The organism is Achromobacter arsenitoxydans SY8 (genome assembly GCF_000236785.1).
Taxonomy (GTDB): Bacteria; Pseudomonadota; Gammaproteobacteria; order Burkholderiales; family Burkholderiaceae_B; genus Achromobacter; species Achromobacter arsenitoxydans.
The window spans coordinates 1-57159 of the sequence record NZ_AGUF01000068.1; the positions used below are offsets into that span (position 1 = coordinate 1).

The 57159-nt window shown below is 66.7% G+C and carries 49 protein-coding genes (1 of these 49 only partly in view); 20 read left to right on the forward strand and 29 right to left on the reverse strand.

Annotated features, from left to right (window positions below):
* The coding region (locus tag KYC_RS21200; RefSeq protein WP_008166208.1) for an acetate--CoA ligase family protein at window positions 1-2049 on the reverse strand (2049 nt) is incomplete at its 3' end.
* Window positions 2046-2852, reverse strand: coding sequence for an enoyl-CoA hydratase/isomerase family protein (locus KYC_RS21205; RefSeq protein ID WP_008166209.1), 807 nt, complete (start codon window positions 2850-2852; stop codon window positions 2046-2048). The genes KYC_RS21200 and KYC_RS21205, both read right to left, overlap by 4 nt.
* Before the next feature lie 126 nt (window positions 2853-2978).
* On the opposite strand from KYC_RS21205, the gene KYC_RS21210 reads away from it, so the two are divergent.
* The 5 genes from KYC_RS21210 (at window position 2979) to KYC_RS21230 (ending at window position 9047) form a co-directional block, all read left to right on the forward strand.
* The gene (locus KYC_RS21210) at window positions 2979-3800 is read left to right on the forward strand and encodes an IclR family transcriptional regulator (RefSeq protein WP_008166210.1); all 822 of its coding nucleotides are present in this window, start codon (window positions 2979-2981) and stop codon (window positions 3798-3800) included.
* An 85-nt stretch (window positions 3801-3885) separates the two neighbouring features.
* A complete protein-coding gene (locus KYC_RS21215; protein ID WP_008166212.1) occupies window positions 3886-4398 on the forward strand; it encodes a sigma-70 family RNA polymerase sigma factor in 513 nt (170 codons plus the stop codon).
* Window positions 4391-5326 (forward strand): DUF4880 domain-containing protein, encoded by a 936-nt coding sequence (locus tag KYC_RS21220; RefSeq protein WP_008166214.1) that lies wholly within the window; start codon window positions 4391-4393, stop codon window positions 5324-5326. The genes KYC_RS21215 and KYC_RS21220 overlap by 8 nt, the downstream gene beginning before the upstream one ends.
* Window positions 5327-5425: 99 nt before the next feature.
* Window positions 5426-7816: a TonB-dependent siderophore receptor gene (locus tag KYC_RS21225; protein ID WP_008166216.1), complete on the forward strand. Its 2391-nt coding sequence runs from the start codon at window positions 5426-5428 to the stop codon at window positions 7814-7816.
* 7 nt (window positions 7817-7823) lie between these two features.
* Window positions 7824-9047: a PepSY-associated TM helix domain-containing protein gene (locus KYC_RS21230; RefSeq protein ID WP_008166222.1), complete on the forward strand. Its 1224-nt coding sequence runs from the start codon at window positions 7824-7826 to the stop codon at window positions 9045-9047.
* A 16-nt stretch (window positions 9048-9063) separates the two neighbouring features.
* Here KYC_RS21230 and KYC_RS21235 read toward each other — a convergent pair whose 3' ends face one another.
* From KYC_RS21235 to KYC_RS21265, 7 genes are all read right to left on the reverse strand, one after another.
* A complete protein-coding gene (locus KYC_RS21235; protein ID WP_008166224.1) occupies window positions 9064-10455 on the reverse strand; it encodes an FAD-binding oxidoreductase in 1392 nt (463 codons plus the stop codon).
* Between the two features lie 297 nt (window positions 10456-10752).
* Entirely contained in the window at window positions 10753-10947 is a 195-nt protein-coding gene (locus KYC_RS21240; RefSeq protein ID WP_008166232.1) for a hypothetical protein, read from the reverse strand.
* Between the two features lie 55 nt (window positions 10948-11002).
* On the reverse strand, window positions 11003-11674 hold the full coding sequence (locus KYC_RS21245) for a BON domain-containing protein (protein ID WP_081478084.1): 672 nt from the start codon (window positions 11672-11674) through the stop codon (window positions 11003-11005).
* 457 nt (window positions 11675-12131) lie between these two features.
* Window positions 12132-12800 (reverse strand): ligase-associated DNA damage response endonuclease PdeM, encoded by a 669-nt coding sequence (gene pdeM / locus KYC_RS21250; protein ID WP_008166235.1) that lies wholly within the window; start codon window positions 12798-12800, stop codon window positions 12132-12134.
* A complete protein-coding gene (locus tag KYC_RS21255; RefSeq protein WP_008166236.1) occupies window positions 12784-15246 on the reverse strand; it encodes a ligase-associated DNA damage response DEXH box helicase in 2463 nt (820 codons plus the stop codon). The genes pdeM and KYC_RS21255 overlap by 17 nt, the downstream gene beginning before the upstream one ends.
* The gene (locus KYC_RS21260; RefSeq protein ID WP_008166237.1) at window positions 15243-16847 is read right to left on the reverse strand and encodes an ATP-dependent DNA ligase; all 1605 of its coding nucleotides are present in this window, start codon (window positions 16845-16847) and stop codon (window positions 15243-15245) included. The genes KYC_RS21255 and KYC_RS21260 overlap by 4 nt, the downstream gene beginning before the upstream one ends.
* A 48-nt stretch (window positions 16848-16895) precedes the next feature.
* Complete coding sequence (locus KYC_RS21265) at window positions 16896-17900, reverse strand: ligase-associated DNA damage response exonuclease (protein ID WP_008166238.1); 1005 nt, start codon at window positions 17898-17900, stop codon at window positions 16896-16898.
* Between the two features lie 302 nt (window positions 17901-18202).
* Here KYC_RS21265 and KYC_RS21270 point away from each other — a divergent pair, with 302 nt between their 5' ends.
* Entirely contained in the window at window positions 18203-19642 is a 1440-nt protein-coding gene (locus KYC_RS21270) for a hypothetical protein (RefSeq protein WP_043519048.1), read from the forward strand.
* A gap of 372 nt (window positions 19643-20014) precedes the next feature.
* Here KYC_RS21270 and KYC_RS30160 read toward each other — a convergent pair whose 3' ends face one another.
* From KYC_RS30160 to KYC_RS21310, 9 genes are all read right to left on the reverse strand, one after another.
* Window positions 20015-20281: a PAAR domain-containing protein gene (locus KYC_RS30160; RefSeq protein WP_081478085.1), complete on the reverse strand. Its 267-nt coding sequence runs from the start codon at window positions 20279-20281 to the stop codon at window positions 20015-20017.
* A gap of 83 nt (window positions 20282-20364) precedes the next feature.
* A complete protein-coding gene (locus tag KYC_RS29825) occupies window positions 20365-21285 on the reverse strand; it encodes a hypothetical protein (RefSeq protein WP_202946595.1) in 921 nt (306 codons plus the stop codon).
* A gap of 1 nt (window position 21286) precedes the next feature.
* Window positions 21287-23203: a hypothetical protein gene (locus KYC_RS21280; protein WP_008166248.1), complete on the reverse strand. Its 1917-nt coding sequence runs from the start codon at window positions 23201-23203 to the stop codon at window positions 21287-21289.
* Complete coding sequence (locus KYC_RS21285) at window positions 23196-24038, reverse strand: hypothetical protein (RefSeq protein ID WP_008166252.1); 843 nt, start codon at window positions 24036-24038, stop codon at window positions 23196-23198. The genes KYC_RS21280 and KYC_RS21285 overlap by 8 nt, the downstream gene beginning before the upstream one ends.
* Window positions 24038-24616 carry a DUF4123 domain-containing protein gene (locus KYC_RS21290; protein ID WP_050814922.1) on the reverse strand — a complete coding sequence of 193 codons (579 nt, stop codon included), beginning with the start codon at window positions 24614-24616 and terminating at the stop codon, window positions 24038-24040. Before KYC_RS21290 ends, KYC_RS21285 begins: the two co-directional genes overlap by 1 nt.
* Window positions 24617-24618: 2 nt before the next feature.
* Window positions 24619-26667 carry a type VI secretion system Vgr family protein gene (locus KYC_RS21295; protein ID WP_008166254.1) on the reverse strand — a complete coding sequence of 683 codons (2049 nt, stop codon included), beginning with the start codon at window positions 26665-26667 and terminating at the stop codon, window positions 24619-24621.
* A 273-nt stretch (window positions 26668-26940) separates the two neighbouring features.
* A complete protein-coding gene (locus tag KYC_RS21300) occupies window positions 26941-29430 on the reverse strand; it encodes a TonB-dependent siderophore receptor (protein WP_008166255.1) in 2490 nt (829 codons plus the stop codon).
* A gap of 107 nt (window positions 29431-29537) precedes the next feature.
* Window positions 29538-30491 (reverse strand): FecR domain-containing protein, encoded by a 954-nt coding sequence (locus KYC_RS21305; protein ID WP_008166256.1) that lies wholly within the window; start codon window positions 30489-30491, stop codon window positions 29538-29540.
* Window positions 30488-31003, reverse strand: a complete 516-nt coding sequence (locus tag KYC_RS21310) for a sigma-70 family RNA polymerase sigma factor (RefSeq protein WP_008166257.1) — start codon at window positions 31001-31003, stop codon at window positions 30488-30490. Before KYC_RS21310 ends, KYC_RS21305 begins: the two co-directional genes overlap by 4 nt.
* Before the next feature lie 202 nt (window positions 31004-31205).
* Between KYC_RS21310 and KYC_RS21315 the strand changes: the two genes are divergently transcribed.
* Together KYC_RS21315 and KYC_RS21320 are read left to right on the forward strand one after the other, a co-directional pair.
* Complete coding sequence (locus tag KYC_RS21315) at window positions 31206-32225, forward strand: histone deacetylase family protein (protein WP_008166258.1); 1020 nt, start codon at window positions 31206-31208, stop codon at window positions 32223-32225.
* A 20-nt stretch (window positions 32226-32245) separates the two neighbouring features.
* Window positions 32246-33211: a LysR family transcriptional regulator gene (locus KYC_RS21320; protein ID WP_008166260.1), complete on the forward strand. Its 966-nt coding sequence runs from the start codon at window positions 32246-32248 to the stop codon at window positions 33209-33211.
* 15 nt (window positions 33212-33226) lie between these two features.
* On the opposite strand, the gene KYC_RS21325 is transcribed toward KYC_RS21320, so the two are convergent.
* On the reverse strand, window positions 33227-34807 hold the full coding sequence (locus tag KYC_RS21325; protein ID WP_008166262.1) for a GGDEF domain-containing protein: 1581 nt from the start codon (window positions 34805-34807) through the stop codon (window positions 33227-33229).
* Between the two features lie 62 nt (window positions 34808-34869).
* Window positions 34870-35388, reverse strand: coding sequence for a GNAT family N-acetyltransferase (locus KYC_RS21330; protein ID WP_008166264.1), 519 nt, complete (start codon window positions 35386-35388; stop codon window positions 34870-34872).
* A gap of 273 nt (window positions 35389-35661) precedes the next feature.
* On the opposite strand from KYC_RS21330, the gene KYC_RS21335 reads away from it, so the two are divergent.
* The 3 genes from KYC_RS21335 (at window position 35662) to KYC_RS21345 (ending at window position 39103) form a co-directional block, all read left to right on the forward strand.
* Window positions 35662-36786 carry a metallophosphoesterase gene (locus KYC_RS21335; RefSeq protein WP_008166266.1) on the forward strand — a complete coding sequence of 375 codons (1125 nt, stop codon included), beginning with the start codon at window positions 35662-35664 and terminating at the stop codon, window positions 36784-36786.
* Window positions 36787-37091: 305 nt separating this feature from the next.
* On the forward strand, window positions 37092-37970 hold the full coding sequence (locus tag KYC_RS21340) for an RNA ligase family protein (RefSeq protein WP_008166269.1): 879 nt from the start codon (window positions 37092-37094) through the stop codon (window positions 37968-37970).
* Window positions 37967-39103, forward strand: coding sequence for an AAA family ATPase (locus tag KYC_RS21345; RefSeq protein ID WP_008166271.1), 1137 nt, complete (start codon window positions 37967-37969; stop codon window positions 39101-39103). The genes KYC_RS21340 and KYC_RS21345 overlap by 4 nt, the downstream gene beginning before the upstream one ends.
* A gap of 6 nt (window positions 39104-39109) precedes the next feature.
* On the opposite strand, the gene KYC_RS21350 is transcribed toward KYC_RS21345, so the two are convergent.
* Window positions 39110-40009 carry a LysR family transcriptional regulator gene (locus tag KYC_RS21350; RefSeq protein ID WP_008166274.1) on the reverse strand — a complete coding sequence of 300 codons (900 nt, stop codon included), beginning with the start codon at window positions 40007-40009 and terminating at the stop codon, window positions 39110-39112.
* A 71-nt stretch (window positions 40010-40080) separates the two neighbouring features.
* Between KYC_RS21350 and KYC_RS21355 the strand changes: the two genes are divergently transcribed.
* From KYC_RS21355 to KYC_RS21365, 3 genes are all read left to right on the forward strand, one after another.
* Window positions 40081-41328, forward strand: a complete 1248-nt coding sequence (locus tag KYC_RS21355) for a CaiB/BaiF CoA transferase family protein (RefSeq protein WP_008166275.1) — start codon at window positions 40081-40083, stop codon at window positions 41326-41328.
* Window positions 41325-41804, forward strand: a complete 480-nt coding sequence (locus KYC_RS21360; protein ID WP_008166276.1) for a MaoC family dehydratase — start codon at window positions 41325-41327, stop codon at window positions 41802-41804. The genes KYC_RS21355 and KYC_RS21360 overlap by 4 nt, the downstream gene beginning before the upstream one ends.
* A 91-nt stretch (window positions 41805-41895) precedes the next feature.
* Window positions 41896-42861, forward strand: coding sequence for a Bug family tripartite tricarboxylate transporter substrate binding protein (locus tag KYC_RS21365; protein WP_008166277.1), 966 nt, complete (start codon window positions 41896-41898; stop codon window positions 42859-42861).
* On the opposite strand, the gene KYC_RS21370 is transcribed toward KYC_RS21365, so the two are convergent.
* The 7 genes from KYC_RS21370 to KYC_RS21400 all read right to left on the reverse strand — a co-directional run bounded on the left by KYC_RS21370 (window position 42858) and on the right by KYC_RS21400 (window position 50302).
* Window positions 42858-43340 carry a hypothetical protein gene (locus KYC_RS21370; protein ID WP_043519049.1) on the reverse strand — a complete coding sequence of 161 codons (483 nt, stop codon included), beginning with the start codon at window positions 43338-43340 and terminating at the stop codon, window positions 42858-42860. The two genes, KYC_RS21365 and KYC_RS21370, sit on opposite strands and share 4 nt — an antisense overlap.
* A gap of 12 nt (window positions 43341-43352) precedes the next feature.
* Complete coding sequence (locus KYC_RS21375) at window positions 43353-44225, reverse strand: hypothetical protein (RefSeq protein ID WP_008166279.1); 873 nt, start codon at window positions 44223-44225, stop codon at window positions 43353-43355.
* 273 nt (window positions 44226-44498) lie between these two features.
* The gene (locus KYC_RS21380) at window positions 44499-44873 is read right to left on the reverse strand and encodes a tautomerase family protein (RefSeq protein ID WP_008166287.1); all 375 of its coding nucleotides are present in this window, start codon (window positions 44871-44873) and stop codon (window positions 44499-44501) included.
* Between the two features lie 137 nt (window positions 44874-45010).
* Window positions 45011-46261 (reverse strand): quaternary amine ABC transporter ATP-binding protein, encoded by a 1251-nt coding sequence (locus KYC_RS21385; protein ID WP_008166288.1) that lies wholly within the window; start codon window positions 46259-46261, stop codon window positions 45011-45013.
* Entirely contained in the window at window positions 46258-47115 is an 858-nt protein-coding gene (locus tag KYC_RS21390; RefSeq protein ID WP_008166290.1) for an ABC transporter permease, read from the reverse strand. The genes KYC_RS21385 and KYC_RS21390 overlap by 4 nt, the downstream gene beginning before the upstream one ends.
* 292 nt (window positions 47116-47407) lie before the next feature.
* Entirely contained in the window at window positions 47408-48409 is a 1002-nt protein-coding gene (locus tag KYC_RS21395; protein ID WP_008166292.1) for an ABC transporter substrate-binding protein, read from the reverse strand.
* 594 nt (window positions 48410-49003) lie between these two features.
* Window positions 49004-50302, reverse strand: a complete 1299-nt coding sequence (locus KYC_RS21400) for a class I SAM-dependent methyltransferase (RefSeq protein WP_085945504.1) — start codon at window positions 50300-50302, stop codon at window positions 49004-49006.
* 205 nt (window positions 50303-50507) lie between these two features.
* Between KYC_RS21400 and KYC_RS21405 the strand changes: the two genes are divergently transcribed.
* The 6 genes from KYC_RS21405 (at window position 50508) to KYC_RS21430 (ending at window position 56503) form a co-directional block, all read left to right on the forward strand.
* Window positions 50508-51656 (forward strand): Bcr/CflA family multidrug efflux MFS transporter, encoded by a 1149-nt coding sequence (locus KYC_RS21405; RefSeq protein ID WP_008166296.1) that lies wholly within the window; start codon window positions 50508-50510, stop codon window positions 51654-51656.
* A gap of 311 nt (window positions 51657-51967) precedes the next feature.
* Complete coding sequence (gene rpmB / locus KYC_RS21410; protein WP_006390601.1) at window positions 51968-52204, forward strand: 50S ribosomal protein L28; 237 nt, start codon at window positions 51968-51970, stop codon at window positions 52202-52204.
* A 37-nt stretch (window positions 52205-52241) separates the two neighbouring features.
* Entirely contained in the window at window positions 52242-52409 is a 168-nt protein-coding gene (rpmG, locus tag KYC_RS21415) for a 50S ribosomal protein L33 (protein ID WP_003810296.1), read from the forward strand.
* A gap of 223 nt (window positions 52410-52632) precedes the next feature.
* Window positions 52633-53862: an ABC transporter substrate-binding protein gene (locus tag KYC_RS21420; protein WP_008166308.1), complete on the forward strand. Its 1230-nt coding sequence runs from the start codon at window positions 52633-52635 to the stop codon at window positions 53860-53862.
* Window positions 53862-55739 (forward strand): ABC transporter permease, encoded by a 1878-nt coding sequence (locus KYC_RS21425; RefSeq protein WP_008166309.1) that lies wholly within the window; start codon window positions 53862-53864, stop codon window positions 55737-55739. The genes KYC_RS21420 and KYC_RS21425 overlap by 1 nt, the downstream gene beginning before the upstream one ends.
* Complete coding sequence (locus KYC_RS21430) at window positions 55736-56503, forward strand: ABC transporter ATP-binding protein (protein ID WP_008166310.1); 768 nt, start codon at window positions 55736-55738, stop codon at window positions 56501-56503. The genes KYC_RS21425 and KYC_RS21430 overlap by 4 nt, the downstream gene beginning before the upstream one ends.
* A gap of 22 nt (window positions 56504-56525) precedes the next feature.
* On the opposite strand, the gene KYC_RS21435 is transcribed toward KYC_RS21430, so the two are convergent.
* A protein-coding gene (locus KYC_RS21435; RefSeq protein ID WP_043519050.1) for a SulP family inorganic anion transporter crosses the window boundary here: on the reverse strand, window positions 56526-57159 show its end. Its footprint extends 1151 nt past the window's final position; only the last 634 of its 1785 coding nucleotides appear in the window; its start codon lies beyond the right edge, outside the window; its stop codon occupies window positions 56526-56528.

Consider the following 57159-nt stretch of genomic DNA (forward strand, 5'->3'; position numbering starts at 1 on the left):
CCCCAGCGGTTTGACGAACAGCGGATTGATTTCGGCTTCGATCAGCCGCTCCCGCAGCGCGGCGGCCATCCGCGAAAACGCAACGACCGCCTGGATCAGCGCCGGCACATCGGCGCGCTCGCGTCCGCGGTAGCCATCCAGCAACGGCCAGGTCTTCAACCGCCGCAAAGCCGTCTCTACCTGGTCCGGCATCAGCCCCGATCCATCGTCCGGCAGCATCAACAGCACCGTGTCCCGGACCAGTTCGGCCACGACGCCTCCCATGCCGAGCAGGATCGCGTCGCCCAGCGGATCTCGATGCAGCCCCACGATCACTTCCGCCGCGCCGGACACCATTTCCTGGACCAGGAACGCGTCGGGCCGGCTTCCGGTATGGCGCTGAACATCGTCAGTCATCTTCCGTAGACGCGCAGGCACGTCCGCGGACGCAACGTTCACCGCCACGCCGCCCACGTCGCTCTTGTGGGTGATTTCGCCGGACAGGAGCTTAAGCACCACGCGCGGCCCCAGCGACGCGGCGGCTTGCACGGCCTGCGCCTCTGAGCGCACCACGATTTCCTTCACGCCGGGAATGCCGAATCGGGCAAAGAGCGCCTTGGCCTGGGCCTCGTCCAAGGACCCGTTTTCCGGGCAATCGACCAAAGCGGCGGGCGCAGCCTGGCCGGCAGGCCTCGCCAGCCCGCGGCGCGCATGCGCCTGCCACATCGCGGCCATCGCGGCGCCGACGCTCTCGGGCGTGTGGAACGCCGGAATGCCGTAGCGGCCCAGGACTTCCGCGGCCTTCGGCGCGTGCGGGCTGATGTAGGCCATTACCGGCATGTCGCTTGCCGCGAGCGTGTCGTTGAGAGCCCCCGCCATCAGTTCGGGCTGCGCGACGCCGGAGGAACCCACGATCACCACCAGCGCGTCGTAGTTGCCGCTGCCCTGCACAATGCGTATGGCGCCCCGCAACAGTTCGGGTTGCAGGCCTGCAAGCGTCACGTCGATGGGATTGCGGTCCAGGGCGGCGTGGACGCCCGGCTGCAGGGCGCGCAGGGCGGCGCCCGTCGCCGCATCCGGCGGCGGCAATTCAAAGCCCGCCATGCCCAGGCAGTCCGCCACCAGCGTGCCCGCGCCGCCCGTGGACGTGAGCACCGCGATGCGGCGGCCTCGCAGCTTGCGTGGATGGGCCAGCGCGGCGGAGATGTCGAGCAGATCGGAGAATGTCTGCGCGCGGATGACGCCCGTGTCCTCGAACAGCGCGTCGTACATCCCGTCTGCGCCCGCCAGCGCGCCCGTGTGCGAGGCCGCGGCCTGGGCGCCGGACTCGGATCGCCCGATCTTGAATGCCACTACCGGTTTGCCGGCGTCGAAGGCTTTGCGCGCCGCGGCGCGGAACTTGCGGGGGTTGCGGATGCTCTCGACGTACAGCGCGATGACGCGGGTGGCGGGGTCGTCCGCCAGCGCTTCCACGAAGTCGGCCAGTTCCAGATCGGCCTCGTTGCTGGTGGAAATCAGTTTGGACAGGCCGATGCCGCGCGCGGCGGCCCGCGACAGCAGTGCGCCCAGGATGCCGCCGCTCTGCGACACCAGGCCAACCGCGCCGTCGTGCAACTCGTCGATCTCCAGGGCGCCGCTCGCGGACAGCGGAATGCGGTCGGTCAGGTTGACCAGCCCGATGGTGTTCGGCCCCAGGATGCGCATGCCGCCGGCCGCCTCGCGCAGCTCCTGCTGGCGTCGCGCGCCTTCCTCGCCGGTCTCGGCGTATCCGCTGGCCAGCACGATCGCCGCGCCCGTGCCAATGTCCGCGAGGTCGCGGACGGCCTGCTGCGTCCGCTCCGCCCCCAGCACCACGATGGCGACGTCCGGGGCCCCAGGCAATGAACGCACATCGGGGTAGCAGCGCAGCCCGCCGATGTCGGACGCCTTGGGATTGACGGGGTAGATGCTGCCCTGGAATCCATGCTTGCGCAGATAGGCCACGGGCCGGCCCGAGGTCTTGGCGGGGTCGGCGGACGCGCCCACCACCGCAACGCTGCGTGGCCGCAGCAGTTTCTCCAGGGCGCTCATTTGCCGTCTCCCCGGGCGTCGGCCATCTTCGCCAGGAATGCCGCGACGGAATCTCGATGTTCGACGCTGGTGTAACAGATGCCCTGCGCCTGGCTGCCCATGGCAAAGACCTGGTCGGCGGTCAGTTCGAAGCTCTGATCCAGGATGGACTTGCCCAGGGCAAGCGCCGTGGCGGACCCTTTGCCCAGTTCCGCGGCCCACGACTGGGCCGCCGCCACCTCCGTGCCGGCGGACACCAGACGGTCTGCGATGCCGAGCTGGAACGCCTCTTGCGCCAGCACCTTGCGCCCGGAATAGATCAAGTCTTTTGCGCGGGCCAGACCAACCCGGCGCGGCAGGAAGTACATGCCGCCGCCGTCCGGAATCAGGCCTCGCGCAATATAGCTCCAAGTGAACGTGGCGCTCTCGGAAGCCACGATGAAGTCGCAACTGAGCGCGGTGTCAGCGCCCAGGCCTGTCGCCGCACCGTTCACGGCGGCGATCGTGGGCTTGGGCATGCGGTGCAGCAGGCTGACCGCGTGGTGCACCCGCTGCTGGCGCGACCAGCCATTGAATCCCACCTCGCCTGCCGGCGCGTCCATCCTGCGCTGCATGCCGGCAATATCCCCGCCCGCGCAGAAGCCCTTGCCCTCCCCGGTCAGCACCAGCGCCTTGATGGCTCTGTCCTGCGCCACGCCTTCCAGCGCGTGGATCAATTCGCTGCGCATGGCGTCGCTGATGGCGTTGCGCTTATCGGGGCGGTTCAGCGTCAAGGTCGCCACACCTTCGTGGGTCTGCAGCTTGATGAATTCGTATTCGGCCATTTCCGTGCTCCGTGCTTCGGGTGGAGCCAGCCCTTCACGCCGCGGATTCCGGCGGGCTGGCAATGGCTACACGGTAGGCGCTAAATTGAGCGAAGACATCGCCCCATTTCCATAGAGTGGAATTGCATGAAAGCTTCCCCGCAGTCCGAATCGTCGTCCGGCACAAGCCAGCGCTTTTCCGGCGTCAGCCAGAATCGGTCGCTGGAACGCGGCCTGGAGATTCTTCGCGCCTTCAGGCCCGGCACCGATCTTCTGGGAAACGGCGAACTCGCCGAAAGGACAGGCCTGTCCGCCGCAACGGTCAGCCGCCTGACCCAGACCCTGGTCACCAGCGGCTTCCTGGAACACGACCGGCGCGCGCGCGCCTACCGCCTGGCCGCGCCGGTGCTCAGCCTGGGGCACGCCATGCGCGCCGCGTCCCCGGTGCTCAGGGCGGCCACGCCGCTCATGCACGACCTGTCCACCAAGCTGCGCCTGAACGTGGGCCTGGCCAGCGCCGACCGCGCCGAGATGGTTTACCTGGAATCAATCCGCTACAACCGCAAGGCCTCGCTGCGGACCATCGTGGCCGGCCAGCGCGTCCCGATCGAACTGACGTCGCTGGGCCGCGCCTATCTGGCGACGCTGGACGCGAACTCGCGCGAAGCGCTGCTGGACCAGATCCGGCGCGGCTACCGCAGCGCTTCCTGGAAGCCTATCCGCGCCGATATCGACAACGCAGTCGCCAAGGTCGCAGCGCAGGGGTACTGCCTGGCGTCCTGGCAGCCCGGCGTGATCGCCATGTCCGCGCCCTTAAGAGGTCAAGGCCGGCAGGCGCTGGCGCTGAACCTCAGCCTGATCACGGACGAAACATTGTCCGCCGTAGAGCGGCGGCATGCATCGGACCTGCTGGCGTTGAAGGGGAAGATCGAACACCGGTTGGGGAGCCAAAATCCGGGCGGGTTGTAGATTTCGGCGCGACGGATACAATAAGAACCATTCTCAATCTCGAATCACTCGGGATTTCCCGTCGGCCCTCTTTCATCGCACTTCCATGACTCGCAGCCTGGCGCCGGATCACCACCATGTGCGCGCACTCTATGTGGATCATCACCGCTGGCTGGTGAACTGGCTGCGCAAAAAGCTGGGTTGCGGTTTCGATGCGGCCGATATCGCGCAGGACACCTTTCACCGCCTGCTGGTTGCGCCCGAACGCGCCGGCGGCCTGCATGAGCCGCGCGCCTATCTGACCACCTTGGCGCATGGGCTGGCCGTGGACCACATCCGCCGGCGCAAGCTTGAACGCGCCTACCTGGACGAGCTGGCCCTGCTGCCCGAGGAACATGCCCCGTCGCCCGAGACGCGCGCCCTGCTGCTGGAGGCCATCGTCCGCATCGACCGCATGCTGGACGGCCTGAACGCCAAGGCAAAGGCCGCGTTCCTGATGTCGCGGCTGGACGGCATGACCTACGCGGACATCGCCGCCGCGCTGCGCGTGTCGCTGAGCTCGGTGGAAAAATACATGGCCTGCGCCATCCGCCATTGCTACGAGCTGCGCTATGGCTGACCGCTCCGCGGTGCTGGAGCGCGCCATTTCTTTCGCCGTGCGCCTGAACTCCGGCCACGCGGATGCGGCCGAACACGACGCCTGCCGGCGCTGGCGCGAGGCCGACGCAGAGCACGAGCGCGTCTGGCGCCAACTGCAATCCATTGAAGACGACATGCGCGCCGTGTCGGGCTCGGCGGCCGCATCGGCCGCGGCGGCCTCGGCCTTGCGCGCCGCGCCCAACCGCGGACGTCGCCAGGCGCTGGCGATGCTGGCCCTGGGCGTCGTGGGCGCCGGCGCCACGCTGGCCTGGCGCGACGGCGCCTGGGAACGCATGACGGCCGATTACCGCAGCGGCGTGGGCGAGCAGCGCCGCTTTGCGCTGGCCGACGGCGCCGAACTGTGGCTGAACACCGATTCCGCCGTCCGCGCCGATCCCGGCGGCCGGCGCCTGTCCCTGCTGGCCGGCGAGCTGCGCATGGACACGGGTCCGGACGGCGCCTGGGAAGTGCGCACGCGCCAGGCCTGCTTCACCGGCGCCCGGGCGCGCTTCGTGCTGCGCCAGCTGGGCGACGCGACGCTGCTGGAGCTGCAGCGCGGCGATCTGCGCATCGCGCCGCTGCACGGCCCGGAGACCCTGGCCGAGCCCGGCGCCCGCTACCGGGTCAGCGATCACGACGCGCGCCGCGAGCCGTCCGCGCCCTTCGACGCCGACGGCTGGGCCAACGGCGTGCTGACCGTGCGCGGCATGCGGCTGGCCGACTTTCTGGCCGAGCTGTCGCGCTATCAGCGCGGCTGGATAAGCTGCGATCCGGCGGTGGCGGACCTGCGCGTGTCGGGCGTGTTTCTGCTGGACGACGTGCCGGGCGCCCTGGATACGCTGGGACGCGCCCTGCCGATGCGGGTCCAGCGCTACGCGGGACTCTGGACCCGCGTGCTGCCCGCCTGAATGCAGTTACAAACTTTTTGTCGCCCGCTTTACGGGTTTTGGCGGCCTCGTTCGACATAGGGAATGACACCCCAAGTTTGAACCAGGACCGCACCCGCCATGCCCAGCACGATCCGCCTTTCCACCCCACGCCTGTTCCGCCTTCTGCCGCTGTGCGCCGCGCTGGCGCTCGCGCCTGCCGCCTACGCCCAACCCGCGCGCGCAACATTCGAACAGGCGGCCGCGCCGCTTGAGTCGGCGCTGAACCAGTACGCCGGAACAGCCCGGGTGACGCTGTCGTTCGACCCTGCCCTGACGGCCGGCCGCCAGGCGCCGGCGCTGCGCGGCGATTATTCGGTATTGGACGGATTCGCCGCCCTGCTGGCCGGCAGCGGCCTGGTTGCCGAGCAGACCGGCGCACGCCACTTCGTCATCCGCCCCGCGGCGGCTCCGGTCAGCACGCTGTCTCCCGTCACCGTAACCGGCGAGTCGGCGGCCGAGCGCTACAACCCGCCAACGGCCATCGGGTCGAAGACGCCGCTCACGCAGCGGCAGATTCCGCAGTCGATCAGCGTCGTGACGCAGGAACGCATGCGCCAGCAGGCGATGCAGACGCTGGACGACGCCATGCGCAACACGGCCGGCGTCACGGTCGAAAGGCGCGACAACAGCCGCTCGATCTTCCATTCGCGCGGCTTCGACATGACGTCCTACCAGATCGACGGCATCCCCACGCAGTACGACTGGCGCATGCTGTCGTCCAGCGACCTGGCCATCTATGACCGCGTCGAAGTGCTCAAGGGCCCGGCAGGCCTGTACAACGGCGCGGGCGGCCTGGGCGGCGCCATCAACCTGGTGCACAAGCGGCCGCAGAAGGACTTTGGCTTCGAGGGCAGCGTGTCCGCAGGCTCCTGGGACAACTACCGCTCGCAGGTGGACCTGACCGGCGGCCTGAACGAGGACGGCTCGCTGCGCGGGCGCCTGGTCGGCGTTTACCAGGACCGCCGCTTCTTCTACGACAAGACCAACGAGCAGCATTCGGTGCTGTACGGCGCGCTGGCCTACGACTTCACGCCCAACACCACGCTGACCGTGGGCGGCAGCCGCCAGGAACGCGACATCCATGCGTCGATGTGGTCGATCCCGGCCTTCATGACCGTAGGACCCGGCGGCCAGCCCAGCTTCTCGCTGGCCGACATCAAGCGGTCGACCTTCATCGGGGCCGACTGGAACCGCGATCAATTCACGTCCACCGAAGCCTACGCCGACCTGGAACACCGGCTGGCGAACGGCTGGACCGCCAAGCTGTCCGGCCGCTATGCCGAAAACAAGCTCGACCGCGAACAGGCCTATGGATGGGGACCCGCCAACACCTCGAACAACCTGATTCAGCTGCTGTCGGCCAAGGGCCCCACGCGCCAGGCGCAATCCTCGTATGACGCCTACGCCGACGGCCCCTTCCAGCTGTTCGGGCGCGAACACAACCTGACGCTGGGCGCCAATTACACCGACTCGCGCTTCGACAACGCGTGGGACTATCCGACGCCCAACTGGGCGCCGCTGATCGACATCACCAACCCGCGTTCCGATTTCGACCGGCTGGACTATGCCTTCAACAACAGCAACCATGCGCGCACCAAGCAATGGGGCATCTATTCAAACCTGCGCCTGCGCCTGGCCGACCCGCTAACCCTGGTGGCCGGCGGCCGCTTCAGCTGGTGGGACCTGACCTCGACCCAGCGCACCCTGGCCGGCGAAAAATCGCAGGACGCCAAATTCAATGGCAAGTTCACGCCCAACGTGGGCCTGATCTACGACCTGAACCAGACCTACTCGCTCTACACCAGCTATTCCGAGATCTTCTCGCCCCAGAACGGCTACTCGACGGCGGACGGCAATATGCTCAAGCCGCTGGAAGGCAGACAGGTCGAGGCCGGCATCAAGGGCGAATACCTGGACGGCGCCCTGAATGCCTCGTTCGCGGTCTTCGAGATCCGCGACCAGAACCGCGCCACCCTGGCGCCGGACTCCACCACCGTCTATACGGCCAACGGCAAGACGCGCAATCGCGGCTTCGAACTGCAGGTCAATGGCGAGATCCGTCCGGGCTGGAACGTCTACGCCGGCTACACCTGGCTGCAGGCGCGCGTGGACCAGAGCGCTTCGTATGATTCGAACGTGACCGCCGTGGCGCCCCGCCACCTGTTGCGCGTGTGGACCGACTACCGCCTGCCCGGCGAATGGAACCGCTACACCATCGGCGGCGGCGTCAATGTGCAGAGCGGCACCTACGTGGCGTTTCCCCAGTACAACGGCGCGCGGCTGGAGCAAGGCGGCTACGCGACGGTGGACCTGAAGTTCGGCTACGACATCAGCCGCAACCTGGACGTGGCGCTCAACATCACCAACCTGTTCGACCGCAAGTACTACGCGACCATCAGTTCGCCGCGTTCGCAGAACATTTTTGGCGAGCCGCAAGCCTTCATGCTGACCCTGCGCGCGAAGTACTGAGCCGGCAATGGCAATCGCGGCGCGCCCATTCTGGGTCCGCGTACACCGGTGGGCGGGCCTGGCCACCGCCCTTTTCCTGTGCGTGGCAGGCCTGACCGGCAGCATCCTGGCGTTCAAGGAAGAACTGGACGCGTGGCTGAATCCGCGGCTGTTCCTGGCCGCCGATCCGGGCCTGCCGATGATGGACCCTTTCGCGTTGCGCGATGCGGTGCGCGAGCAGCTGCCCTGGGCTCGCGTCGACCACGTTCCGCTGCGGCGCGAGGCCGGCCGCGCAGTGGTTTTCCGGCTGACACCCAGGCCGGACCCGGCCACCGGCCGGCCGTTGCCGCTGCGCGCAACGCACGCCTTCGCCGACCCGTACCGCGGCAAAGTGCTGGGCTGGCGCGATGAAGGCGCGCTGTCGCTGGCCCGCGAGAACCTGCTGCCTTTCATCTACCGGCTGCACCTGGACCTGACGCTGCCCGGCGTGTGGGGACGGCTGCTGTACGGCGTCATCGCCGTGATCTGGACGCTGGACTGCTTCGTGGGCTTCTATTTGACGCTGCCCGCGCCGGGCGCGCGGCGCAAGGGCTTCTGGCGCGCGTGGCGGCCCGCCTGGCTCATCAAGCCAGGCGCATCCGCGTCCCGCTACACGCTGGACCTGCACCGCGCCTTCAGTCTGTGGCTATGGGCCCTGCTGCTGGTGTACGCCTGGTCCAGCATGATGTTCAACCTGCGCGACCAGGTGTACATGCCGGTGATGTCGACCGTCATGCCCTTCGATACCTCGTGGCGCGGCGCACCCGTGCGGCCGGCGCCGATGGCAGCGCCCGCGCTGGAGGGGCAGGCGGCGCTGTCGGCCGCGCGCCGCGCCATGGACGATCTGGCCCGGGAACGCGGTTTCACGATCGACGGCGAGGAATCGCTGATGCTGGACCGGCGCCGCGGCCTATACGCCTACCTGGCGCACAGCGACGCCGACCTGCGCCGCCATGTCGGCAACACCGCCATCCTGATCGACGCCGACACCGGCGAGCGGCGCGGCGTCTACCTGCCGACGCGGGGCGCGTGGGGCGACACGTTCAGCAACTGGCTGGGCGCACTGCACATGGCCCATGTCTTCGGCCTGCCCTACCGGATCTTCGCCAGCCTGCTGGGACTGGTCGTCGTCATGCTGTCCGTGACGGGCATCATCATCTGGCGGCGCAAGCAGCTGGGCCGGTCGATCGCGGCATCGCGACGGCCCGGCTGATGCGCCTGGCCTGCCGTCAAGGCGCCGCCGGCTTGATGTTCTGGTTATGGCGGAACAGGTTTTGCGGGTCGTACCGGGTCTTGGCCTGGACCAGCCGGTCGAAGTTGTCCCCGTAGGCCGCGCCCACGCGCGCGGACTCGTCCTGCGTCAGGAAATTCACATACACGCCGCCCTGCGAGTACGGCTCGGTGGCCCGGAAGATGTCCCGCGCCCAGGCGATGCAGCGGTCGTCGTCCTTCGGATCGTCCCAGCGCCCATGCACGTTCATGGCGAACTGCGCGGACCGGTGCGGGTACGCAGTCTCGGCCGGCGAAACGCGCATCGCCACGCCGCCGATATGGCCGAAGAAGATCTCGCACTGCGGCGACGGCACACCCTGCACCGATTCGACGACAGCGTCGATCAGGCCATCTTCCAACTCCCCGATGTTGTGCGATTTCCAGTAGTTGCGCGCGCCCGGCGTCAGTAGCGGATCGAACGCCTGCTGCCACGCCGCATAAGGCATGGGTCCCAGGTGTTCGCCATAAGGCTTGCCCAGCCCGCGCACCACCTCGACGGCTTGCGGCCCCTTGGCAAGATCCCCCGTGTAGCAGGCGGCGAACGCGATGATGGGCTTGCCGTGCGCCGATTCCGGCAGGAACGGCAGCGGCGGCGCCAGCCTCAGCACCGCCCACACCGTCAATTCCTCGGGCATGGTCTTGAGCGCCTCGCGGTACTTCGCCAGCGCCTCCTTGCCTTGTTCCAGCGGCAGCACGACCAGGCCGCCGTACACCTGCGGCCCAACGGGATGCAGCTTGAACTCGAACATCGTGACCACGCCGAAATTGCCGCCGCCTCCGCGTATCGCCCAGAACAGATCCGGGTTGTCGTCTTTGCTGGCATGCGCCATCTGGCCGTCGGCGGTAACGATATCGGCCGACAGCAGGTTGTCGATGGTCATGCCGAACCGGCGGGTCAGCCAGCCGAAGCCGCCGCCCAGGGTCAGGCCGGCCACGCCGGTCGTCGAATTGATGCCCAGGGGCACCGCCAGGCCGAACGCCTGGGCTTCGTGGTCGAAGTCGGCCAGGGTGGCGCCGGGCTCGACAAAAGCCCGGGCGCCAGCGGGGTCGATGCGCACCGACTTCATCGGCGACAAGTCGATCATCAGTCCGCCGTCGCAGACCGCGGTGCCGGCAATGTTGTGGCCGCCCCCGCGCACCGACAGCATCAGTTTGTTTTCGCGCGCGAAATCCACGGCGCGGCGCACGTCGGCGGCGCCCGCGCACCGCACGATGACGGCGGGCCGGCGGTCGACCATGGCGTTCCAGATTTTCCGGGCGTCGTCGTAGCCGGCATCGCCAGGCGTCAGGACCTGGCCTCTTGCTGAGGCCTTGAGATCGTCGAGGGAGCTGCTGGACAGTTTGTTCATCACACATCTCCTTGGAGGTGATGCATACACAAACAGCGTCTAAAGCAAGCCGCCTATGGATTTGGGCGCGACATGGGATACGCCTCCGTGGGTAGGGGCCATGACCCTGAGCACCTGGTTGCCCGGCGAACGCCGCGCGGGGTGTAGCGGCATACGCCCGTTTCGTGCGCCGGAGCGTGCATGAAAAAAAAGTATAGGTCTACAGCCCTGCGCGCAGGAAGCCCTAACCCTCATTTTTCAAGACGCCGCGCACGTTCAGCGCGGCCAAGCCTGGCTGCAGCGCAATAGGATTGGGGGTCAGGGTTTGCTGCGCGCCCCCTGGCCGCGATTGCGCTGGCTTTGCTGATCCTGTCCCGTACCGATCTGCGAGACGTGGCCCTCTTTTTTGCTGCGGTTCTGGGTATCGCCGTGGCTTGCCTGCGCCGTGCGAGGCGTGTCGTCCTCGCTCCGGTTCGGCGCGCTCTTGTCCTCGGCTGTTTTCGACTTGGTCATGGTCTTGCTCCTTATCTTCAATGGCTCTGGCGGCCCATGTCGCCAGAAAATTCCGTCATTCCGCCGGGCTTGCCTGCGTCCCCGTATTCGACTGGCCAGCCTGCGCCGCCGCGCCCACCCGAATCCGGTTCTCAACGTCCTTCACGCCGGCGCACTCCACCGTGCAATCCTCAACGTCGTGTTTCATGCGGCGATTCGGCACCGTACCCTCCAGCGTGACCTTGCCGTCCGCGACAGACACGGACACGTCGCTCACATCCAGGCCGCTGTGCGCCAGCGACTCGCACACATTCTCGCGAACCCGCTCGTCCGAGCGGATGTAGCCTTTGGGATCGGTGCGGCGAGAACCGCGGTCGCGCCACGCGGTCATGCCGCGGCCATAGCCGCCGCGCTCCGCGGTGTCGAACGACATGGGCTCTTCGCGCGCCGACGGCCGGTCGCCGTAATAGCCGCCTTCGTCATCGCCGAACGAGGTGGGACCGTCGTAGCCGCGATCCCTCAATCCGTACACCTGCTGCCGCTGCAGCGAAGGATCTTCGTTCGAAAAGCCGCCATAGCTGCTCTGCCCGGGGTCGGCGCTGCGGCTGCGCACCGGCTCCCGGCTGTTGCGCGCACCGCTGCCGCTCTGGCGGGTCCCTTCGCTTTGGTACCCAAAGGACGGCGCGGGGTCGCGCCAAGGTTCCCGGTCGCCGCTGTATCGCGCTGGATTCCTCGGATCTCTATTCATCTCGTATCTCCCGTTGCATGTTGAGCATCAACCCGGCAGCAAGTGCTGTGCCGCATGCCAATCCGGTCCATCCGGGCGAGCGTCAACTCCCCGGAAGGCGGATAGGCCAACAACGGCTGGAATGCTAAGAATGGAATCCATGCGGTCACAAACGGGCCACAAGTCCGCCAGCGCCGCATCCGGCACAACGACACACGACATTCAGGAGATCACTATGGCTTCGGGATCCAGGCTGTCCGATGTAATCGTAAAACTCCCCGACCGCTCGACATGCCGCGTAGAACGGCGTTTGATCGCGAAACGCAACCAGGACCCTTCCTCCGTTCCGAAATACGTCTGCACCCTGCCCACCGGAGAACTCGTAACGTGGCTGGGCGGCGGGAAGTACCGCCTGCCCTGCGGTTCGGTAGCCGTCGCGGTCGCGCACAAGCCGCCGGAAAGGTAGGCGCGGCCGTCCTCATGGCGGCGTCCAACCGACTGGCAACGCGGTCCCCTCCACGCAGGCAACCAGCGCCTCGCCCTGCCCGGCCCGGACCGCATGCCCGCCCGTGAAATCGGAAAACGCGGGCAGCACCGTAACACTCGGCCCGAGCCAGAAGGCCGGCCAGCTGCGCGGCACGCCCGGCACGCGGGTCTTGGGATGCACGTGGCCCGCGATCACGTGGCGGCCCTGCGAGTCCGCGCGCGGCAGGTGACGGAACAGGAACGGCCCGTCGTCGCAGGCTTCGCCCAACTGCCGCACGCCCAGCGCCGCGCCATCCAGGGCGCGATCATGGTTGCCGGCCAGCACGGCCACGTCCAGGCCCGCATGATCCCTGCGCCAGGCGATCCAGGCGTCGCGCCATGCCGCCTGCGTAGCGGGTCCGTGCAGCACATCGCCCACGATCCAGAGTTCCTGCGCGCCCGTCGCCGCGATCAGCTCTGCCAGGCGCCGCAGGTCATCGTCCGTGGCGCCGCGCGGCACGGCGATCCCGTGCTGGCGAAAGACATGGCTCTTGCCCAGGTGCAGGTCCGCAATCACCAGCCGGGACCGCGCCGGCCAATGCAGGGCGCGCGCGCCAAGCAGGACCACGCGCTCACCGGCCAGCGACACGGCTAGCCCGGCTGCGTCAGGCGATCCGGGCATAGCGCTTCTCCAGCTGCGCGGCGGCGCGCCGGACGCGGGCCTGCCAGGTTTCGGTGCTGAGCTGTCCGCGCAGGCTTTCGGTCCACAGCGGAAACGACAACGGGGTCAGCGCGCGAGGCTCGCGCAAGACCATCTCGCGGCCCTGGAGGTCCTGCAGCGCGGCCAGCAGGCGCGGCGCTTCGAGCTGCTGTTCGAAGACTTCGCGCTCGGCCTGCGCCAGCAGCAGATGGTCCGGATCGTAGCGGCGCAGCACATCGTAGAGCAGGCCGCTGGATGCCTGGACCTGCCGCAGCGAGCGTGCGGCCTGCCCGGGCAGCGACGGCGTCAGCAGGCCGGCGACCCGTGCGATCTCGCGGAACTGGCGTCGCGCCATTTCGCCCAGGTTGACGCCGTCGCGCAGATCCTCGGCCATGCGCTCGGCGCTCAGGAGCTGGCGCAGCAGCGCGTCGTCCAGGTCGGCGGGTTCCGCCAGCGTCAGCATCAGGCCGTAATCGTTGACGGTGTAGGAAAACGTGTTGGCGCTGCGCCGGCCCCAGCGCAGCGCGACGATGGCGGCGATGCCTTCGTGTACGGCGCGGCCGGCAAAGGGAAACAGGAACAGATGCATGCCGCGCCGCGTGCCGATCCGCTCGGCTACCAGCCGGCCGTGGTCCGGCAGCGCGCTGGCCTGCTGCTGAATGCGCAACAGCGGCGCCACCGCGCGCATTTCCGGATGCGTGCCGGGATGGGCGTAAAGGCTTTCGACTTCGCTGGCGAGCTGCGTAGACAAAGGCATGCGCCCGCCCTGCCAGGTCGCGACCGGGCCGTCTCCGCCCTTGGCCCGCCGCACATAGGCGACCATGCCTTCGAGCCGCACCAGCTCCAGCGTGCGGCCCGCGAACTGGAAGCGGTCGCCGCGCCGCAGCCGCGCAAGAAATCCTTCTTCCACCGAACCCAGGCTCCCTCCCCGCAGGTATTTCACCGCCACCGCGCCGTCCGCCGTGATGGTGCCGATGGAAAGGCGATGGCGGAACGCGATGCGCCGGTCGTGCACGCGATAACAGCCGTCGTCGTCGCGCACGACGCGCTGGAAGTCCGGGTACTTGGCCAACGCGCGGCCGCCCTGCACGATGAAGTCCAGCACGGCCTGCCAGGTGGCGGCGTCCAGCGCAGCGTAGGCGTGCGTGCCTTGGACCTCGCCGTACAGCGCCGCCGCGTCAAAGCCTCCGCCCAGCGCAAGCGTCACCGCGTGCTGCGCCAGCACGTCCAGGCTGCCGACCCGCGGAACGCGCGCTTCGATCTCACCGCGCGCAATCGCCTGGCGCGCCGCGGCGTATTCAATCAGTTCCAGCGCCTGGGCCGGCACGCATACAACGTTGCCGGACTCTCCCGGCCGATGCTTGGCGCGGCCGGCGCGTTGCAGCAGGCGTGCCACGCCCTTCGGGCTGCCGATCTGCAGCACCTGGTCCACAGCGGGAAAATCCACGCCCAGGTCCAGGCTGGACGTCGCCACCACGCAGCGCACCGTCCCGTCGCGCAGACCCTGCTCCACCGCGGCCCGCAGCTTGGGATCCAGCGAGCCGTGGTGCAGCGCCAGCGTGGCGGGCGACTCGGGCCAGATGGATTCCAGCGCGCGATGCCACAGTTCCGCCTGCGCGCGGGTGTTGGTGAACAACAGGCTGGCGCGCACGTCGAAGAGACGCTTGAATACCCGTTCCAGCTGCGACAGCCCCAGATGGCCCGCCCACGGTAGTGCGCGGCTGCTTTCGGGCAGCAGCGTCGATATCTGCATCTTGCGCGGCCGCGCGCCCGCGACCTGCGCGCTGTCTGGCGCATGCGGCAGCAGCACGGCGCGCGCTTCGTCCAGGTTGCCCAGCGTGGCGGACAGGCCCCAGGTCCGCGTGTCCGGCGACAGACGCCGCAGGCGCGCCAGGCACAACTGCAGCAGCACGCCCCGCTTGTTGCCCAGCAACTCGTGCCATTCGTCCACGACAATGCAGCGCAGGGCGCGAAAGCGCGCCGAGGCGTCGGCATACGACAGCAGCAGCGCCAGGGACTCGGGCGTGATCACCAGCACGTCCGCCTTGCCCTGCCGCGCCAGCCGCTTGTCGCGCGCGCTGGCGTCCCCGGTGCGCAGGGCCACCGTCCACGCCACATCGAGTTCTCCCGCCACCTGCGCCAGCGCGCGCGTCGTATCGGAAGCCAGCGCCCGCAGCGGCGTGACCCACAGGACGCACGGCCCTTCGCCCGCGGCCGCGCGCGGCGGCGCCTTGCCGGCCAGCGCTTCCAGCAGCGGGCCGCCAAAGGCCGCCAGCGTCTTGCCGCTGCCGGTCGGCGTGTGCAGCAGGCCCGATTCGCCATCCAGATAGCGCCGCCAGGTCTCGCGCTGGAAAGGCGCGGGCTTCCAGCCGCGCGCGGCGAACCATGCCGCCAGCGGCGCGTCCCGGCCCCGCCATGCCGCGCTCATCGCGCCAGTGCCTTCAACGTGCCCAGCTGATCGGCCTGGTCTGCGGACTTGTCGCGCCGCCAGCGCAGAATGCGCGGAAAGCGCACCGCCACGCCGGACTTATGACGCTTGGACAGGTTGACGCCTTCAAAGCCCAGCTCGAACACCTGCACCGGGTCGACCGACCGCACCGGCCCGAAGCGCTCGCGCGTGTGCGCGCGCAGCCAGCGGTCCAGCTCCAGGATTTCCTTGTCGTCCAGGCCCGAATAGGCCTTGGCGATGGGCACCAGCGTATCCCCCTGCCACAGGCCGAAGGTGTAGTCGGTGTAGAGCGTGCTGCGGCGGCCGTGGCCCGACTGCGCATACAGCAGCACCGCGTCGATGGTCAGCGGATCAATCTTCCACTTCCACCAGTCGCCACGGCGCCGCCCGCTCTGGTAGCCGGCGCTGCGGCGCTTGAGCATGAATCCTTCGACACCGCGCTCGCGCGATTCGGCGCGCAACGCGTGTGCGTCGTCCCAGCTGGGCAGGTCCACTAACGGCGACAGCTGGAGCCGCGCATCGGGATGGCGGCGCAGCAGCGCTTCCAGGCGCGTGCGGCGCTCCGCCTGCGGCAATTCGCGCAGATCCGCCCCGTCCTGTTCCAGCAGGTCGTAGGCCAGCATCCGCACCGGCGCTTCGGCCAGCCACCTGGGGCCGGGCTTCAGGCGCTGGATGCGGGTCTGCAGCGCCGCGAACGGCATCGGCGCGGCGGCGTCTTCCTGCCACGCCAGCAATTCGCCATCCAGCACGCAATCGGCGTCCAGCGCGGCCGCCGCGGCCTCGACCTCGGGGAAGCGGCCGTCCAGGCGCTCTTCCCCGCGCGACCACAACGCGACTTCCCCGCGGCGCCGGATCAACTGCGCGCGAATGCCATCCCATTTCCATTCGAGCAGCCAGTCTTCGATGGGCCCCAGCAGCGCGGGGTCGCCTTCCAGCGGCGAGGCCAGGAAGAAGGGATAGGGCTGCTGCCGGTCGCCCGGCAGTTCCTCGGCGCTCAGCAAGTCGCGCAAAAAGGCCGGGTTAGGCGACCACGCGCCCAGCATGCGCTGCGCGATTCTTGCGATCGGCACGCCGGACATCTCCGCCAGGGCCTGCTGCACCATGCGCTGCGACACGCCGACGCGCAGTGCGCCGGTCAGCAGCTTGTTGAAGACCAGCCGTTCCTCGAAGCGCAGGCCCAGCCAGGCCGACACGACGACGTCGCGGCGTTCGGCCTCGTCGCGGTTGGCCACGGGCGCCAGGATCTCTTCGATCCAGTCCGCCAGGCCGCGCTCGGGCGCCGCGTCGGCCGGATCGGGAATCAGCAGCGCCAGCGTCTCGGCCAGATCGCCGACCTGGTCGTAGCTGGCGTCCACCAGCCAGGGCGCGGTGTCCGACGCCGCCGCGGCCCAGGCGCGCAGTTCGGCCACGCCGGCGATCTTCCTGCGCGCGCTCGTGACCTTGCCGCCCGCCAGCAGATACAGCGCCCACACGGCGTCGCGCGGCGGCGCATCGCGGAAGTACGCGACCAGCGCCGCGCGCTTGTCCAAGGTGGCGGTGCTGCGGTCCAGTTCCTGATACAACGCCGCGAATCGCTTCATCCATGCATCCCAGGGCCGGTTGACACGCAAACGAGCCTCGAACAGGCCCTAGTCGTCCTCTCCATACTGCGTCGCCAGCGTCTCGGCGGCAATGCCGGATTCGTTCAGCGTGCGCACCAGCGCGTCGGTGTCGCCATGCGTGGCGATCACGCGGCGCGCGCCGGTCTCGCGAATGGTGCGCAGCAGGTCGGGCCAGTCCGCGTGGTCGGACACGACAAAGCCGCGGTCCATGTTGCGGCGGCGCCGGTTGCCCCGCAGCCGCATCCAGCCAGACGCGAAGCCATGCTGCGCCTTGCGGAACCGCCTCAGCCACGCACTGCCCGCGGCCGACGGCGGCGCAAGAATCAGCTCTCCAGCAAATCCCGTACCCGGCGTCGACGGCGCTCCGTCCGCGTCGATGACCAGACGCGTGTCGGCCATCGCGATGCCGGCGCGCCGGTACACGTCAACCCCCGCCGCGATCGCGCCGTGCAGGTAGACCGGCCGGTCGACAAAAGGCTGCAATTCCGCCAGCACCCGCTGCGCCTTGCCCAGCGCATAGCAGTAGAGAATGGCGGCCTCGCCGCGCCCGGCGCAATGGTCGCGCCAATGCGCGATGTCGCGCGCGACGTCCGCCGCGCTTGGCCATCGGTAGATCGGCAGCCCGAAGGTGGCCTCCGTGATGAAGGTGTCGCAGGCGACAACCTCGAATGGGCTGCAGGTGGGGTCGGGCTGGCGCTTGTAGTCGCCGGAGACGACCCACACCTGCCCGTCGGCCTCGATGCGGACCTGGGCGGAGCCAAGCACATGACCCGCCGGGTGCAGCGACACGCGGGCGCGGCCCAGCGTAAAGGCCTGGCCGTAGGCGTGGACGCGATAGTCCTGATCGCCCAGGCGCCAATGCAGGATGGGCAACCCTTCCTCGCTGGTGTGGTAGCAGCCCATTCCCGCCCGCGCGTGATCGCCATGGCCGTGGGTCAGCACGGCGATGTCCACCGGACGCCAAGGATCTATATAGAACCCGCCGGCCGGGCAAAACAGGCCTTCCGGACGCAATTGCACGATGTCGCGCATGGGGCGCTCCCGCCAGGGCGCGGCGCGAAGGTCCTCGCGGCCGCCGTGCTGTCGTTATACCGCGAAGAGGCTCCGTCGCCGCCCGCACCCGCCGCGTCGAAACCATCCGATGAGGAATACAAGATTCCGTTGCAGACGACGGCGCCGCAAGCAGGTAGTGTCGAAAGCAGGCTTAAAGGAGAAAATATGCGCACCAAGCACATCCTGACTCTCGTTGTCCTGGTTGTCGTCGTCTCTGTCGCCCTGTCGCTCGTTCCCTGGTAGCCGGCCCGGGCAGGCGGCGGCCATGCTCTGGATCCCAAATGCCTGCCCCTTTGACGCCATCCCTGCTGCACCAGACCCTGCGCGCCGTCGCGCGCCGCTATCGCCTGCCGGAGCTGCCCGGCGCCGCGCCCGATCTGCCGGAATCGGACCCGGCCACGGCGCTGGCCATCGCCATCGAACAGACACGCGCGTGTCTCGCCCGCGGCGATGCGCCCGACGAAGCGACCCGGCGTCTGTTCATCGAAGCGCTTGCGCACCTGATCCGCTACGCCCTGCGCGAGCCGAATGGCGATCCCGTTTTTCAGGCCATGGTGCTGCGCCACCGGACGCCGCGCGTGCGCGAGCACGCTGCGCTCGGCACGCATGCCAGCCGCGACCGCCGCGCGGTACGCACCGCCGTCGACGCGCTTGCGCATCCCGGCAAGCGGCGGAGCCTGGCGCCCGGACCCGTCAACGACGCACTGGCGCAGTTGCATGCGGCGGCAGCGGCGGCATCGTGGGCGGCACTGTCCGATTGCGCGGGCCGCATGCTCGCCATGCCCGGCGCCACGCTCGATGCGCCGCTGCGGCAGGGCCTTGCGCAGCTGCTGGACGATCCCGCCCTGGCACGCCTGATGCGGCTTGATGCATTGGCGTCTGACCCGCTGGTGCGGCGTTATCAAGCGCTGTGGGACAGGCAGGGTCCGCGCCCCGGCAGCACCGAGGCTGCCGAACAAGGCGCGCAATCACGCCGTCGGGGCGACGCCGTCGAAGCCATGGCGGCAACGACGCTGGACGCATGGGCGCGCCTGCTTGCCCAAGACGAGGGCAAGCCTTTCCGCGTGGCGACCTCGCTGCGCGTGCCGTCGTCGATGCCGGGCGACCCGGAACGCGCGAAGACCGAATGGGACGTCGCGCTGCTACGGCGCTCAGGCGATGTGGATGGAGACGCGGACGGCGATGCGGATGGAGACGCGGATGGCGACGCAGTTGCCGCCGCGGCCTGGGACGTGTGCCTGCTCGTGGAAGCCAAGGCCTCGGTCGATGCCGCCACCACGGACCTGCCGCGTCTGTTGCGCGGCCTGCGGCTGCTTGCGAACGCCGATGCAGACACGGTCTATCCCTTCGACTGCCGGCAGGGAGTGGTGCGTCTGCACGGCGCATCGTTGTCCGCGCTGAAGACCGACGACGCCGGACTGGCCGCGACGGTCCTTTACTTCTGCGATGCGCCCGCCGAAGCCTCGCCCCGCTTGCTGGGCGCCGCGAGCCGCATGCAACTGCTGTCCGCGCCGGCCAGCCTGGATTTCGCCAGCAGGCTGGCCGACGGCCAGGCCGCGCAGCCGCAGGAACTCGAGCCCGTCTGGCTGCAACTCATGGAATCGCCCAGATGGAGCGCCGTGCTCAACCAGTATCCGATGCTGCGCCAGGTGCGCGAATTGATGGTGCACCCCGACGATCTGCGGGACGCAATCGACATTGCGAGCCGTCCCGCCGCGTGACGCCGCGGCATCGGACTCACGGCGCCGTATTGGCAGTTCTGCCCCAGTCTGGCGCATGGCGCATCTCGGCCTAACCTTTGGCCATGCTTGTGTGAATTTTTCCTAGTCCGGCGTTCTCGGCGAGGCCGAATAGCGTTTCCATGTCTTATAGAAGATATGGCCTTGCGCGCATTTAAAGCGATACCGGACATTCCAGCCGTGCCAGACATCGTCCAGGCAAACGAAACCCAGGCGCTCCTCAGCTGCCCGCAATCGTGGAGTATGGTCCAGGATAGGATGGTTGCTCTGAGTCGATGAGGTTTCAGAATCGCGAATGGTCATCTTGAAGATCCCTGCCGCGGGCGCGCTCGTGGAAATGTGCGTCGGTAGTTTCTATGCTTTACGGAACTGCCCCGCGCACGATGAGAAAACTTCACAGCCGCACGCAAGCCGCGCAGGCTCAAACACCATGGCGCGACCGTTGTGCAGGGCGGACGCATCGCCTCCCGAAACCAGACGAAATGTTCCCTTGTGCGTGGGGCAGTTGGCGTGATCACCGAGCAAGCATTGAGGCCTGCCATTCACGGGAAAGCCGCTCGCTTCGATCATGCTGCCGCCGCCGGAGTGCTTGTCCCCCTGACGAATTGCGCCATTGGACATGAGTCAGCCCCTCTTTACGGGAAGGCGAAACCACTCACGTCCGGCCGACCGCCGCGTATCGGCGTTGCGCGTGCATGCCATGCTCATAGTCCAGCGGGCAGCACTTGAGGGTCCCGTTGACGGACGGTGTCGAGGAAGTTCTCGAGCAAGTCGTCCTGCGCTCCCAGCGTGCCAAGAATATTCGGCGTGCAGGTTATCTGCGCATAGGGTGTCTGCATCAGCGGATGGTCGATGTGGGCTGGATTGGGCAAGCCAAGCAGATCGCGCAGGCGCAGCACGGCGAGGATCTCGGTCGGGTGGACGGCCAGAAGTGGGGTGTCGAACTCAAAGTCTCCGGAGTCAGCCTCGCGCTCGGTCAATGCAATGCGAGCTACATGCAGATCGCAGGCAGCAATCAATGCGGGCAACAACTTTTCCGGATTGGGTACGCGCCACATCGACACCAATGGCCCCCAGGCTGGATCGCGCGGCAATGCATACTTATCAAGATCGAGAGGCTTTTCCAGCCAGTTGCTGAGAATTGTCAGACCGAACGCCGCGTAGCGTAGCGTGGTCCCAATTGGTGGATTATTGCCATTACGAACGCCATAACCACCGGCAAGTCCGTCAACTACCGTCAAATAAAGCGCCTGGGCAGCATCTGGTTGCCCCAACGCAATAGCGCCTAGCATAAGATCGGTGAGGCTATCCAGGCTACTAGTGGCATTTCTGGCTGTGCCTTTTAGCCCTTGAATACTAATTCCGTCTGCAACGACTCTTCTCCTGAATCCACAGGCCATGCGCTCGAGCGCCCCACCAATTTGGCCTCTTTTTGCATCCAAGAGTGCCTTGGAACATAACAACATTCCGTGCTTGTACAGATCTATGGCGGCCAATCCTGGTCTATCTATTTCACCTGAAACATATTGCTCCAGCCATTCATTTGGCGGCCAGTTATCGGTCGCCCAACTCTCGACGTCAAGGATAGATTTTTCTAATCTGGATTTCGGTTGTTTTGTTGCCATGTCACATCCTAGGCCAATTGTTGAGTTGTATACCCGATCCTTGACCGACTCCGTGGCCTACCAGGGTATTGATCTTGCCCTCGCTATTGAGGAACACCTGAGCATGGACGTACTGAATATTCCCCGACTCCTTTGCTCTGTCCAGCATCGCCACTTTTTCCATTGCTAAAGGGTCAAGCTCCAACACCTTCTCTCGCTTCCACCAACGTCCCTTTCTCTTCACATTGGCAAGTATCCGCTCAGTGTTGTCTTCTCCTCCTTTCCCCTGAGTTTTCTCCAAAAGCCCAGGCGTCTCGCTCTTGCCTAGCGTCGTCTTGACCTCCATCACAATCAAGGTTTCCTCGTTGAACACCACCTTCTGCTGCTGGGACACGTCGCGTAAACCTTCGATACGATGACGCCCCTCTGCGCTCGGAACCCGAATCAACATCTCGGGAGGCGGCGGCACTCTGACCAGCATATCCAGGCCGTGGTTGCTCTTGTTCTTCAGCCCAAAGCGGCTGACCCCGCCGCTTTTGAGCGCATAGCCCAGTATGTTGTCCGGCTTGACTCCCCAGTGCCGCACCAGTTGCGCCGCAAGAATCTCTTCGCCAGCATCGCCCACCACGTTGTGCAGGCTCTTTCCCTTTCGTGCGCTTCCGATAAGGTGAATCTGCAGCGCCGTGCGCTCTCGCGCACTATTGTTGATGACCGCGAAATCGGCGCGTGCGGCCTCGGCCTCAACAACCGTCTGGGACTTGTTGGTGTCGGTTGAATAGCGTTGCCGAACCCGAACGCGCGTGCCGCCCAGTGTCTGATCACGCGTGTCGATGACCGCTTCAAGCGCCGTACCCTGGCCATTCTTGTGTCCCCCGAGCCGCTTGAGGTCTGCTTCATTGAGCATTTTCACGTCAAGCTTGACCGCTTTTCCGCCGACCTCGCGCATGATCCAGCGCGCGGCGCCGAAGGCCGATGGCGTGAGCATGGCGAGGTTGATGCTCATGAAGACTTGCTTGGCGCGCGCTTCGGCAGTTTCCGGGTTGGCAAGCGCGGCGAACGTTTCGAAGAACTTCTCGCCGATGCTCAGGCCTTCTCCGGTGATCATGCGGCTGGTGCCGTCGCCCAGCGCGTCTATGGCCAGCGCACGGTCCACGGCCACAAATAGATAGCGCACCCCGGCCATGGCGCCGCGCGCGCCCAGCGCGACCTCACCTGCCACCGGCACGAATGCCAGCAGGGAGACGGCGACTTCGAAGAATCCCTTGATGGCCTCCCAGATGCGGACATTGGCCTTCGCTTGTTCGAATTCGCGGGCCAGGTGCTGGACAGCTACATCGACGGGAAACAGGCCTTTGGGGGTGTTCCAGGAGAACGGCATGCTGATGCCGCTCTGGCCGTCCGGGTCTTCATATTCAATTCGCGGGCTGTGTTCCCACGTCACCGAGGTAAAGGTCAGGTAGTAGAGCTTGCCGCCGGCAAAGCGGAAGTTGCGCTGGATGCGGAATCCCATCCGGTCATCGGTACGCTGGCCAAAATTGTCGAGCACGGGAGGGGCAAGCGCATCGTCGGCGATGTCGTCGTCCAGGCAGACGATCTCGCATTCCTGCACCGCAATGAATGCCCAGAGCTCGGCCATCCGGGCTTCGCCATACTGGGCGCCAAAGCGATCCAGAACCTGGAGCAGAAAGGTGTCGCGGTAGTTGCGTTCCCGGTCGCGGATCCACGGGTTGTCCATGAACCACCGATAGGTCGCCGCCGTTCCCTGCGACGGTATGCCTAGAACCAGGTCAGCATTCCGCGGGCCGCCGTCCGGGTTCAGAGAAAATAGCGAACCCGGCACCGTGCATTCCGTGCAGATTTTCTGGGGCCGGGGAAGGACTCCGTCCGCCGCGTCCTGCGCCAGTTTGTCGTAGCTGGCCGTCACCGCGCCGTCACTCATCGCCACTCTCCGTCAGGGCCCGCCGGTGGGCGAGCAGAAAGCGCGTGATTTCGCGCTGATGAACGCTTTGCTGGCTGGGATCGTCGATGACTCGGAGCAATTCAGCCAGGAACGGATTCTTGGGAAACCACGGGCCGTAGATCAGAGCCAGCAGGAGACTGGCGTTGAACTGCGTCAGTTGATGCGGGGTGAGCCCGATAATGGCGTCACTGGGTTTAGGCAGGGCAATGCCCCGCGCCTTGTATCCCAGCTCTACGTAGCCCGTGAGAGGCCGCCTGTAGATCGCAGGCAGTTCATTCGCCTGGCGAAAGCCGGCCTCGTACTGCTCGAACAAGGGGAGTATTTTTCGCGCCGCGACGCCTCGCATTTGCGCCACGTTCTGGAAGGCATTCCAGATATCCTCGGGCTTGAGCGCGTCCGGAACGATGCTCAGCGCTGCGACGGCCGCGTCTAACATACCGGGCAACACCGCCTCAAAGTCCCGCCGCGCAACGACGACCGCCTTCATGGCCAAGGCGATGCGAGCGTTTTGGTCCATCCCCGGCGCATCCAGGTACTTCTCGAATTTGCCGGCGTACATCGGGTGATGTTCCCAACCCGGGCCCAATATCAAGTCGGTGAGGATATGGAAGCTGTACAAACCGTCCTCGCCGAATCCATTTTGGATGGCCTGCCGCCCCGCCTGACGTACGAAGGGAGCGATAAGCTCGGGTTGAGCTGGCAGGCGTGGCAAGACGGGCGCCAAGGTGTCGCGGATGTATCGGACAAGCTGGCGGCCGGTGTCGCGCGTTGCCGCGCCAGCAAGGCGCTCCCGGTCGATGGTGAGCAAGGCCATTACGCAGCCCCCTGCCCAGAGGTCGGCTCGTCCCAGAGCAGATAACCCTCTCGTCCGGGGTGGTCCCAACCTTGTTCGAACAGCGGTTGCACTCGCCTAGCCAACGCAATCTTCGGGTCATGCAGATAGAACGCTTCCACGCCCTTGCGGCCAAACAGCTTTGCCACGGTTTCGGGCGCGGGAGAGATCGAGTCCAGGTAGAGCAGCAGCGATGCAGGATCGCCCAGGCGCAGAACGTAGCGGCCCTCGCTGTCCTGGAACTTGGTGAAGCGGCGCAGGTGCGCGCAGAGGCCGTCGATGTCCAGGCGAGTGAAAAGGATGCTCAGCGGAAAGCCGTCCAGCGCGCCGCCGAGCCATTGGTCTAAGGCCGACCCGGGATGGCTCTGGAACAGGCAGGGCGCATGCTGCTCCAGAACGCTGTGGGGTTCGAGCTTCCACAATGAGCGATACGGCTGGTCGTGAAACTCCAGGCGGGCGCGCAAGTCGGAATGCGCAGACATCTGCGTCAGGCAAAAGACATTCATTTCCGGGGCAGTCGCAGCAATTCCCCAATCTGTGAGCCAGCGCTTCAGGCCCATGGTCATGCTTCCTTGTCTAGCGGGCATTCTTCGATCAATGGCGTCCCTTCGCGTATGGCGGCCTCGATTGCCTTGACTTGGTTGGAACCTGGCGAGAGCACACGAACGTTGCCTTTGAAGAGGATGTTCGGCGCATCCAGGCTGATGCCGTTGCCATCGAGGACGACAGTGCCGGCGGGCCCCCGAATCAGGATGCGGTCGGTGCCTTGCAGCACATAGTCGCGAGTCATCGTGCGTAGGGATGTCTTGGCCTCGATGGACTGGACGCCTTCGATAACCACGGTGTCATGCTCGCCAATTTTTATGGTCCGGCTGGAGGCGATTTCCTCTCGTTGCGAGTTGCCGACTTTGCGGATTTCGTTGCGGTCGATCGTGTCGAATACGTCCTGGCGGATATGTTGCTTGCGATCCCGGCCGACACTGTGGGTGTCGTCCTGGCCGATGTTCGTGTTGCGATCTCGACCAACTCCATTGGTCTGGTCGTTGCCAACCGATCTGGTCTCGTCGTGATTGACGTGGATGTTCTGGTCTTTCTGCGCGTGGACGTAGATCTCTTCCTGGTCGTTTTCGTCCTCGAAGCGGATTTCGTTGTAGCCCTCGCCCTTGTGGGTCTGGGTCTTGATGGTCATGCGCGTCTTGTGTCGCGGCAGTTCGTAGGGCGGCAATTGCAGGCGGTTGTAGGTGCGCCCGGTGATCACCGGCTGGTCCGGATCGCCGTCGTAGTACGAGACGATGACCTCCTGGCCGATGCGCGGGATGGCCATGTGGCCCCAGGTGGCGCCGGCGATGTTCTGCGATACGCGGATCCAGCAGGAACTGTGCTCGTCGTTGCGGCCTTCGCGGTCCCACGGGAACTGCACTCGGACACGGCCGTATTCGTCGGTAAATATTTCCTCATTTTTTGGGCCCACCACTACGGCGTTTTGCGGGCCGTCGATGCGCGGCCTGGGCAGCGGTTCGGCACGCCATTCGGCGTCGTCCGGCACCAGTTCGGCTTCGTAGCGGTAGGGCGTGCCCTGGCCGGCGTCGGCGCTTTCTTCGGCCTGGCTGGTGTGCTGCGTGCCGTAGTGGACGATGTTGACCGGCCGCCAGCCGCGGTTCATATCGTCCCGCGGGTGGCCCGCCAGGGTGAAGGAGATGCCGGGCTGCAGGCGCGGATCGTCGCCCTCGACCACGGCCATGCGCGCGTCGCGGCGGTGACCGCGCAGGCGGTTCTGCGCAAAGGGGCGGCCAACCTCGTCGAACTTGGCGCGGGCGGGGTAGTCGTAGCGCTCGTAGCGGGCGCCCTGGTGACCCAGGTCCTGGCCGTCGCGGCTGTGTTCGTGGGCGTAGCTGGGATGCTTGAAGGTGTAGTCGCGCTGCGTCTGGCGCGCGGTGCGCACGTTCTCGGCATAGGCGAAGCGGCGCAGCGCAGGCTGGGGCTGGTCGCCTCCGGGCGTGGGGTTGTATTGCACGGGCTCGTCGCCGATGCGGCCGTGGATGAACAGGCGATCGCTGTGGACCAACTGGTGCCCCTCGGCGCTGTGGCGGAAGGAATAGAAAAAGCCTTCCTCGCGCATGATGCGCTCAAGAAAGTCGTAGTCGGTGTCGCCGGCCTGCACGCAGTATTCGCGAACCAGGTGCTCGGTGGTGACGCGCTGTTCGTAGTCCTGCGTCAGGCCGTGGGCCTTGAGCACGGCCTCGGCAATCTGCGGGACGGTAAGGGTCTGGAAGATGCGCCAGTCCGCGCTGAGCTTCAGGCGCGCCAGGCGCGGCTCGACGACGGCGCGGTAGCGGGTCCGTCGGAAGCCCGTGTTCTCTTGGGAAAATGCGGAAATGGCCCCGTGCACGTAGCGGACCGGCGTGTCGCCGTGCCAGATGGTCAGGCGCGCGGGGCGGTCCAGCACCAGGCCGAAGTCCACGGCGGGATTGGCGCAGGCCAGGTCGATGGAAAGCAGATAAGTCTGGGACAGCGCTTCGCGCAGTTCGAATTCGATGACCTCGAATGCATCGTGCGGCGCTTCGCTGCCGATGAGGTCGAAGGTGAAGCGCAGGTCGGATTGGGAAGGCAAGGCGTGCTCCGTACAGCGGCAGGCCTTGTTCGCCGGAAATGGCGAATAGTCCGCCTGTGAACAGGCGTCCCGTTTGAATCGACGGATTGCAGTGGACGCGCTTGGACTTAGCGCTCAATCCTGCGCAATTGCTGGCTTCCCGTATACGGGACTAGTCCTGATCTATCGGGCGATTGCTAAGACTTTCTCTATTAATCTCGGAAGAGGGGCTTCCGCGCGAAATAGTTGGAAACGCAGGCCGCGGACGCGCCGGCATGGCGCGCCCGCGGCGCCTCACCACGAATACTTCAGCGTCGCCAGCACCAGCCGTCCCGCGCCGTACGTGCACGCGGTGGCCGTTACGCACGTGCCCACATAAGTGCGATCAAACAGATTGCTGGCATTCAACGATAGCGACAGGCCGCGCATCGACGGCTGCATCTGGCCGAAGTCGTAGGACAGGGCGGCATCCACCAGCGTGACGGCGGGAATCCTCAAGGTATTGGCCGGGTCGCCCCAATCGGACCCGATGTACCGCACGCCCGCGCCCAGGCCCAGCCCCTGCAGCGGTCCGCCCTGGACTTTGTAGCCCAGCCAGGCCGAGGCCTGGTGGGCCGGCGCGTAGTACTGCTTCTTGCCCTGGCGCGACTCGGGCACGCCGTTCACGATGTCGGTATTGGCGCTGCGGGTCACCACCGCGTCAACATATCCGTACGAAGCGATCAGGTCCCAGCCCCGCGCCAGATTGGCCTTGCCTTCAAGTTCGATGCCGCGCGCGCGGATCTGGCCGGTCTGGGTCTGGAAGCCGGGCGGGCGCCCGGGCGTGGTGTCGCTGGTAAGGACGTTGTCCTGCGTCAGCTGGTAGGCCGACAGCGTCACCAGGCTGTCGCTGCCCGGCGGCTGGTACTTCAGGCCCGCCTCGATCTGCCGGCCCTCGGTCGGCCGGAACGGATTCGACTCGAAGTCCGTGCCGCCCGTGGGTGCGAACGATGTGGAGTACGCCACATAGGGCGCCAGCCCGTTGTCCATCAGGTAGGTCAGCCCGGCCCGGCCGGTGAATGCCGAATCGTCCTGGGTCGTCTTGCCCCCCGTCAGCCGGTTACGGGTGGCGCTGCTGGCCATGTCGTAGCGCCCGCCCAGGGTCAGCAGCCAGCCGCCATAAGAGATCTGGTCCTGCGCATAGAAGCCGGACTGCTCAGTGTCCTGGCGCGTGTCGATGCGCGGGATCAGGTCCTTCAGGCCGGGACGCGGCCTGCCATAGACCGGATCGAAGAGATCCAGCGCCGGCACCCCCGCAATGACGTTGGCGAATTTGTACGTGTCGCGCATGTCCAGGTAGTCGAAGCCGACCAGGAACTCGTGTCCGACCGGACCCGTGTCGAATCGCGCGATGGCCTGGGTGTCGACGTTGAGCGTCGTGCCGGTGCCCTGCCCGCGCGTCATGGTGCGCGACCAGGTGCGCATGTCCACGGGGTTGAGCAGGTAGCCGACAGCGGTGCGCGCTTCGCCGCGCATGTGGCTATAGCGCAGTTGCTGCTTGACGCTCCAGGTGTCGTTGAATGCGTGCGTGAACAGGTAGCCGGCCGAGTACTGTTCGCGGTCGTAGCGGTCCCAGCCCGGTTCGCCGGGGAAGCGGTCGCGCGGTATGCGGCCGTTCGGGTTGGAGTACAGCGTGCCGGCCGCGGGCAGGTTGCCGTACAGCGGCACCTGATGGTCCTTCTGATAGAAGCCCAGCAGGCTCAGCGAGGTGGCCGCGGAAGGCCTCCAGGTCAGCGCCGGCGCAACGAAGCGGCGGTCGTCCTCGGTGTAGCGCGACGACTGCGCCGCGTCGCGCGCCAGCGCGACCAGCCGGTAGCTCCATTGTCCGGCCTCGTCCACCGGGCCGCCCAGGTCCAGCGCGGCCTGCGCCCGGCCGTAGCTGCCCGTCTGCAGTTCGATCTCGCGATGCGGCGTGGCGGTGGGCAGCTTGCTCACCATGTTGATCAGGCCGCCGGGGTTGTTCTGGCCGTAGAGCACGGACGACGGCCCCTTGAGCACCTCGATGCGCTCCAGCCCATAGGGCTCGATCTGCAGCATGCCGAAGCTGTAGGCGCCAAAGGGCAACCGCGCGCCGTCCAGGTTGTTGCGCGCGCCGAAGCCGCCCCGCAAATAGATGTTGTCGTAGCGCAGGTCGGTGCTGCCGCCCGGTGCGTAGACGCCCGGCGTATAGGCCAGCGCCTCGACGATGCTGCGCGCCCCGCGCGCGGCGATCTCATCGCGCGTGACCACGTTGACCGTCTGCGGGATCTCCAGGATGGGCGTATCGGTCTTGGTGCCCGTGCCGCTGCGCAGCGCCACGATGCCCGCGACCGGCCCGTAGGCGGACTCGCCCACGCCTTCCACGCGCACCGCGGGCAGCACGGCGGTGGGCGCCGATGGCAGCCGCCGCAGCGTGTAGACATTGGCCCCATCGCGCCGCGCCGCCAGCGGCGTGCCCGCCAGCAGGCGCGCCAGCCCCTCGTCCACCGTCCACGCGCCCTGCAGGCCGGCCGTCGTAAGGCCCTCTGCCAGGCCGGGATCGAACGACAGATTGATGCGCGCGGCGCCCGCGAATGCGGTCAGCGCCGGCCCCAGCGGTCCGGCGGGAATGTCGAAGCGCGCAAGGCCGGCCGCGGCGGGCGGGCTGGCCGCGCCGGACTGGGCCTGCGCGGCCAGCGGCGCCGCCATGGTCAGCGCCGCGCACAGTGCGCCTGCGGCGGCGCGGCATAGCGGCCCGGCCGCGAAAGGTTTGAAACTGGAATTCATGCTGATCCCGACAGAGTGCAAGCGAAGGTGCTTTATGGACTTGTCGGATGAAATTCAAAAAGGGGCCAAAAATTTTTCCAGACCGCAATCGCCCCCGCGCATCGCCTTCAGGCAGGCACGACGCTGACCCAATAGCGGGTGCGGTACACCACGCGCACCGGCAGGCTGCGCGACACGGCAAGCAACGCGGCGTCGGTGTCGTCGGCCTGGAAGCCGCCGGAGATTCTCAGGTCCGCCACCTGCGGGTCGCAGCGCAGCAGGCCAGGCCGGTAGCGGGCCAGCTCTTGCAGGAAGTCCGCCAGGCGCTGGTTGTCCGCGTACAGCACGCCGTCCAGCCATGCCTGCGGCGGATGCGGACTGGCGGCGGGCGCCTGCGTTTGCGCAGCGGAGAAGTCCACGCTTTGCCCCGCGTCCAGCACCACGCCCGACAGCGCGGCGCGCGGCTGCACGCGCACGCGGCCTTCAATGACCGCCACGCGGCTGCTGTCCCGCATCTGCCTGACCGCGAAATACGTGCCCAGCGCCTGCGCGCTGCCTTCGGCCGTATGCACCACCAGCGGCCGCGGATCCGGTGGTTCCGCATGCGCCGAGCGCAGCAGGATCTCGCCTTCCCGCAGCCGCACCTGACGCTGCGAGCCGTCGTAATCCAGGTCCACGGCGCTGGCGGTATTGAGCACCAGCAGGCTGCCGTCGGGCAGCTCGATCCGGCGACGCTCGCCGCTACGCGTGGCGTAGTCGGCCGTCCATTGCAGCGGCGCCGCCCGCCACGCCAGCCAGCCGGCGGGCGTGGCCACGATCAGGCCGGCCAGTACGCGAAGCGCGGCGCGGCGCGGCGCCGCCGCGTCCACCGTGGCGCGGCCCAGGCCCGGCGGCAATCCGCCCAGCTTGGCCAGCACCGCCTGCGCCCGCGTCCAGGCGCGGTCGTGCTCGGCGCTGCGCTGGCGCCAGCGCTCGCAGGCCAGCCGGTCGGCTTCGGAAAAGCGGCCGGAATGCAGGCGCACCAGCCAGTCGGCGGCCTCGCCGGCGATCTTCGGGTCGATCGGAGCGGACGCGGCGCTCATTCGGCGGCCAGGATGCAGTGCGTGAAGGCGTCGGCCATGTAGCGCTTGACCGTACGCACGCTGACGCCGAGTTCGGCGCCGATCTGTTCATAGGTCAGCCCGTCCAGCTGCGACAGCAGGAATGCCGCCCTGACCTTCTCGGGCAGCGCCGCCAGCAGCGCGTCCACCTCGCGCAGCGTCTGCAATATCGCCAGGCGCTGCTCTTCGGACGGCGCATGGCGCTCCGGCATCGCGGCCAGGGCTTCCAGGTACGCCTGCTCCAGCGCCAGGCGCCGGTACATGTCCGCCATCAGGCGCTTGGCGATGGTCGTCAGGTAAGCCCGCGGTTCCTGCAAATCGGGCATGGCTCGCCGCCGGTAGGCGCCCAGCAGGCCGGCGAAAGTGTCCTGTGCCAGGTCCGCGGCGTCCGCGCTATTGCCCAGGCGGCGCCGCAGCCATCCGAACAGCCAGCCGTGATGCGCGTCGTAGAGACGCTGCACGGCAAGGGCGGGAGATTGCTCGGAGGTCGTCATGGGAGCACAGGCAAATTAGCTGAATAGGAAGCAGTCGCAATTATCCAGATTAAGCCCTTCCCTGACAACGCTGTCGCGCCGCCCCCATTTACCCAGGGGTTATCCCTCATAAGCACAACAAATACGCCGGATAAGAATTCATAATTTCTTTTATGCGGCCGCCGCGCGTATAACAGGCAGTCCACTCAAGGGGTTACACGGCATGAAGGCATACTTTCACGACGATCAGAAGCTACACCATCCGCAGACCTACTTTTCGCGCGGCAAGATGCGCACGCCCCAAGAGGTGCCGTCGCGCCTGGACGGGCTGGTGCAGGCGGCCCGCCGGCTGGGCTTCGACGTGCAGACGCCGGCCGACCACGGCGCGGGCGCCCTGTCGGCCGTGCATTCCCTGGACTACCTGCGCTTCCTGCAGGACGCCCACGAAGACTGGATGAAGCTGCCCGGCGATTGGGGCGGAGAAGTGGTCTCCAATGTGTTCGTGCGCGAGCCCAACGCGCTGCGCGGCGTGCTGGCCAAGGCGGGACGATATTTGGCCGACGGCAGTTGCCCGGTCGGCCCGAAGACCTGGCATTCGGCGTACTGGTCCGCGCAGTGCGCCGTCGCGGGCGCGGAAGCGTTGATCGCCGGCGACCGCCGCGCCTACGCCATCTGCCGACCGCCCGGCCACCATGCGCGGCGCGACGCCGCGGGCGGCTTCTGCTACCTGAACAACGCGGCCATCGCGGCGCAGCGCCTGACCTCGCGCTTCCCGCGCGTGGCCATCCTGGACACCGACATGCACCACGGCCAAGGCATCCAGGAAATCTTCTACGACCGCAGCGACGTGCTCTACGTGTCCATCCATGGCGACCCCGAGAACTTCTATCCGGTAGTGGCCGGATTCGAGGACGAGCGCGGCGTCGGCGAGGGCTACGGCTACAACATCAATCTGCCCATGCCGCACGGTTCGCCCGAATCCGTCTTCTTCGACCGGCTGGCGCAGGCGCGCCGCGCGATCACCCTGTTCCAGCCCGACGCGCTGGTGCTGTCGCTGGGCTTCGACATCTTCGAAAAGGATCCGCAGGCGATGGTCAGCGTTACGGAAGACGGCTTCGAACGCCTGGGCCGCGAGGTCGGCGGCCTGGACCTGCCGACCCTGATCGTGCAGGAAGGCGGCTACTACATCGAAGGGCTGGAATCCAACGCCACGCGGTTCTTCACCGGGCTGGCCGGCGCCTGACCGGGCCGTCCGCAACGCCCATGCCGCAGCGTCCCGCTCCCGCCTCCGCCCAGCTTGCGCCCGAGCGCATGGACTGGAACCTGCTGCGCACCTTCATGTTCGTGGTGCAGGAGCGCGGCGTGGGGCGGGCGGCACAGGCCCTGCACCTGAGCCAGCCCGCCGTCAGCCAGGCGCTCAAGCGCCTGGAGGACGCCGTGGGCGGAATGCTGCTGCACCGGCGCAACGGCGAATTCCGCCTGACCGGCCTGGGCGACGAGATCTACGCCATCGCGCGGGACATGTACGGCACGATGGCCCGCATCGAAAACGCCGCGGCGCGCGACACGGCCGAAGTCGCGGGCACGCTGCGGCTGCTGGTGATGAGCAAGGTGCAAAGCCCTGCGTACGACGACTTCCTGGCGCAGTTCCATCGCCGCCATCCCAGGATCGAATTTCACGTCGACGTGTTACCCAGCGCCGCCATCCTGGACGCCCTGTCCAAGCGCGTGCCCGCGCTGGGCATCTGCCTGTGCCGCAAGCCCGTCCCGGCGCTGGAGCTACGCCTGTTCCTGCGCCACCGCTACGCCGTGGTCTGCGGCCGCCATCACCCGCTGTTCTCGCGGCAGCGCGTCGGCATCGAAGACCTGATGGACCAGAATTTCGTCTGCTTCACCAGCGACCAGATCGGCGACACCCTGTCTCCGCTGACCATATTCCGCGATCAGCAGGGCTTTACCGGCCGGATCGTGGGCACGTCCCCGAACATCGAAGAGATCCGCCGCATGGTGGTTGCAGGCATCGGCCTGAGCTTCCTGCCGGAACACCTGATCCGCCAGGACGTCGCGGGCGGCGAGCTGCGGCGCCTGCCGCCCGGCGAAGCCGTCGCGGAGATCGACGTCTTCCTGGCCTGGCACCGGCAGCGCAAGCCGACGCCAGCCGAGACCGCCTTCCTGGCCGCATTCGAGCGCTTCCTGAGCCTGACGCCGCTGGACTCGCGCGCCGGATAAGGCGCGGCGATCCTGTCAGGGCGGCGCCCCGCCCGCCCAGAGCGTCACTCGGTCGCGCCCGTCCTGCTTGGACTGATACAGAGCCTGGTCCGCGCATTTGATGACCGCCTGCGGCGACTCGCCGTCGCGCGGCCATAGCGCCACGCCGACCGACACGGTCACATGGCCAACGCCGTCCGGCATCGGCTTTTTCGCAACCGCCGCCCGGATCCGCTCGGCCGCCAGCATGGGGCCCTGCGGTGCGGATGCAGGCACGACCACCACGAATTCCTCGCCGCCGATGCGAAAGGGCAAGTCTTCCGGCCTCAGGTTGTCCTGCAGCGTCCGGGCCATCGCGATCAGAACCTTGTCGCCGGCCGGATGGCCATGGACATCGTTGACCTGTTTGAAGTGGTCCAGGTCAAGCGCAATCACCGCAAACGGCGTGCCGGCGGCCACCAGTTCGTCGATGCGCTCGCGCAAGGCGCGGCGGTTCATCAGCCCTGTCATGGGGTCCGTCATCGACTCCGTGTTCAGACGCCCCACCTCGTCGCGATGCTGCGCCAGGGTGTCCGCCAGCGCCTGCCGCAACGTCTCGGCCTCGTGGTACCAGGTCTTCCGGGTGCTGGCCTTCAGCGCCTGATCACTCGCCGGCTCCGCGCTGGCAAGCGCGCCTGTCAGCCGGGTCAACGGCCGGGCGATGGCATACGCGCAGGCGCAGACCAGTAACAAAGTCAGCGCCACTGCCGGAACGGCGAGCAGCAGCGATTCGCCCAACAGGGCTTTTAGGGGCGAAAGCGCATGCTCCAGCGGACGCTGCACCACCACCGCCCAATTTCCCTTGATCAGCGGAACATAGCCGGCCAGCACCGGTTCCCCGGACGGGTCCAGGACTTGCGCGGCGCCCGGCCCCGCGGTCGGCGAGATATTGGGCGTGACCGAGCTGACCACTTCCGCGTCCGCGCCCGTGGCGTTGTGCCGGTATAGCACCTGGCCCGCCACGTTCACGAGATAGACGGATGTGCCGTCGGCATAGGCATGCTGACCGATCAGCCGGTCCAGGCCGCTGCCGCGCTCCAGCACGACGATGGCCGCAAGATAGCCCGCGGGCGCGCCCTGCCCGCCCGCGACGGGCTCCACCAGCGTCAGCGTCGTCTGCCGGGTGCCCGGCAGGCAGCAAGGGCTGACCCAGTAGCCCGCCCGCAGTTCGCGCACGCCCAGGTCACCAAGCTTCGTGATGGCGGCAAGCTGCGGCAGGCCGCCGTCCGACCGCCCCGTCACGCGTCCGTCGGCGTCGGCCAGCAGCACGGCGGTGACGCCCTCGATCCTGGCCGCGGTGAGCGACAATTCGGCTTCGAGCGTATCGGGCGCGCCGGCCGCGTGCAGGATGCGGCCTGCACTGGCGGTCAATTGCCTGTCCGCAGCCTGGATATACAGGTTGATGACGTCGGCCAGTTTCTGCGCGTAGGCCAGATTGGATTCAAGCGTGTTCTTGACCGCCTGCGTCTTCTGCACCTGATATCCGGCATACATCGCATTGAAAAAGCCGACGGCCACGCTCAGCACCGCCAGCGAGATCAGCACGGTCAACAAGCGCACTTTGCGTTCTTTTGCCATGATTCCCCTGGACCTGCCGGAAAAACGCAGAATACCGAACTATCTTTTCGTTTTCCAGGATTTCACTGTGCCGCCGCGGCCGGCAAGCGCAATGCCACGCGCCGCTGCGCGGGCAGGCCATGCGCCGCCTCGGCAGCCAGCACGTCCGCCAGCCGCGAACCGGGCGGCGCATCCGCTTCCCGGAAGCCCAGCCGCGCATACCAGGGCGCGTTCCAGGGAAGGTCGCGGAAGGTGGTCAAGGTGACGGCGGACAGGCCCGCGGCGCGCGCATGCTGGCAGGCTGCGCGCATGAGCCGTCCGCCGATGCCCATCTGCTGATGGCCTGCGTCCACGGCCAGCTCCCAGATATGCAGTTCATCGCCGCAGACTTCGGCATCGACAAAGCCGCACAGCGCCCCCGACTGCGCCTGCGCGACCCAGACGGTTCGCTGCGCAATCAGCCGCTGGTGCGTGGCCACAGGCAGCACGCCGTCGCCGGCAATCCATTCCAGCCCGGCGACAGAGCGGAACAGATCGGCCGCGGACGATTCAATCGCGGGCAGCAGCGCGGCGTCTTCCGGGCGGGCGAGACGGATCAGCATGGGATGGACGGCTCCGAAGTTCTGGCGGCTGGGATTCTACGACGCGCGGAGTCATGCCGTGTCTTCAACCGCATATTCATGCGGCTCATCTGCCCCGCAAGCGCGCGCTGCACGCCACGGCGGACCGCCCGCGCACCATAGGCGATCCCTGTCACCGAACCTTCGCGCGATCCGGTGTCTAATCACCGCTCTCTCGCGGGATATGCCGCGATGGTCTTCGCAGCGAATGCGGCCATCGCGGCCCGAACAACAACGACCCTCAGGATTTCGCACGTGTTTCATGTCATCGCAGGCCTCATCGCGCTGTACGTCATCTGGCGCTTCGTCCGGCCGCTGAAATGGCCCGCCGCCGCAAAAATGCTGTTGGCGGCCCTGCTGCTGCTTGCAGCGGAGCACCACCTCATCACCCGCAACTTCTTCGGCACGATGGCCTCGCCGGAAGTGCCGGGTCCGGTACTGATGACGCTGGGCTGGGCGTTCGGCGCCCTGATTCTGCTGGCCATCTTCCTGTTCGTGACGGACTTGGCGGGCCTGGCCCTGTCGGCGTTTTCGCGCAGCCGCGGGCGCGCATTGCTTTCGTGCGCGCGCCTGCGGGCGGGCCTGGCCTGCGCCGCCGTGGCCCTGTCCGCGCTGGGCGTATGGCAGGCCGTGCGCGTGCCCGACGTCAAGACGATCGAGGTCGCCCTGCCCGGCCTGCCGCGGGCATACGACGGCTTTCGCATCGTCCACCTGACCGACCTGCACGCCAGCCGGCTGTTGCAGGCGGACTGGATGCGGGCTGTCGTGTCCAAGACCAATGCGCTCAACCCGGACCTGACCCTGATCACCGGCGACCTGGTCGACGGCACGCCCGAAGCCCGCGCCAATGACGTGCTGCCCCTGCGCGACCTGCGCGCCCCGCACGGCGTGGTCGCGATCCCTGGCAATCACGAGTACTACGCCGACTATGTCGGCTGGCTGAAGGCCTTCGAGCAGCTAGGCCTGCGCATGCTGCTCAATGAGCACATCACCATCGAACGCGACGGCCAGCCCCTGGTGCTGGCCGGCATCACAGACAGCGCGGCGGCGCGCGGCGGCCAGCCGTTGCCGGACATCGCCGCGGCCATGGCGGGCGTGCCGCCGTCGGCCAGCGTGATCCTGCTGAGCCACCGGCCGGTGGGCGCCGCGAAGCACGCAAAGGCGGGCGCGGACCTCCAGCTGTCCGGCCATACGCACGGCGGGCAGATCCTGGGGCCTCATCTGCTGACGCAATTGGCCAATGAGGGCTACGTGTCCGGCATGTACCAAGTGGACGGCATGCAGCTCTACGTGAGCAATGGCGCGGGCCTGTGGCCCGGCTTTCCCATCCGGCTGGGCCGGCCCTCGGAGATCACGCAGATCGTGCTGCGCGCGGGCTGAGCGTCGCGCATCTGCCACGGCGGCGCGTTGACAAGCGCCGCCGCGCTGACTTAGCATTCGGGCCTGCTTTACAAACCCCTCTTCTTTTTGGGTGCAACCGTGTCCGCCATTCGTCAAATCGCCTGAACGCCGACGAGTACCATCCTGGTACCGTGGTCAGCCTGCCCGCATCCGCTGCTCGACGCCATGTAATGAGCACACCCCCCGCCTGGCAGGCGCGGTTCCAGGAAGCGCAACACCTCCCACCCCCGCTTCCCCCCCGTAAGACTTCGTCGTCGGCTTTTCCCATCTGCTGGAGAAGACTCATGACGCTGGATTTCTGCGCCTACGCGCAATCGCTGGACCTTTACCGATACCCCCGCACGCCCCACCTGGAAGGCTCCCGCCTGCAAGATGGGGACGAGGGCCATGGCCACGTGCCCTACCGCAAACTCGCGGGCCAGACGCTCGTCGTCGAAGAAAAGCTGGACGGCGCCAACACCGGCATCAGCTTCAGCCCCTCGGGCGAACTGCTGCTGCAATCCCGCGGCCATTATCTGGTCGGCGGCGGCCGCGAGCGGCAGTTCAGCTTCATCAAGTCCTGGGCCGCCGCCCACGCGGACTGGCTGCTGGAACGGCTGGAAGACCGCTATGTGATGTACGGCGAAACACTGTCGAAGAAGCACTCCGTGTTCTACGACGCCCTGCCGCATCACTTTTTCGAGTTCGACGTGCTGGACCGCCGCACGGGCGATTTCCTGTCGACAGACGCGCGCCGCGCGCTGCTGGCCGATGGCCCGGTGCTGTCGGTTCCCGTGCTGTACCAAGGCGCGGCGCCGGCGCGGCTGGGGGACCTGAAGGCGCTGCTCAAGCCATCGCTGGCCAAGACGGCCGGCTGGCGCGAGGCGTTCGAAGCGACCGTGCTGCGCGAAGGCCACGACCTGGCGCGCGCCTGGAAGCAGTGCGACAAATCGGACCTGTCGGAAGGCCTCTACATCAAGGCCGAGGCGGACGGCAAGACCGTCGCCCGCTACAAATGGGTGCGCCGCGATTTCGTGCAGGCCATCCTGGATTCGGACATGCACCATTCCGAGCAGCCCTATGTGCCCAACCTGCTAGCGGACGGCGTCGACCTGTATGCGCCGCGCCTGGCGCTGGACTGGGACACGTTGCGCGCCGCCACTGACACCGGGGAGTCATCATGAAGTACGAACAAATGCGGGCGCTGGCGCCCGCCCCGGGCCAGGACCCGGACTACGCGGCGTGCCTGGCGGCATTCCCCGCGCTGGAATTGGCCAAGACCACGCCGCAGGATCCGCGCTATCACGGCGAGGGCGACGTGTGGACGCATACGCGCATGGTGGTGGACGCACTGCTGGCGCTGCCGCAGTACCAGGCAGCGTCGCGCGCCGACCAGGAAATCGTGTTCCTGGCCGCGCTGCTGCATGACGTGGCCAAGCACAGCACCACGGTGGTGGATCCGGTCACGGGCGCCATCGGCCAGCCAGGACATTCGCGCAAGGGCGCCATCGACGCGCGCATTGCGCTGTGGGACGCGGGCGCGCCGTTCGCCGTGCGCGAAGCCATATGCCGGCTAATCGCCACGCACCAGGTGCCGTTCTTCGCGCTGGAAGGCTCGCGCCGGGGCAAGTCGCCGGAGTTCATCGCGCGCGAATTGTCCTGGCAACTGAGCGTGCCGCTCCTGGCGATGCTGGCCGAAGCCGACATGCGCGGCCGCATCTGCCCGGACGCCGGCCGGGTGCTGGACAACATCGCCCTCTTTTGCGAACTGGCGCGCGAAGACGGCTGCTTCGGCCAGCCCCGCGCCTTCGCCGACGCGCACACCGCCGTCAGCTATTTTCGCGGCGCCGACGTGCATCCCGACTACGCGCTGTTCCAGGAGCCGGGGTCGCGCGTCATCGTGATGTCGGGCCTGCCGGCATCCGGCAAAAATACCTGGGTTGAGGCCAACCATCCTGACCTGCCCGTGATTTCGTTCGACGACGCGCGGGAAGAGCTGGGCCTGCGCCACGGCAAGAACGAAGGCATGGTGGCGCACCTGGCGATAGACCGCGCCAAGGCGTTGCTGCGGGCTCGGGCGCCGTTCGTGTGGAACGCCACCAACCTCAGCGAGTTGATGCGAAAAAAGACGCTGGACCTGCTGTACGCCTACCAGGCCGAGGTGGAACTGGTCTACCTGGAAAAGCCGCGTGCCGAATTGCTGCGCCGCAATGCCCGCCGCGACACGTCCTTGTCCAACAAGACGCTGACCGGCATGCTGCACCGCTGGGACCTGCCGCTGCCCACTGAAGCGCACTGCGTCTCGTACGCGGTGTAGCTCAGTTCAGGCCGCCCCAGGCGCCAGCATGCTGTCGCGCAAGCGCAGCACCGTCGCGCACGACGTATCGCGATGCGTCACCAGCGACAGCGACAGGGCGCCGTTCGCGTCGGCGTCGGTCAGCTGCACAAAGGCCACGTGCGGCGTGGAATAGGCGCGCGTCACGCCCGGCACCAGCGCCACCCCCATGCCGCTGGCCACCAGGCTGACCAGCGTCTGCACCTGGATCGCCTCCTGGCTGATGCGCGGCGAAAAACCCGCCTTGTGGCACAGCGCCAGGGTCACGCCGTTCAGCCCGGGCACCTTGGCGGGCGAGTACTGCACAAAGTTCTCGGAACGCATGCGCTCCAGGGCAATCGGGCCGGCGGCCGCCAGCGGATGCGCGGCGGGCACCGCCAGGATCAGGTCGTCGCGCTCCACCACCCAGGAGTCCAGCGCGCTGTCTTCGGCCAGGGGCCCGCGCACCAGGCCCGCGTCGATCTCATTGGCGTGCAGCATCGCCACCAGCCCGACCGTGCTGTCTTCGCGCAGATCCAGCTGCACATCGGGATACTGCGCGCGGAACGCCGGCAGGCATCGCGGCAGCAGCATATAGGTGGCGGAACCCACGAAGCCCAGCCGCAGCGTGCCCCATTCGCCCAGGGCCACGCGGCGGGCGGCCTGACGCGCCTGGTCGGTATGAAACAGCGCGCGGCGGGCGTCGGCCATCAGGGCATCCCCGGCGGGCGTCGTGGTCACGCCCTTGGCGCCCCGCACCAGCAGCGGCACGCCCACGGCATGCTCGAGCTTCTGGATGGACACCGACAGCGCGGGCTGCGCAATGTGCAGCGCGTCGGCGGCGCGCCGGTAGCTCCCCAGCTCGGCGATGGTGATGAACTGCCGTAGCTGCCGCAAATCTATAGCCATAACAAATTCCATATCGAGCAATACCGAAGCCATATTAGACGGGTATGTCTGGCGCCGATAGGATTTCCGGCATGACATCCTTTCCCTCCCCTGGCGCCGGCGCGCTGGACGGCGTCCGCGTGCTGGACCTGACGTCCGTGGTGTTTGGCCCCTATGCCTCGCAAATCCTTGCCGACTACGGCGCCGACGTGATCAAGGTCGAGGCCCCCGCCGGCGATTCGACCCGCCGCACAGGGCCGTCCCAGGAACCCGGCCTGTCCGCGATTTTCCTGGGCCTGAACCGCAACAAGCGCAGCATCGTGCTGGACCTGAAGCAGGCGCAGGCGCGGCAGGCGCTGCTGACGATGGTGGACCAGGCCGACGTCCTGATGCACAGCATGCGTCCGGCCAAGATGGCCGCGCTGGGACTGGACCCGGCCACGCTGTGTGCGCGCAACCCCAGGCTGGTCTATGCCGGCCTGTACGGCTTCGGCGAAGGCGGCGCCTACGACGGCCGGCCCGCCTACGACGACATCATCCAGGGCCTGTCGGGCTTTGCCGACCTGGTCGGCCGCCAGACCGGCGCGCCGCGCTACCTGCCCACCGTGGCCGCCGACAAGACCTGCGGCCTCATCGCCGCGCATGCAATCCTGGCCGCCCTGTTCCAGCGGTCGCGCACCGGCACGGGCCAACAGCTGGAAGTTCCCATGTTCGAGAGCATGGCGTCGTTCGCGCTGGTCGAGCACTATTACGGCCGGCACCTGGCCGACCAGCCCGGCGACGCCGGCTATCCACGCGTGCTGACACCCTGGCGCAGGCCGTGCCAGACCGCAGACGGCCACGTCTGCCTGATGCCCTATACCGACGCGCATTGGCGCGACTTCTTCACGGCCGCCGGCCGCCCCGACCTGGCGCAGGATCCGCGCTTTGCCGACATCTCCGCGCGCACCCGCAACATCGAGACGCTCTACGAACTGCAGGCCGGGATCGTCGCCGCGCACGACACCGCGCACTGGCTGGCCCTGTGCGAACGGCTGGAGATTCCCGCCGCGCCCGTCAACCGGCTGCAGGACCTGGAAACCGATCCGCACCTGCAGAGCGTGGACTTCTTCGTACCGCTGGAAAGCGCGTCCGGCAGCCGCTACCGCTTTCCCCGCAACCCGGTGCGCCTGGCGCAGTCCCATGTGCCGCCCGCCATGCCCCCGCGCCTGGGCGAACACACGCAGGACGTGCTGCGCCAGGCCGGCCTTGCGCCCGCCGACATCGCGGCGCTGCTGGAAACCGGTGCGGCCCGCGACGCCTCCGACCTTAATCCCGACAACCGCAAGGACCCCGCATGACCCAGGACAGCACCCCTCAAGGCATTGCCCGGCTCGGCCAGGGCTACTACTGGCAGGACCTCGTCGTCGGCCAGCGCTTCCATACGTTCCGCCGCACGGTCACCGAGACCGACATCGTCAATTTCATCAGCGTCACGGGCATGCTGGAAACGATCTTCATCGACGCGACTTATGCCCACGGCGCCATCCAGGGGCGGCCCGCCCCGGGCGCCCTGACCTACGGCCTGATCGAAGGCCTGATCATGCAGGGCATGGTGCAGGGCACGGGTCTTGCGCTGCTGGAAGTCCACAAGAAGATGCTGGCGCCCGTGGTGGCCGGCGACACCATCTGGGCCGAGATAGAAGTAACGGGCGTGCGCCCGACCTCGCAGCACAATCGCGCGGTCGTCACGTCCGCCATCGAGGTCCGCAACCAGCACGGCAAACCCGTGATGGCCTACACGGCCACCCGCATGCTGGCCGGCAGGCCGGACTGAACCCGCATCCGTCGGCAAAGCGCCCCGCGCAGAGGGCGACGCCGGCGGCTTGCGTTTCGCAGTACCCATAACAGCACAAGGAGACAAAACCATGAAAAAAGCATTGCTGGCTGCAAGCCTGGCCGCCCTGGCGTTGGGTGGAGCATCGAGCGCCCAGGCCGCGTGGCCCGAGCGGCCCATCACGATGGTGGTGCCCTTCCCGCCCGGCGGCCCCACCGACCTGGTCGCGCGCGTGCTGGCCAAGCAGCTTACCGATCAGCTGGGCCAGACGGTCGTCGTGGAAAACAAAGGAGGCGCCAACGGCAACATCGGCATGCAGTACGCAGCCGCCGCCAAGCCCGACGGCTACACCGTGCTGTACAACACCTCGTCCATCGCGCTCAGCCCCAACCTCTACCGCTCGCTGGCGTTCGACCCCGTGAAGGACTTCGCGCCGGTCTCCAGCACGGCGGTGATTCCGCTGGTGCTGCTGGTGCATCCGTCGGTGCCGGCGGACACCGCACCGGCATTCGTCGACTACGCGCGCAAGCATCCCGGAAAACTGTCGTACGGGTCCGCCGGCGCGGGCAACGTTACGCACCTGGGCGCCTTGCTGCTCCTGCGCTCGCTGGACATCGACGCCGTCCACGTCCCCTACCGCGGCAGCGCGCCCGCCATGACGGACCTGGTGGGCGGACAGGTGCAGGTGATGACCAACACGCTGAACGATTCGCTGGGCTTCATCCGCGAAGGCAAGCTGCGCGCGCTGGCGGTCACCAGCGAGGCGCGCAGCGACCAGCTTCCCAATGTGCCGACCGTGGCGGAAACCGTGGCGCCGGGCTTCGGCATGGGCGCCTGGCAAGGCGTCGTCGTCCCGGCCGGAACGCCGGCGCCCGTCATAGAAAAACTGAACGCCGAGATCCTGCGCGCGCTGAAATCGCCGGAAATGCAAAAGCAGCTCAAGGTGCAGGGCGCCCAGGCGCTGGGATCCACGCCGCAGGAATATGGCGCCTATATCAAGAGCGAAATCGCGCGCTGGGGCGAGGTGGTGAAGGCGGCGAATGTGAAGCTGGATTAGCGCTTGCCGGCGAAGGGTTCGAACACATACTTTTCGCCGTACTTCTCGCAGTCGGCCGCCAATTGCTTCCATGCTCGCGTGCTAAGCGTATTAGGGAACATGGCGGCCCTATCGCCTTCTTCGTATGTGTCCCTGCCCCACTTTACGCCGTCGAGTTCGTTCATCAGGCTCGACTCGCGGATTTCTTTGTCCAGATTGCCTCTCCAGAAAACCAGACTTTCCTCTTCGCTCCAATGCAGCCAGACTTGCGAACCGCCGGCCTTCCAGCGGTATCCAACCAGGCAGAAGTGATTCGTCTGTCCGTCTTTGCCTAGATACTTCAACCGGTTCGCGATGACCCGCTCGGGTTGTTGGTAATAGGGGCTGGCAGAGACGGTAAAGCGCTCGTCCGGAGTATTGCGAAAAGGTGCGTCGGGCAAATCGCCCGCGGCGGCTAGCGCAGGGCACGACAGCACCAGCGCTGCAATCATTTTCTTCATGGAGATACTCATTCAACGGATCTTGAGGACTTCGGATCTGTAGGCCGGAGTCAAGGTGTAGAAATCTTGGCCGCCCTTTGTTTGAAAGAAGACGAAGTTTGGCCCTGGGCTGGCAGACAAATGTGTCCGCCAAGCGTACAAGCCAGTAGCGCAGGGGTCGGCGACAGCCTCGGTGCTTTGCGCGACTTCGATCGCGGCTTTGACGAACAACCGATAACGTTGGTAGCGGCCGTCCGTGGCGTCGTTGGCGATACTTAACGTTCTATTGATTCGCCGCGTTAGCTCCGAAGGCAGCACCGGATAGTTTTTGAAGAAAGCGACCTGCCCCGGGATCCTGACCACGTCGACAAGATTTCGGATCGCTTTGGGATTTAAGGATGCAGGCTTCAATGAAAAGTGCTGTGCACCCGCGCTCAGACGGTTCTGCAAGACGCGCTTTATCCACATCATGCTTTCCAGCGCATCTGATTGACCGGCATAGCGTTCATCGTCGGGGCTCACGGCCTCTGCGATCAGCAGCCTTGCCAACAAGCCGGCTTCAGTACCTTCGCTCGGCAATTTGAGCCCCGGCACAACCTTGACCCTAAGCCGCTGCGTACTGGGATCAATCTTGATCATCGGCTGTTCGTCGACAAACGCGGCCACCTCAACGAATTTCTCTTGCTGCGAATTCGTGGCAAGTGAAATCAGCTTGATCGACTGTTCTCTATTCCTGTGATCCGGCCTGATTGCCTCAACTCGAAGCACGGAAGGTTGGTTTCCCTTGAACACCAGGTGCTTCTTATTGGGTCCCAGGCCAAGGACTTTGAGCAGCAGTTCGTTGCCCTGAACCAAAGTGATTTCGGAAGGAAGGGCCGAGCGGTCATTACGATGCAGCGTTGCCATGCAGGGATTCACCTCGCGTATACAAAACAGTAGGCGGCAGAACTGGGCCGCCTCTAACTTTGTACTTGCGTGGATTCACGCCCGGCTATGGGGATCGTCCTAAATTCCAGATATCGTTGATATGCGGTGACGGCGTCGGCTTGTGGCAGGGCCGACTGGGCCGGACAGCTTCTCTTGCATGCAACCGGTGTCTGACACCCGTGTGAGATGCGCTTCAAGCCGAGGCCGCTCGCCATGGGTGTCAGACACCTGCCCCGGAGGGGCTATCCGCTATTACCTTCCCGCCGCCTTGGCGCTCAGCCCGTTGGCCACGCCCATGTCGGTCTTGGGCACGTCGCGCAGCAGCACGCGGACGTCTTCGCCGGAGATGTCGATGCTGGCGCACACGGCCTGGTTCAGCGCGGCGATCAGGGCGGCCTTCTTGGCCTCGTCGCGGCCTTCGATGAGTTCGACGTCGACACGCGCCATGCGCTTGCCGATCTCGCCCGCCACGATCACGTGTTCCGCGGGGACTTCCTGCAGGACGATGCGCACGCTGGGCAGCGGCGCGGCGATGCTTTCAACGACGGCGTTGGACGCGGCCTTGAGCAGGGCGGCCTTCTGGGCGGCCGAGTGGCCTTGCAGGATCTGGACATTCAAGATGGGCATGACGGAATCCGATTTTCCAAGTAGGGGGAAACCGGCCTGACCGACCGGCCAGCCATCATATCGTGACTGCGCCCGCGTGCAAGAACATGCACGCGGGCGCAGTTGCGGACGCCATGGCGCCCGTGGGAGACCCGAAGTCAGGCCGCCTTGTCGTGGTGTTCCGGCTGGGGCTCGGCAGGCGGCTCGACCGCGTCGGCCGGGACCGGCGTGTCGGCCAAGGCCGGCGTCACCAGTTCCACCACCTTCTTGCGCGACAGCATGCCCAGGAACTCGTCGTCTTCGCCCGTCACCGCGACCGGTTGGTCGCTGTGCACCAGCTGGGCCAGCACTTCGCCCAGGCCCGCAGTGGCCGGCACGGAAGCCAGGTCCTCGACGAAGCGCGACACATCGCGCGCGCCTTCCTGGATGGCCTGCTCCGCCGCCTTGGCCGTCAGCACGCCCGCCAGCCGCTTGCCGTCCAGCACCGGCGCGTACTCGTAGTTCAGCGCGTTCATGCGGTCCAGCGAATGCGCCGGGCGCGAACGCATGGTCAGGGTCAGGCGCGCCGGATTCACGGCGTGCGTGGCGTTGAGCACCTTGGTGCGGTTCACATCCTGTAGGAACGACTGCACATAATCGTTGGCCGGGTTCAACAGGATGTCTTCAGGGGTGCCTTCCTGGACCAGTTCGCCGTCCTTCAGGATGGCGATGCGGTTGCCCAGGCGCAGGGCTTCGTCCAGGTCATGCGTGATGAAGACGATGGTCTTGTTGAGCTTGGCCTGCAGCTGCAGCAGCTGGTCCTGCATCTCGCGGCGGATCAGCGGGTCCAGCGCCGAGAAGGCTTCGTCCATCAGCAGGATTTCGGCGTCGGTGGCCAGGGCGCGCGCCAGGCCGACGCGCTGCTGCATGCCGCCGGACAGTTGGTGCGGATACTGGTTCTCGAAGCCGGACAGGCCCACCTGGTCCAGCCATTCGCGAGCGCGCTTCTCGCGCTCGGCCTTGGGCACGCCCTGCACGGTCAGGCCGTACGCGGCGTTGTCCAGCACGGTACGGTGCGGGAACAGCCCGAAGCGCTGGAACACCATGCTCATCTTCTTTTGGCGGAAGACTTCCAGGTCGCGCTTGTTCAGGCTGACCACGTCCACGCCGTCGACCAGGATATGGCCCGAGCTGGGCTCGATCAGGCGGTTGAAGTGGCGGATCAGCGTGGACTTGCCGGATCCCGACAGGCCCATGATGACGTAGATGCTGCCCTCTTCGATGGACAGGCTGATGTCGCGCAGGCCCAGCGTGTGGCCGCTTTCGGCCAGCAGCTGTTCCTTGCTCATGCCGCTTTGGGCGGCTTGCAGCCATTTCTTCGGGTGCGGTCCGAAGACCTTGTAGATGTTCTTGACCTCGATCTTGCTCATCGCTGGCCTCCCATGCGCATGCGCTGTCCATACGATTGCGTGATCCGGTCGAACAGCACGGCCAGCACCACGATGCCCAGGCCGGCCAACAGGCCCCGGCCCACTTCCAGGCGATTAATGCCCAGCAGCACTTCATAACCCAGGCCGCGCGCGCCGATCATCGACGCGATCACCACCATCGACAGCGCCATCATCGTGGTCTGGTTGATGCCCGCCATGATGTTGGGCAGCGCCAGCGGCAACTGCACGCCGAAGAGCTGCTGGCGGGGATTCGCGCCAAAGGCGCGCGACGCTTCCAGCACCTCGCGGTCGACCAGGCGGATGCCCAGGTCGGTCAGGCGGATGAGCGGCGGCACGGCGTAGATGACGGTCGCGATGATGGCGGGAATCTTGCCCAGGCCGAACAGCATGACGACGGGGATCAGGTACACGAAGCTGGGCATGGTCTGCATCACGTCCAGCACGGGCAGCATGCCCGAGCGCAGCCAGTTGACCCGCGCCATCAGCACGCCCAGCGGGATGCCGATCAGCACCGACAGGCCGGCCGCCATGATCATGAGCGCCAGCGTCTGCATGCCGGCGTCCCACAGGCCCAGCACGCCGATCACGCACAGCAGCGCGCCCATGGCCAGGCTCAGGCCGATGCGGCGGCTGACGCCGTAGGCGATCGCGATTGTGACCGCGACCACCGCCCACCAGGGCGAGTTGCGCAGCAGTTGCTCCAGCCACACCAGCGCGTGCAGGACCGGCTGGGAGAGCTTCTCCAGCGTGTCAGCGTAATTGGTGACCAGGTGATCGACGAAACCGTCGATCGCCCCCCGTACCTGACGGGCGGGAATAATTTCAGGAAACATGCATTCGACTCCATTCTGGCGCGCTCGCCGCCCGTGTCGCCACCGGGCACGCCGGCGCAGCGGTAACAAACGAGACTGAGACTGGCGCCAGGCACCTGGACGGACCGCTGAGGGCGCGGGTCCGTTCCGCATCGGCGCCTGGCACCGGAATCACTGCCACCGCGGGTGGCGGCACAAGCACGCTTGCCGGGCCGGACGCATGCGTCCGGCCGGCGGCCATCCCGGCAAAGAGGTCCGGTTCTTGAAGGAACCGGTACGCGCCACCGCGGCGCGCAGCCAGGATCACAGTGCTTTACAGCGCGCTTTGGACGCGCCCGGCGACGTCGGCGGGGACCCACTTGGTCCAGACGTCGGGTTTGTTCTTGAGGAACCACTTGGCCACGGCGTTGGACTCGTCGCCGGACTCTTCCATGTGGGCCAGGGTTTCATTGATCACCGGCAGCGGCACCGACACCTTGGACAGGAACTCGGTCAGCTTGGGCGCCTGCTCCGAGAACTTGGTGTTCACCGCGGTGAAGACGGGATTGTCGGGATAGGCGCTGGGCTCGGGCTTGGCGCACTTGCTCGACGTCAGGCACTTGTGCTTTTCGGCGTCGTAAGGCGGCATGTCCAGCTTGACCAGGTCCATCGCGCCGACCAGGGGCGTGGGCGACCAGTAGTAGAAGACCACGTTCTGCTTGCGCTTGTAGGCCGACATCAGGGCCGCCTTCTGCGCCGCGCCCGTGCCGGGCGAGTACAGCGTGTAGGTGTCGTCCAGCTTCAGGGCGTGGAACAGGTTGTTGCTGGTGACTTCGCAGCCCCAGCCCGCCGGGCAGCCGTAGAAACGGCCCTTGCCGGGCTCTTCCGGATCCTTGAATTCGTCCTTGAACTTGGGCAGGTCGGCCGCGGACTTCAGCTCGGGAAGGCGCTCGGCCGTGTAGCGGGGGATGTACCAGCCCTCGGCGCCCATGTACAGGTCGCCGATGCGCTTGACCTTGCCGGTCTTCTCGGCGCGGTCCCAGGGATCGGCCACGCTGTTCAGCCAGATTTCGGTATTGATGTCCAGGTCGCCGCGCTCAAGCGCGGCCAGGGCGGGCAGGGTCTCGGTGGGCAGGGTTTCGGTCTTGCAACCGTAGCCCTTCTCCATGATGAAACGTTCGACGTCGACCAGGACCAGGTTGGATTCCCAGTTCATCGCGCCAAAGGTGACGGGACGCTTGATTTCGCACTGCGGGGCGTCGGCGGCTTGGGCCGCTCCGGCGAAGGCGAACAACACGGCCGCGGCGGCCAGGGTCTTGACAGGGGTAAAACGCATTGGCTTTTGCCTCCATAGGTTCAGGCACACACGCCAGGCTTGGCCTGGGAGGCGCCATGGAGCTAAGGGGGTTGTGCGGAAGACGGGCAGAACCGCCAATACAAACCGACACTAGCAACAAGACGGTCCGCGAGGGACGCGGCGTCTTGCAAGACAGGAGTTTCAAAAACGAGTTTTTGAAAACCCACAGAAAGTGAACAAACTGAACGAAGAAGGCAGCATCTTAAACGAAATTGCTGCGCAGACCAACCCCGGACATGAATTAACCGGAAACATTCGGGGCAAATTCGCACAGGGATAACCCCTAGTCACCCTGGGAGGAAGATGCATTTCCCCTAGGGAAAATCGCATCGAAAACATGGATACATTAAGTTATTATCTTATTCTTATTAATACATACAGGCCGTTCCAAACTGGGCTGAAGGCACCTTTTGAGACAGCAAAATCTCAGGTTTACGTCCAGATTTCCCACCTGATCCGCCCCCTGCTTCCGGCCTAGCGACCGCTCGTATGGCCCCGCATCCAGCGCGCCGGCCGGCAGGACCAATCAGTTTCTACCCTTCAAATCTAATAGCGAATGGATCATTGGCCGCTTCAGGATTGCCGTCCGTCCGGGCTTGCCAACAACGCATCCCGCGGCTCTCCATACATATAGTCGCGCCGCCACGGATACGAAAGATCCGCCGGTTGGTCCAGTTCGTCCGCGCGCCCCGTCGCCGGCTGCTGGGCCAGGATCTGGTGCAGCGCGATCCAGCCGTGCTCGAAGGCCATGGCGCAGCCGGCCAGGTACAGCCGGTAGGCGCGCAGCGACCGCTCGCCCTGGTCGCCGCCCAGTATCCGCGCCGCATCGGGCAGCCGCGCCTCCAGCCCGTCGCTCCAGGCCCACAGGGTGCGCGCGTAGTGCGGCCGCAGGTTCTCCACGTCCAGGTCTTCCAGGCCGCCGTTGGCCAGCGCCTGCATCACGACGCTGACGTGGGTCAGCTCGCCGCCCGGGAAGATGTATTTTTCGATGAACTCGCCCATGCCGTTGCCCAGCTCGGCGTTGTACACGCCGGCCGCGGTGATGCCGTGGTTCATGATCAGCCCGCCGGGCTTGAGCAGACGCCGCAGCTTGGCGAAATAGCTCTCTAGCTGCGCGCGGCCCACGTGCTCGAACATGCCCACGGACGCGATCTTGTCGTAGGGCTGGGAATCGTCGAGCTTGCGGTAGTCCAGCAATTCCATGCGGACCCGCCCGCCCAGGCCCTTTTCCTGGATCAGCCCGGTGACGTGCGCGTGCTGGTTGCGCGACAGCGTGATGCCGGTGGCGTCCACGCCATAGTTTTCGGCGGCCCAGAGCAGCAGGCCGCCCCACCCCGCCCCGACATCCAGGAACCGCTCGCCAGTCTGCAGGCGCAGCTTGCGGCAGATGTGGTCCAGCTTGGCCTCCTGGGCCTGCGCCAGCTTCATCCCGGGTTCGCGGTAATAGGCGCAGGAATAGACCCGGCGCGGATCCAGCCACAGCGCGTAGAAGTCGTCGGACAGGTCGTAGTGGAATTCGATCTGCCTGGCGTCGCGCTCCACCGAATGCCGCCATACCGACATGACCTTGCGCACCAGTTCGGTCAGCCAGCCGCCGCGCGCGGCATCCATCGGAGACCCCGGCAGCAGCGCCGCGGCAGCCTTCATGACGTCGCGCATGCTGCCTTCGATGTCGATGCGGCCTTCCACGTAGTCTTGCCCCAGCACGCCGACAGCCCCTTCGGCCAGGTGGGCCAGCGCGGTCTTGTCGTGCGTGACGAAGCGGACCCGGGGATCGGGAGCGCCCAGCACGGCGCCGTCGGGCAGCACCAGCTGGACAGGGACAGGCAGCGCCTGAAGTTTGCGTTCCACGACAGATAGCAAAGGATTCACGGCTTCTCCTCCGGACACGTAAGGACGCCACCCACTCTAGCGGAAAACACCCGCAATTTTCCTGTAAGCCGACCCATGATAAAGTCCCCGGCTTGGCGCGAACAGTGCTTACGCATCCGCCCGCGCCTTGTCCCTGCGTCTTACCGCGATCTACATGCCCCCAACACAAACATCCCGCAGCGGCCTGCCCGGTTGGCTTATTCTCATGGGCGCGCTGACGGCCATCGGCCCGTTCGCCATCGACATGTACCTGCCCGCGTTCCCCACGATCGCGGCGAACCTGGGGGTCGCCCGCGGCGACGTCGAACGCACGCTGGCGGCCTACCTGATCGGGCTGGCGATGGCGCAGGTGTTCTACGGCCCGATGGCCGACCGCTACGGCCGCAAGCCGCCGCTGCTGGTGGGCCTGACGCTCTTCATGATCGCCTCGCTGGGCTGCGCGCTGTCGGGCTCGGTCGAAGCCCTGACCGGCTGGCGCGTGGTGCAGGCCATGGGCGGCGCGGCCGGCATCGTGATCCCGCGCGCGGTCATCCGAGACCACTACGAAACCCATGAAGCCGCGCGCGCCATGTCGCTGCTGATGCTCATCATGGGCCTGGCGCCGATTCTCGCGCCGCTCGCGGGCGGGCAGCTCCTGGCCATCACGTCGTGGCGCAGCCTGTTCTGGGTGATGCTGGCGGGCGGCGCGATGCTGATGGCCGCCGTCATCCTGGTGATGAAGGAATCTCTGGCGCCGGAGCGCGTGGTGCCGCTGCGCTGGAGCACCATCCTGCACAACTACCGCAGCCTCTTCGCGCACCGCGGCTTCATGGCGCACAGCCTGGCGGGCGGTTTCGGACAGGCCGGCATGTTCGCCTACATCATCGGTTCGCCGCGCGTTTTCATCGAACTCTACGGCGTGCCGCCGCAGTACTACGGCCTGCTGTTCGGCGCCAATGCGCTGTCGCTCATCGTCTGCTCCCAGATCAGCGCCCGCCTGCTGCGCACCTGCACGCCCGGCCAACTGCAGCGGCGCGCCCTGACTTCGCTGGCCTGCGCCAGCCTGGTCGCCGTGGGGCTCACGCTGGCCGGCTGGCTGACGCTCCCGCTTCTGATGCTGTGCCTGATCGGCTATATGGGCAGCCAGGGCTTCGTGAACCCGAACTCGGCGGCGCTGGCGCTGGCCGACCAGGGCAAGCGCCTTGGCGCCGCCTCAGCCTTATTGGGGACGCTTCAATTGTCCTGCGGCGCGCTGGCGGGTTTTGCCGTCAGCGCCTGGCAATCGGACAGCGCCCTGCCCCTGACGACCACCCTCGCGGCATGCGCCTGCCTGTCCTGGACGGCCGGACGTGTGGCGCGCTCGCACACGGCCTAGCCCTGCCCGCTTGATTTATTTACGCTTTTCGTATTAGAATCGCGGTCTTCACATGAAGTTTCCCGTGCGGGACTACTATGCTTTGTAGTTCAGCACTCTGACCCCAACCCGCGTGTTGTGAATAACCGGGTGGCAGGCAGCGGGTATAAGCACTGGGCGGAATCCACATTCCCCCTCATCCACTAAGACTGGGTGGCCGGAGCAGGCAGCGCACAGCGCAGCCCAAACAGCCCGGCGGCTGAAACCCTGTCTACCCCACCTTGTTACCCCCCAGCGATGCGCGGCAAGAACGACACTAAAGAGGTGCATCCATGGCACGCGTATGCCAAGTGACCGGCAAAGGCCCGATGGTGGGCAACAATGTTTCGCACGCGAACAACAAGACCAAGCGCCGCTTCCTGCCCAACCTGCAATCGCGCCGGTTCTGGGTTGAAAGCGAAAACCGCTGGGTTCGCCTGCGTGTTTCGGCCAAGGCCATCCGCACGATCGACAAGAACGGCATCGACGCCGTGCTGGCCGACATGCGTGCCCGCGGCGAACTGGCCTAATCGGCCCTCCCGCCAATCTACATACTAGGAGCACGACATGGCCAAAGGTATCCGCGAAAAGATCAAGCTCGAGTCGACTGCCGGCACGGGTCATTTCTACACGACCACCAAGAACAAGCGCAACATGCCCGAGAAGATGCTGATCAAGAAATTTGATCCGGTCGCTCGCAAGCACGTCGACTACAAGGAAACCAAGCTGAAGTAATTCGGCCGGTATCCCGCGTTCGAAAAGGCCCTGCAATCGCAGGGCCTTTTTCATTGGCGGGCCATTAAGCGGACGGGCCGAAGAGCGCAAGCGCAGCAAGAGGCGCGACATGGGTTTTTCCATTTGCCCCACCGCCAAAGCGCATGTTTCAATTGGGCCGCACCCGCGGCGCCCCCAGGCGCATGCAGCGACCCGACTCATCCACCGCCTGCGATACCTCGCCATGATCCGTCCCTGCCTTACCCTGCTGCGCCGCGCGCTGGCGCCCGCCCTACTGGCCCTTGCGCTGGCCCCGGCCGCACCCGCCGTCGCGAAAGACAAGGAACCGCCGATCCGCATCGGCGAGATCAACAGCTACAAGGCGATCCCGGCTTTCCTGGGCCCCTACAAAAAGGGCTGGCAGCTTGCGCTGGAAGAGGTCAACGCCGCCGGCGGCGTGCTGGGCAGGAAGCTTGAGGTCATCTCGCGCGACGATAACGGCAACCCCGGCGACTCGGTCCGCGCCGCCCAGGAACTGTTGGCGCGCGAAAAAGTGGAACTGCTATTCGGTGGCTTCCTGTCCAACACCGGCCTGGCACTGACCGACTTCGCCAAGCAGCAGGAAGTGTTCTTCCTGGCGGCAGAGCCCCTTACCGACAAGATCACCTGGCAGGAAGGCAACCGCTATACCTACCGCCTGCGCCCGTCCACGTGGATGCACGTGGCCGCCCTGGCCCCCAAGGCGCTCGCCCTGCGCAAGAAGCGCTGGGCTATTGTTTACCCCAACTACGAATACGGCCAATCCGCCGTGGCCACGTTCAAGGCCATGATGCAGTCGTTCCAGTCCGACGTAGAGTTCGTGGCCGAACAAGCGGTGCCGCTGGGCAAGGTCGACGCCGGCGCGGTCGTGCAGGCGCTGGCGGACGCCAAGCCCGACGCCATTTTCAACGTGCTGTTCGCCGCCGACCTGACCCGCTTCGTGCGCGAAGGCAACACGCGCGGCCTGTTCGAAAACATGCCCGTGGTGTCGGTGCTGTCGGGCGAACCCGAATACCTGGAGCCGCTGGGCGCCGATACGCCCACCGGCTGGATCGTCACCGGCTATCCCTGGTACGCCATCGACACGCCGGCCAATACCGCCTTCGTCGAAGCGTACAAGAAGCGCTACAACGAAACGCCCAAGGTGGGATCGGTGGTCGGTTACGCATCGCTGATGTCCATCGCCGAGGGCCTGAAGGCCGCCGGCTCCGTCGACACGGAAAAACTCGTCGACGCCTTCGCCGGCCTGAAGGTCGACACGCCCTACGGCCCCATCCAATACCGCAAGATCGACCACCAATCCACAATGGGCGTGTACGTGGGCGTCACCGCGCTGGAAGACGGCAAGGGCATCATGAAGGACTTCGCCTACATCGACGGCGCACGTCTGCAGCCGCCCGATGAACAGGTGCGCAAGATGCGCCCGGCGCACTGATGAATGTTTCCGGGCTGCTGCTGCAGCTGCTCAATGGCCTGGCGGACGCCAGCGCGCTGTTCCTGGTTGCCGCCGGCCTGTCGCTGATCTTCGGCGTGACGCGCGTGGTGAACTTCGCGCATGGCTCGTTCTACATGCTGGGCGTCTACCTGGCCTGGACGTTCACCCAATATTTCGGCGGCGGCGCGGGCTATTGGGCCGGCCTGCTGTTGGCCGCGCTGGCTACCGGCCTCATCGGCGCCGCGGCGGAACTGCTGGTTCTCAAGCGCCTTTACCGCGCCCCCGAACTGTTCCAGCTCCTGGCCACCTTCGCGCTGGTGCTCATCATCGGCGATGCGGCGCTGGCCATCTGGGGCCCCGAAGACCTGTTTGCCGCCCGCGCGCCGGGCCTGTCCGGCGCGGTCCAGATCCTGGGGCGCCGCTATCCCGAATACGATCTCCTGCTGATCGCGGCCGGCCCCATCGTGCTGGGTCTGCTGTGGCTGCTGCTCATGCGCACGCGCTGGGGCCGCCTGCTGCGCGCCGCGGCCGAGAACCGCACGATGCTGGCCGCGCTGGGCGTCAACCAGGCCTGGCTGTTCACGTCGGCCTTCACCCTGGGCGCATTCCTGGCCGGCCTGGGGGGCGCGCTGGCCGCGCCGCGCGTGCCCGCCACGCTGGGGCTGGATCTGGAAATCATCGCCAGCGCGTTCGTGGTGGTGGTCGTGGGCGGGCTGGGATCGGTGCCGGGCGCGTTCCTGGCAGCCTTGCTCATCTGCTCGGTCAAGGCCCTTTTTGTTTTCCTGGGCCAGGTGCCCGTCGGCCCCTGGGTCTTCAATCTGTCCAAGCTCACCCTGCTTGCGGAATTCGCCGTCATGGCCGTGGTGTTGGTGGTGCGCCCATGGGGCCTTTTGGGCAAGCCGCCCGCGCCGTCCTCGCACGCAGGCATGCCCGAACGGCCCATCGCCCCGGCCGGCCCGCGCCTGCGGCTGGCCTATGGCGCGCTGCTGGCGCTGCTGGCACTGGTGCCCGTCGCCACGCTGTACTGGCCCTATCTCAGCATCCTGATGACCGAGATCCTGATCGCCGCGCTGTTCGCCGCCAGCCTGCACTTCCTGACCGGCCTGGCTGGCATGACCTCGTTCGGCCACGCGGCCTGGTTCGGCCTGGGCGCCTATGGCGCCGCGCTGCTGCTGAAGCTGGCTGCCATCCCCATGGAAGCCGCCCTGCTCCTGGGCCCCTTCGCGGCAGCATTCGGCGCGCTGGTGTTCGGCTGGTTCTGCGTGCGCCTGTCCGGCGTGTACCTGGCCATGCTGACGCTGGCCGTCGCGCAGATCCTCTGGGCGTTGACCTATCAATGGGACGACGTCACAGGCGGCAGCAACGGCCTGACCGGCCTGTGGCCTTCGGCCTGGCTGGCGCAGGGGCCGTGGTTCTACTACGCCACGCTGGCGCTCTGCACGGCGGGAATCTGGTGGCTGCGCCGGCTGGCGTTCTCGCCGCTAGGCTATGCCCTGCGCGGCGTGCGCGATTCGGCGTTGCGCGCCGAAGCGCTGGGCATGGAAACCCGCCGCGTGCAATGGGCGGGCTTTGTCGCGGCCGCGTTCGCCGCAGGCCTGGCCGGATCGCTGTACGCGTTTTCCAAGGGCAGCATCGCGCCCGACGTGCTGGCGGTGAGCCGGTCCGTGGACGGCCTGGTCATGGTGCTGCTGGGCGGCATCCAGACGTTGGCCGGCCCGCTCGTGGGCGCCGCGTCGTACACCTGGCTGCAGGACGCCGCCGCGCGCAGCACCGAATACTGGCATGCCGTGCTGGGCCTTGCCATCCTGGCGCTTGTCATGGCCTTCCCCGAAGGTCTTGCCGGCGCGGCCGCGCGCCTGCGCGGGAGGCAGGCATGAACCATTCCGCCCCGCTGCTGCAGGTCCGCGGCCTGCGCAAATCGTTCGGCGGCATCGACGCGCTGGCGGATGTGTCCTTCACGCTCGACGCCGGAAGCATGCTGGCCCTGATCGGCCCCAACGGCGCGGGCAAATCGACCTGCTTCAACGTGCTTGGCGGGCAGTTGCGCCCCGACACCGGCTCCGTCCTGCTGGATGGGCAGGAACTGGTCGGCCTGTCGGCGGGCAGGATCTGCCGCCTGGGCGTGGGACGCACCTTCCAGACCGCCGCCACGTTCCGGTCGATGACCGTGCTGGAAAATGTGCAGACCGCGCTACTGTCGCGCGATCGAGTGCTCTTCAATCCCTGGCGCCGCGCGGCGCGGCATGCGGCGGACGAAGCGATGACCCTGCTGTCCCAGGTGCAGATGGCCAACAAGGCCGGCGAAGCCTGCGGCACGCTGGCGTACGGCGACGTCAAGCGGGTCGAACTGGCCATGGCGCTGGCGCACCAGCCGCGGCTTCTGCTCATGGACGAACCGACCGCCGGCATGGCGACCAACGAACGCCATGCGCTGATGCGCCTGACGCGCAAGCTGGCCGACACGCAGCGCATCGCCGTCCTGTTCACGGAGCACAGCCTGGATGTCGTGTTCAAGCACGCGGACCGCATCGCGGTGCTGGTGCGCGGCAGCCTGCTGGCCGAAGGCGCGCCCGCCGCGATCGCGGCCGACGAACGGGTCAAGGCCGCCTACCTGGGCGCCGAAGCGCCTCATTCCGCCTGACAAGCGTGCGCCGAACGCGGGCTCAGCCGCCCGACTGCGGGCTTTCGGGCTGGCATTCCCAGAATATCCGGGCCTTGCAGCCGGCGCAGATGCCCTTATCCAGCTTGGCGTAGATCGTGTGCAGCGCCGTCGCCTTGTCGGGAAAGATGTGGTCCTCGCCCAGCCGTTCCAGAAACCCCGTGCGCCGCCACATATCCATGACCTCTGGCCGGGGCCGATGGAAGTAGAGGTCGCCGCCCATGGCGCGCCTGGCGATGAGCTCGTCGTCCCAGACCTGCGCGCCGGCCAGGTCGATGAAGTTCATGCTTTTCGCCATCACCAGCAGATGGCGGGGCGCCCCCGGCGCCGCACGCAGATCATGCAGGCGCTGCGCCACATGCGCGGCCGCGCCGAAATAGACCGAGCCTTCCATCCGCAGCAGCTTGAGCTGCGGGCATTCCGGCAGCGCGTCGCGCTGTTGCTCCAGCACGACGAAACGCCGGTCCAGGCCACGCGAATCGAAGCCCATCGTGCGCATCGCCGGCCGCGACGTGCGGTGCAGGTAGACCATGAGAGACAGCACCGTGCCCAGCAGGATCGCCACTTCCATGCGGATCGCGATCGTGGCGGCCAGCGTAGCAAAGGCGATGGCGCATTCTCCCGGCTGCGTGCGCAGC

Excerpts from the sequence above, each read along its gene's own strand:
- KYC_RS21350 (WP_008166274.1), bottom strand. The coding sequence starts at position 40,009 with ATGGCTATAGATTTGCGGCAGCTACGGCAGTTCATCACCATCGCCGAG.
- KYC_RS21325 (WP_008166262.1), bottom strand. The coding sequence starts at position 34,807 with ATGGCAAAAGAACGCAAAGTGCGCTTGTTGACCGTGCTGATCTCGCTG.
- rpmG (WP_003810296.1), top strand. The coding sequence starts at position 52,242 with ATGGCCAAAGGTATCCGCGAAAAGATCAAGCTCGAGTCGACTGCCGGC.
- KYC_RS21255 (WP_008166236.1), bottom strand. The coding sequence starts at position 15,246 with ATGAGCGCGGCATGGCGGGGCCGGGACGCGCCGCTGGCGGCATGGTTC.
- KYC_RS21375 (WP_008166279.1), bottom strand. The coding sequence starts at position 44,225 with ATGGCAACGCTGCATCGTAATGACCGCTCGGCCCTTCCTTCCGAAATC.
- KYC_RS21425 (WP_008166309.1), top strand. The coding sequence starts at position 53,862 with ATGAATGTTTCCGGGCTGCTGCTGCAGCTGCTCAATGGCCTGGCGGAC.
- KYC_RS21345 (WP_008166271.1), top strand. The coding sequence starts at position 37,967 with ATGAAGTACGAACAAATGCGGGCGCTGGCGCCCGCCCCGGGCCAGGAC.
- KYC_RS21230 (WP_008166222.1), top strand. The coding sequence starts at position 7,824 with ATGGCAATCGCGGCGCGCCCATTCTGGGTCCGCGTACACCGGTGGGCG.
- KYC_RS21380 (WP_008166287.1), bottom strand. The coding sequence starts at position 44,873 with ATGCCCATCTTGAATGTCCAGATCCTGCAAGGCCACTCGGCCGCCCAG.
- KYC_RS21330 (WP_008166264.1), bottom strand. The coding sequence starts at position 35,388 with ATGCTGATCCGTCTCGCCCGCCCGGAAGACGCCGCGCTGCTGCCCGCG.
- KYC_RS21240 (WP_008166232.1), bottom strand. The coding sequence starts at position 10,947 with ATGACCAAGTCGAAAACAGCCGAGGACAAGAGCGCGCCGAACCGGAGC.
- KYC_RS21235 (WP_008166224.1), bottom strand. The coding sequence starts at position 10,455 with ATGAACAAACTGTCCAGCAGCTCCCTCGACGATCTCAAGGCCTCAGCA.
- KYC_RS21220 (WP_008166214.1), top strand. The coding sequence starts at position 4,391 with ATGGCTGACCGCTCCGCGGTGCTGGAGCGCGCCATTTCTTTCGCCGTG.
- rpmB (WP_006390601.1), top strand. The coding sequence starts at position 51,968 with ATGGCACGCGTATGCCAAGTGACCGGCAAAGGCCCGATGGTGGGCAAC.
- KYC_RS21385 (WP_008166288.1), bottom strand. The coding sequence starts at position 46,261 with ATGAGCAAGATCGAGGTCAAGAACATCTACAAGGTCTTCGGACCGCAC.
- KYC_RS21340 (WP_008166269.1), top strand. The coding sequence starts at position 37,092 with ATGACGCTGGATTTCTGCGCCTACGCGCAATCGCTGGACCTTTACCGA.
- pdeM (WP_008166235.1), bottom strand. The coding sequence starts at position 12,800 with ATGCCCGGATCGCCTGACGCAGCCGGGCTAGCCGTGTCGCTGGCCGGT.
- KYC_RS21390 (WP_008166290.1), bottom strand. The coding sequence starts at position 47,115 with ATGTTTCCTGAAATTATTCCCGCCCGTCAGGTACGGGGGGCGATCGAC.
- KYC_RS21320 (WP_008166260.1), top strand. The coding sequence starts at position 32,246 with ATGCCGCAGCGTCCCGCTCCCGCCTCCGCCCAGCTTGCGCCCGAGCGC.
- KYC_RS21215 (WP_008166212.1), top strand. The coding sequence starts at position 3,886 with ATGACTCGCAGCCTGGCGCCGGATCACCACCATGTGCGCGCACTCTAT.
- KYC_RS21310 (WP_008166257.1), bottom strand. The coding sequence starts at position 31,003 with ATGACGACCTCCGAGCAATCTCCCGCCCTTGCCGTGCAGCGTCTCTAC.
- KYC_RS21290 (WP_050814922.1), bottom strand. The coding sequence starts at position 24,616 with ATGGGCCTGAAGCGCTGGCTCACAGATTGGGGAATTGCTGCGACTGCC.
- KYC_RS21260 (WP_008166237.1), bottom strand. The coding sequence starts at position 16,847 with ATGAAGCGATTCGCGGCGTTGTATCAGGAACTGGACCGCAGCACCGCC.
- KYC_RS21300 (WP_008166255.1), bottom strand. The coding sequence starts at position 29,430 with ATGAATTCCAGTTTCAAACCTTTCGCGGCCGGGCCGCTATGCCGCGCC.
- KYC_RS21430 (WP_008166310.1), top strand. The coding sequence starts at position 55,736 with ATGAACCATTCCGCCCCGCTGCTGCAGGTCCGCGGCCTGCGCAAATCG.
- KYC_RS21370 (WP_043519049.1), bottom strand. The coding sequence starts at position 43,340 with ATGAAGAAAATGATTGCAGCGCTGGTGCTGTCGTGCCCTGCGCTAGCC.
- KYC_RS21315 (WP_008166258.1), top strand. The coding sequence starts at position 31,206 with ATGAAGGCATACTTTCACGACGATCAGAAGCTACACCATCCGCAGACC.
- KYC_RS21280 (WP_008166248.1), bottom strand. The coding sequence starts at position 23,203 with ATGAGTGACGGCGCGGTGACGGCCAGCTACGACAAACTGGCGCAGGAC.
- KYC_RS21245 (WP_081478084.1), bottom strand. The coding sequence starts at position 11,674 with ATGAATAGAGATCCGAGGAATCCAGCGCGATACAGCGGCGACCGGGAA.
- KYC_RS21205 (WP_008166209.1), bottom strand. The coding sequence starts at position 2,852 with ATGGCCGAATACGAATTCATCAAGCTGCAGACCCACGAAGGTGTGGCG.
- KYC_RS21305 (WP_008166256.1), bottom strand. The coding sequence starts at position 30,491 with ATGAGCGCCGCGTCCGCTCCGATCGACCCGAAGATCGCCGGCGAGGCC.
- KYC_RS30160 (WP_081478085.1), bottom strand. The coding sequence starts at position 20,281 with ATGTCCAATGGCGCAATTCGTCAGGGGGACAAGCACTCCGGCGGCGGC.
- KYC_RS21355 (WP_008166275.1), top strand. The coding sequence starts at position 40,081 with ATGACATCCTTTCCCTCCCCTGGCGCCGGCGCGCTGGACGGCGTCCGC.
- KYC_RS21365 (WP_008166277.1), top strand. The coding sequence starts at position 41,896 with ATGAAAAAAGCATTGCTGGCTGCAAGCCTGGCCGCCCTGGCGTTGGGT.
- KYC_RS21395 (WP_008166292.1), bottom strand. The coding sequence starts at position 48,409 with ATGCGTTTTACCCCTGTCAAGACCCTGGCCGCCGCGGCCGTGTTGTTC.
- KYC_RS21210 (WP_008166210.1), top strand. The coding sequence starts at position 2,979 with ATGAAAGCTTCCCCGCAGTCCGAATCGTCGTCCGGCACAAGCCAGCGC.
- KYC_RS21265 (WP_008166238.1), bottom strand. The coding sequence starts at position 17,900 with ATGCGCGACATCGTGCAATTGCGTCCGGAAGGCCTGTTTTGCCCGGCC.
- KYC_RS21420 (WP_008166308.1), top strand. The coding sequence starts at position 52,633 with ATGATCCGTCCCTGCCTTACCCTGCTGCGCCGCGCGCTGGCGCCCGCC.
- KYC_RS29825 (WP_202946595.1), bottom strand. The coding sequence starts at position 21,285 with ATGGCAACAAAACAACCGAAATCCAGATTAGAAAAATCTATCCTTGAC.
- KYC_RS21360 (WP_008166276.1), top strand. The coding sequence starts at position 41,325 with ATGACCCAGGACAGCACCCCTCAAGGCATTGCCCGGCTCGGCCAGGGC.
- KYC_RS21225 (WP_008166216.1), top strand. The coding sequence starts at position 5,426 with ATGCCCAGCACGATCCGCCTTTCCACCCCACGCCTGTTCCGCCTTCTG.
- KYC_RS21405 (WP_008166296.1), top strand. The coding sequence starts at position 50,508 with ATGGGCGCGCTGACGGCCATCGGCCCGTTCGCCATCGACATGTACCTG.
- KYC_RS21285 (WP_008166252.1), bottom strand. The coding sequence starts at position 24,038 with ATGGCCTTGCTCACCATCGACCGGGAGCGCCTTGCTGGCGCGGCAACG.
- KYC_RS21270 (WP_043519048.1), top strand. The coding sequence starts at position 18,203 with ATGCCTGCCCCTTTGACGCCATCCCTGCTGCACCAGACCCTGCGCGCC.